The organism is Flavobacterium silvisoli (assembly GCF_004329815.1).
Classification (GTDB): domain Bacteria; phylum Bacteroidota; class Bacteroidia; order Flavobacteriales; family Flavobacteriaceae; genus Flavobacterium; species Flavobacterium silvisoli.
Window position 1 is genome coordinate 115,344 of record NZ_SJPE01000002.1, and the last position, 57,671, is coordinate 173,014.

Genomic DNA, 57,671 nt, shown 5'->3' on the forward strand with positions numbered 1-57,671 from the left:
GCCGTAAAAATTTCTTTGGAAAAAGCCGGTTGTGATTTAGTTGAAATATGCGAAACACCAGGTTATCCAATTGTGTACGGTGAAAAAATAATCGACAGGAATTTACCAACCGTTTTGGTTTACGGGCACTATGATGTGCAGCCCCCTGATCCTATGGAGTTATGGACCTCTCCTCCATTTGAACCGGTTATCAAAACCACTGATATTCATCCGGAAGGCGCCATTTTTGCTCGCGGTGCCTGTGACGACAAAGGTCAAATGTATATGCACGTGAAAGCCTTTGAATACATGATTCAAAACAATTGCCTTCCGTGTAACGTAAAATTCATGATTGAAGGTGAAGAAGAAGTGGGTTCTAAAAGTTTAGGTTGGTTTGTGGAAAGAAACCAAGAAAAATTGGCTAACGATGTGATTTTAATCTCTGATACCGGAATGATCTCTAATCAACAACCCAGTATCACTACCGGTTTACGTGGTTTGAGTTATGTAGAAGTAGAAGTTACCGGACCCAACCGCGATTTACACTCTGGCTTATACGGTGGTGCTGTAGCTAATCCGATTAATGTTTTAGCTAAAATGATTGCCTCGTTACACGACGAGAACAATCACATTACCATACCCGGGTTTTATGACAAAGTTGAAGAATTATCTGCTGCTGAGAGAGCCGAAATGGCCAAAGCCCCATTTAATTTGGACAACTATAAAAAAGCATTAAATATCGAAGATGTTTATGGTGAAACCGGTTATGTGACCAATGAAAGAAACTCAATCCGTCCAACTTTAGATGTAAACGGAATATGGGGCGGTTATACCGGTGAAGGTGCCAAAACCGTGATTGCCAGCAAAGCTTATGCTAAAATATCAATGCGTTTGGTTCCGAATCAAGATTGGGAAGAAATCACCGCATTGTTTACCAAACATTTTGAAAGTATAGCTCCCAAGGCGGTTAAAGTAAAAGTAACACCCCATCACGGAGGACAAGGTTATGTTACGCCAATTGACAGTATAGGGTATCAAGCCGCATCCAAAGCTTATACTGAAACTTTTGGAGTTCCGGCCATTCCGGTGCGTTCGGGAGGCAGTATTCCTATTGTAGCGTTGTTTGAAAAAGAACTGAAATCAAAAACCATCATGATGGGATTCGGTTTAGACAGTGATGCCATTCACTCGCCAAACGAGCATTTCGGAGTTTTCAATTATTTGAAAGGAATTGAAACTATACCGTTATTTTACAAGTATTTCGTGGAATTATCCAAATCGTAAATTATAATCAAATCCGTTTAATAACAAACGGATTTTTTATTATGGCTCTCAAACGACTCATTATTATTGCGTTTTATGTTTTGTTTTTGGCTTGTTGCAGCTGTAAAACCAACAAGACCGTTAATCATTACAAAGAAGGGAAATGGGTTTATAAAGACACGGTAAACAATGTTCTTTATAAATCTAAAGGCAAGTATAACAAAAGCCGTGAAATCAAAACATGGAAATACTACGAAAATCGAAGACTGGTAAAAACCGAAAAATACCGGGATACTATTTGCTACATCGAAACCTTTGACCATAACGGAAAAGTAACTTCAAAAGGACAGTCCATGATTTTAGAAGAAAAAGACGGTACGCATTGGTACCTAACCGGTGATTGGCTCTTTTTTGATGAAAACGACCAAGTTATCGGCATCAAAAAATACCTGAAAGGGGAATTGATTTCGGAAGAAGCAAAATGAAAAAGGCACCTAATTGGTGCCTCTTTATCATTTGGTTAATTCGTGAACTGATTTGTAAATATAATCGCCGTGCTTCCCTGTGAAATACTTGTTCATTTTATCATTAAATGCTTTTCTCTTGGCATCATCATTCCAAGTTGCTCTGAATAAATCTCTGTTTTTATTTAAAGCATTGTCCAAATCAGCAAGAGTATCTACCAAAAACACTTCGGTAAACTGGGTGTTGTCGGCTCCCCAAGCATGACTGTTAGGATAGTAGGCCTTGATGAAATCATTCTTATTGGTAACAGCGTCAAAATATTGTTTACTCAATTCGTTGAATTCTTTCTCTGTACCGTCTTTGGGGAAAGCAAAATGACTCACTCGCACATAATAAATCATGTCTTTATCAAAATTACCCTTCGGGATTTTGCCGCCCGGCATAGTTGCATAAATTTCATCCGAATGATGGTGGTCATAATATGCTCCTCTTTTTTCAAAATACGTTTTTCTGGTTTTTCCATTTGGCCAAGCGGCTTCGATTAATTCGTCTTCTTTAACCCGAGCTTTTTCAATGGCTCCCCAATTTTCATAGGTGGTTACCAGCAATATCTCTGTATTATCCTCTGTAAAGTTGTGCAGCAAAACTTCCTGTCCTAGAATGAAATCATTTTTCTTGACTACTTTGTCCAGGTATTCTTTTTCAACAGCTTTCCATTCATCCATCGAAAAATTCTGTAAATCCATATTCCAGTGGAGTTTAGTTACCGTTACCAGATAACTATTGTCGTCCTGAGCAAAACTTTTGGCACTCAGCAGCAGCGTTCCTAAAAAGGCTGCTAAAAAAAATGTTTTGATTGTTTTCATAATTTCAAAATTGGTTATAATTGGTTGTTCAATTCAAATTTGAAACTTGGGACAGAAAACGATTTGAGGAAGAGTTTATTTTGAGGAGTACTAATTTACAACTTTTAAACACACACATCTATTTGATAATAAATTATTTACGATTATTTCATGTATTTTAAAAAAACTTAAAACTTATACTACACTCAAACATTTAACACCGGCATTTACAATTCGTTAAAGAATTTTGGCGTTATATTTGCGTAATCATCATCAATCAAAAATCAATCATCATGCTGAAACACTTTTTCCTCTTGTGTTCTGGTGTCGACCGTGACATCGTGAACTCTTGTTCCAACGGCGAACAAAACAAATACGCAGGCATTGGAGCCACCGTATTTTTTACTGCAATTATGGCTTTTATTGCCGCCAGCTATGCGCTGTTTACTGTTTTTGATAACATCTATACCGCTGTTTTCTTTGGATTGATTTGGGGGTTTTTAATCTTTAATCTCGATCGGTTTATCGTTTCTACGATTAAAAAAAGAGAGCGGTTCATGGATGAGTTTATTCAAGCCTCACCCCGAATCATCTTAGCAATCATCATAGCCATAGTGATTTCAAAACCACTGGAAATCAAAATTTTTGAAAAAGAAATCAATGCTGTTTTACTAAAAGAAAAAAATGAATTGGCCATCGCTAATAAAACTCAGGTAAGCAATTATTTTAAAACTGATGTTGACAAAAACAAAGCTGAAATAGACAGTTTAAAATTGAATATCACCCGAAAAGAGAAGGAAGTAGCCGATTTGTACCAATCTTATATTACTGAAGCAGAAGGAAGTGCCGGAACCAAAAAAATGGGAAAGGGGCCTATCTATAAAGAAAAAAGAGCCGCACACGATGCAGCCGCAAAGCAACTGGACTCGTTAAAAACCACCAGCGCCAAAATCATCGCCGAAAAAGAAATCAAAGCCAAAACACTGCAGGCTGACTTGGACAAGAAAGTAACCGAAACCCAACCTATTATTGACAATTTTGATGGATTGATGGCCCGAATCAATGCATTAGGAAAGTTACCTTGGTTGCCATCATTTTTCATTATGCTTTTGTTTTTAGCTATAGAAACCTCCCCTATCATTGCCAAATTGTTATCGCCCAAAGGCGAATACGATTTCAAGCAGGAAGACAAAGAAATGGGCATCAAAAATGTGATTTCTCAAAACCGTTACCAAAGCGAATTGCAAAAACAAACCGATGCCGATATTTACGATAAAGTATATGCCGACATCAGGCAGGATAAAGAGCTCTACAACTACAAGAAAAAAGGAGCCATAGAATTATTAAAACTTCAAGCCGATGGTTTTGTAGAAAAACAAAAAAAATCCATGTAACAAAAAGGAAGCTACCCGGCTTCCTTTTCTATTTCATCTCGTAGTTTTTTAGTCAAACACTTATAGACCAAGTCATAGGAATGATTGATGAGTTCACACATCATTTTGTCAGAAACATCGCTATTAAAATCAACCGTGTTCCAATGAATTTTACTCATGTGATAGCCCGGCTTTACAGCTTCATATTCGGCTCTAAGGGTTTCTCCCCATTCCGGGTCGCATTTTAAATTGAGTGCCGGGGTTCCTTTTTCCCATTCTTTTAACGAAGTCAGGCAAAACATTTTTCCGCCTACTTTAAAAACCAAAGTATCCTCGTCAAACGGAAAATGTTCGGTAACTGCTTTTTTAGAAAGACAATATTCGTAAAATTGCTGAATATTCATTTTATTGCTTTTTCCCAATTTCACCCAAATGAGTGTATTTAAACCCTTTGTCGTATTTCAAACCATAACCCAACATTCGGTCCAAAGATGCATGAGCCAAAAGTATAATGCCGATTAATTGCAACCCATGATTTGCGGTAATAATACCTAACAAATAAACCAAAACCGCTATTCCTCTGTGGTGAAAAAGGTTATAACTCACTGCTCCTATTTTGTTTCCGAAAGCATATCCAATCATTGATATGTCAGGCGCCAAAATCAACACCAAAAACCACCACCAGTCAAAAGAAAGCTGACTGAACATAAATATCCCCAAAAGAAACAATCCTGCTTCCTCTAATTGAATTGTTATTTTCATTTTATTACTTTTTCCATCATTTTCTCCGGATGCGCCAAAGCTGTAAATCCGAATTTTTTATATAAAAAATATGCGTCTGAAGTGGCCAAACGCCAAATCTTTACTTGTTGTAATTGAGGTTCTTTCATCATGGCATCAATCAAAACAGAAGCATAGCCTTTACCTCTGTGCTTCTCATCAATAAAAACATCCATCAAATAAGCAAAAACCACGTAATCGGTAATGACACGCGCAAAACCAATTTGTCGGTCATCCAAATAAATTCCGAAGCAAACCGATGCGTCAATGGTCGTCTGAACTTCTTCAATCGTCCTTCCGGCTGCCCAATAAATATCTTTTAAAAAATGTTGGATGAAAGGAACATCCAGTTTACTTTTATCTGTAGAAACGATTATCATATTAGTGTGTACAAAATAGGCTTACTCGGACTGGCATCATTTTCAAACGGTACGATTTGCAAGTTTAAAATATAATCTCCGTCTTTGACTTCATCATTTACATAAATCATTTCGGTAATCGTACAATCTAACCGCGCATCAGGATTAAGTTTATCGGTATTTTTTACGTTCCAAAACGCTTTGTGTGCCAATAATTTTCCTTCGTCCTCTTCTCTGTCAACGCTTGGCAAATCAATCAGCAAATGCTTGATTCCGGTTTCGCGAATAAAAACAGCCGCAGCTTCTTCAAGGTAAGGCGGATTGGTATGTGAGTAGTTTTTATGTTTTTTTATTTCCTCATTTGGTCGTGTTCTGATGATAAGGGCTTCCGGAGTGTTGCCTTGTAATTCCTGTTCGATTTGCGCCTTTGTGATAATCAAATCGTTGTTGATTTTTATGGGTTCTACAGAAATCAATTTGGCCAAAAACAAAAACTGTTTCAAGCATTGGTTAATGCTGTAAAACTCACGGGTAATGTGCCCCAAACACTCCGTATGCGTGCCGTGACCGTGTGGGTTAAAAAAAATATTATTGAAATTAGTGGAACTGCCTTCGGATACTTTGCCTACCCAATCACCAAATTTTACCGGTTCAATAATAGGCTTTTCAATATACCAAGCAATCGGATTTTCATCAGTATCGGATAACGGAATCGAAATATCAATGGGTTTTGATAAATCGATTTCAAATTCAGAGTTGATAGTAGCTTTCAATAGAATTATTTTACTCCAAATTTAGCAAAAATAAGTCGGACGCAATTCCATCACTCAAAAACTTCCCGCTGCGAGTGGTTCGCAAAACATTATCTTCTATATACAACAAATGATCTTCGATGTATTTTGCCGCCTGCCGGTTTAAATACTTCAAATATTTTTCCCCGAATTCGGTTTCAATTCTGTTCAAAGAAACACCCCAAATGGTACGCAAACCGGTCATAATGTATTCGTTGTAGCGATCGGTTTTACTGAGCGTTTCCGTCTCCATCGGCAAGTTATTTTCGGCTATAGCCTTCAGATAAAGAGCATTATTTGACACATTCCATCCTCTGCGTTTGCCGTCATAGCTATGAGCCGAAGGTCCTATTCCCATGTATTTTTTGCCTAACCAATAGCTCGAATTATTTTTAGAGAAATAGTGCTCTTTGCCAAAGTTGGACAACTCGTAGTGAATGAATCCGTTTTCTTCCAATTTATCTACGAGTAGGTGAAAATGTTGCTGAGCCAACTCATCGTCAAGTTTCGGGATGATTCCTTTTTGTATGAATGAATGCAAAGCCGTTTTAGGCTCAACTGTTAGTGCGTAACTGGAAATATGCGGAATGTTATAAGATAAAGCCGTTTCAATGTTCTGCAGCCATTTTTCTTGGCTCATATTCGGCATGCCGTAAATTAAATCAATGGTAATATTATCGAAATATCGGGTGGCTATTTCTAAACACTTTTGGGCTTCTTCAACATTGTGCGCGCGGTTCATCAGTTTCAAATCATCTTCAAAAAACGACTGGATTCCGATACTCAATCTGTTGATTCGGATTTGGGACAATTCTATTATTCGTTGTTCGGTTAAATCGTCGGGATTGGCCTCTACTGTAATTTCGGGGTTTGCTATGACCGTGTAATTTTTGAAAACTTCCGCAATTAAGAATTTTAAATCATCTATTGCCAAAATAGAGGGCGTACCACCGCCAAAGTAGATTGTCTCGATTACTTCATCTTTGAACTCTTCATTACGCAATTGAATTTCAGTTGCCAATGCACTGAACATTTCATCTTTTTTCTTCAATGAAGTCGAAAAATGAAAGTCGCAATAATGACAAGCTTGTTTGCAGAAAGGGATATGAATATAAATGCCAGACATAAGTCTGACAAATATATCAAATCTCTAAGTAAGTCCGATTAATGGTATGTTATAGAACAGCAAAAAGAGAAAAGACATAAAAAGTCTTTAAAACAAATTAAAGGATACTAATTAAATATCCTTTCTTTTTTTATTAAAAAAAAGTGTATACTTTAATTAATTATTAATTAAAATTATATTTTAGCAAAAACTATAAACTCTAATCATGAAAAAAATCGCTTTTTTACTGCTAACGGTATCGTTGGCATTAACATCATGCTCCTCGTCATCTGATGGTGGAAGCTCAGAAGAAATTCCAACTTATGCCATGACAGCAAAAATCAACGGCACTACGTTTCAGGCCAATAATCCCTTTGGCGGTAACATGTTTTCAAACACTAACATCTGGAATTATTATCCTTTGGAAGATTACGTGATGCTACAAGGAAGGTCCGGTGGTGTTTGGGGCAATCCCGAAATCAATATCTGGTTAAAAAAATCAGATATAGCAGTAGGCACTTATATTCTTGGTCAGGAAACCTTTGACACACCGCCTTCTCATTTTATTGATTTAATCGATAATTCTAATGATATTTCCGAAAACACTAAAAACGGAACCATCATCATCACTGAAGTAAACACTACAACTAAAATTGTAAAAGGAACTTTCCAGTTTAACACAGTTGATGATCTTGAAAACCAAACCACTCCTGACTATTCCGTTACTGAAGGAACCTTCAGATACCAATATGCTGAATAAACAGCCATTAAAATAAAAAATAGCCGGAAGATTTTCCGGCTATTTTTTGACTCTATTTTCATTCTGTTTCACAAAAGCATCCCAACCTGAATAATTCTTTCCTGCTGTCACTTTCCCCGAATTAAAAAAATGACAAACCGCCGCCGCTAAACCATCAGTAGAATCCAGGTTTTTTGGCAGTTCTCTCAACCCCAGAAGCTGTTGTAACATTTTGGCCACTTGTTCTTTACTGGCATTTCCGTTGCCGGTTATGGCCATTTTAATCTTTTTGGGCTCGTACTCTGTAATAGGAATTTGCCGCGACAAACCCGCTGCCATAGCTACTCCTTGTGCTCTCCCCAGCTTCAGCATCGATTGTACATTCTTACCAAAGAAAGGAGCCTCAATGGCAATTTCATCAGGATGATGGGTTTCAATTAGTTCGATGGTGCGTTCAAAAATAACTTTCAGCTTGGTGTAATGATCGTCATATTTACTCAAAATCAACTCGTTCAGTTGCAGAAATTCCATTTTTTTGTTGACTACTTTTATCAGTCCGAACCCCATAATGGTAGTCCCCGGGTCTATTCCTAATATGATACGTTCGTTTGCCATTTCAGTTGTTGGTTGTTGGTTGCTGGTCGTTGGTTTAGTTATTTCAAATTCACAAATCTTCAAATCCAATTACCTACTTTTGCACCAATGATTTCAATTCCTCACAAAACTAAGCAATTCACCGTTTTTATCATCAAACTTTTGATTGTTGCGGCAGCTTTTTATTTTATTTACGACCAGCTCGCGCATAACAACCAATTAGACTGGAAGAAGTTCAATACCTTACTGAAGGAAAAACAATCCGTATGGGGAATTCTATTTTTGCTCTCCTTCAGCATAGCGAATCGGTATCTTGAAATTTTGAAATGGCAAAACTTAGTTTCTTTCCTCAAACCAATTACAGTAGGTGAATCCTCTAAGCAGGTTCTGGGGGCTCTGACAGCTGGGATTTTCACTCCAAACGGACTCGGAGAATATGCCGGAAAAGCACTTTATTTTGAAAAAACAAAAACCAAAAAAATCATTTTTCTAAATCTCATCTGCAACGGAATTCAAATGATTTTAACTATCCTCTTCGGAACCATAGGGTTATTTGTATTGGGTTATTGGCAATGGGCATCAGCAATACTTATCCTGGCTGTTTTCTTTTATTTGGTATCCATCGTCTCAAAGAACATCAAAGTAAAAGGCTACTCTATTCAAAAACTTATTCATAAAATCAACGAAATCCCCAAGCTTATCCATCAAAAAAATATAATGTTAGCCTTCTTCCGCTATTTGGTTTTTTCGCATCAATACTATTTTTTATTTCTGGCTTTTGATGTAGATTTACCTTATCTAACCATGATGTCGACTATTGCAACAGTCTACTTTTTGGCTTCATCACTACCGAGCTTTCAGTTTTTGGACTTTGCGGTAAAAGGAAGCGTAGCTGTTTTTTTCTTCGGAAAATTGGGTGTCAACGAATGGATAGTGGTTTTCATCAGCACGCTAATGTGGTTCTTGAACGTTGTGCTGCCCGTGATAATCGGAAGTTATTATGTACTTAAATTCAAACCTAAATGGAACTAATGACCATTCTGCTGTACTCAATTTTGATGGTCTATACTATCCTGATGCTCCGACTTATCTATGGCTTTGGAAAAATAAAAACTTTTAAAAACACCAAAGAATCTCCCAAAACGGCTTTTACAATCATCGTTCCTTTTCGCAATGAAGAGAAAAATTTACCCCATTTATTACAATCGTTTTCTAAACTCAACTACCCTCACGAGCTGATTGAAATCATCATGGTGGATGACTTCTCAACAGATCAATCGGAAAAAATTTGCATTCAATGGCGCATGAATCATGATGATATTGACACCACTCTTTTAGAAAACCTTCGTTTGTCACATTCTCCAAAAAAAGATGCTATAGCCCGAGCTATGCCTATTGCCAAACACAATTGGATAATTACCACTGATGCTGACTGTACGGTGCCGAAAAACTGGTTATTTACCATTGACAATTACATTCAAACACACGAGCCGGAAATGATAGTGGGTGCCGTAAAATATAAAACCAAAAACAACTGGTTCCATCAGTTTCAACAATTGGATTTGATGAGCCTGCAAGGCGTTACGATGGGTAGTTTCGGAATTAGCAAACCATTTATGTGCAACGGTGCCAACTTTGCTTACACCAAAAAATTATTTAGGGAATTAGACGGTTTCAACGGGAACGATAAAATTGCCAGTGGCGATGATGTGTTTTTATTACAAAAGGCTGTTAAACGAAGCCCCGATTTAGTTCATTATTTGAAAAACCCCCAAAGCATTGTCAAAACCAAACCCGAAAACGATTTGTTCAAACTATTCATGCAACGCGTTCGTTGGGCGGCAAAAACTACTGGCTACCAAAGCAACTATGCTAAGTTTTTAGCTGTTATTGTTTTGTTGATGAACTTTGGTTTAGTCATTGGTTTCGGATTGGCAATTCGCGGATGTTTTGATTGGAAATCTTTGCTGATTGTCTTTTCAATCAAATATATGACAGATTATGTTTTACTCCTCGGAACCAATAAATACCTCCAAAAGGGACAATGGCTATTCCCCATGGCCAGCAGCATCATCTATCCTTTTTTCTCGAGCTGCATCGGGATTTATTCGTTATTCGGGAGTTTTAGCTGGAAGGGAAGGACTTTTAAAAAATAAGACCCTTTTGGGTCTTATCTCTATAATCAATTTGTGTTTTTTGCCAATCTCAGTCCTTGTGAAGCAAAAACCAAAGAATCCTGACTTAATTTAAATACTCGACCTGTAACTGCTCCTCCCGCAATTCCTCCGTTAAGATCTGGAGTCATTTTTATAATACTGTCCCCTATCCATTGCCAAGTACCCGTTCCCATACCTAAATTAAAATTGGTTTGATCTTGTTTGTACACCCCATCGGCTCCAAAGTAATATGCTTTGTAATGAACAATCGAGGTGTTGGCATTAGGATACCACCAGCCATAAATTTGTTCATGATTAATAGCTCCATTATTAGTTGACGAATCATCACTACTGCTACAACGGATAAACGGTATGGTTGTAAGTACTACAGCCACAATTAAAAGAGATTTTTTCATAAAGTTGGTTATAAGTTAGTATAACAAAGAAATGAAAAAACATTTATACAAGAAAATTTTTATAAATTTTATTTAACACAATTATAAATGTTTAGGAAAGCTAACCCTTCTCTCAACTATCAAAACTTTAAGTTCTAGTTATTGATATTTATTCCGACTTAATGATTACCGGCAAAACAAACTGCGTTTTTACAGGAATCCCTCTTTTAATCGCCGGATTTACTTTAGGAAAATCGACCAAACGGGCACGAAGAATACTGTCAATTTTAATGGTGTCGTAAGCTACTGAATCTTTAGGGAATTGGGGCTCAAAAGTCAGGCTGGCATTGGGCAAAACAGTCACTTTAACCTCTATTGTATCTAATTTGGGGAATAGGGTTGCCAAAGTATCTACAGCCAGTTTTTGCTCTATAGTTGCTTGCATGAAATCGAAGAAGCACTGTTTGCGTTGAGCCTCATCGGTAAGTTTTTCACAATCCGAAACCGAAGGATATTCATCTACTTCCTGCCAGTTGATTTCTTTCATGCTTTTCTCAAGCAATTCCTGTTCAGAGGGCACCTCCTTCCCAAGATATTGACAAGATTGCAGAAAAACAAGCAGAAGTATGGCCGAAAACCGTTTCAATATCAGTGTTTTTTAGATTGTAAATAATCTGAATAGCTTTTATCCAGCCATTCTTGTTTGGTTCGTTGCGCCTCTTCTTTTTGATTTTTGTACAACATTCCCAATTTCTCGGAATATGCGGCAATCTTGGTAGTATAAGTGTAAAACTCTTCTTTGGTAAGGGTGCTGTTTTGGTCTTTTTGTTTTTGAAAGAACTCGAAAAACAAGGCATCAAACTTCTTTTTATCATACGCCTGTACTTCTCTTTTGTATTTCCTGAATAGAAGTTCTTTCAACTGCAAATCTGAATCAGCGGAAGTTTGCGCCTGAACCTTTACCGAATTGGTGCAACAAATAAAAAGCAGAGTAAAAAAAGGAAGTCGCATTACTTTGTTCATGATGGTTTCAAAAATAGAGAAAAAAAACCAATGTTCCTAAAAGCAAAAAAGCCATCCCTAAAAAGGGAAAGCTTTTCATTGGTCTAACTACTAAACCTGCTACGAGTTACAAAGTCGTAGCGAAACAACACAACTAATCTTAAATGCTTTTTTGGGCAGCCTAAAAAACAACCTTGTTGAGAAGATTATTATTTTGGGCAAAAAAGGTTTTCATTTCTGAAAACCTTTCCCAATTTTAGCGGTCTGGACGGGACTCGAACCCGCGACCCCATGCGTGACAGGCATGTATTCTAACCAACTGAACTACCAAACCATCGCTTAATTGCGGTTGCAAATATACAACCGTTTTTCACTTCTGCAAGTTTTTTTTAATAAAAAAACCAAAACAATTTTACACCCCTATCCAAACATTTGTTTTTCAACTAAATATGTGGTGAGAATTTTTTCAAAACTTTCTTCAACCGCTACCGGAACGTACTTTATTTTGTTTTGCGCACAAGTCATGGCCAATGTTTTGAAATAGGAATTTACCTTTTCCTCATAAGCTTCTTTTACCGTGTCGGCAAAAACATTGATTTGTTCACCTGTTTCTACATCTATAAATTTACGCGGAGCATTATCAAAATCGAAGTTAATTTCGGTTTTTTTATCGATGACATGAAATACGACTACTTTGTGTTTGTCGTGCTTCAAATGTTGTAAGGCGTTGAACAGAGCCTCATGATTTCCGGTTTGAAACATATCAGTAAACAGGATAATCATGGAACGACGGTGAATCTTCTCGGCTATTTGATGTAAAAACGTCACTGTATCGGTGCTCTTCGCTTCTTTTGGATTTTCGAGCAAATCCTCCAGTTTATTTAAAATCATGCGGTGGTGGCGGTCACTGCCCTTTTCCGGGGCATAATATTCGTAAGTATCCGAATAGACGCTTAAGCCAACCGCATCGCGTTGTTTTTTTAACAGATTCATCAAAACAGCCGAAGCCAGGACTGCAAACCCGATTTTATTGTGAAAAAAGAGTTCCCCTTTTTTTAACTTTGGGTAGTGCATGGAAGAAGAATTATCAATAATCAAATGACATCTCAGGTTGGTTTCTTCTTCAAATTTTTTAGTGTATAGACGATCGGTTTTGGCGAATAACTTCCAATCGATATGCTTGGTGCTTTCGCCCGAATTATAGACCTTGTGTTCGGCAAACTCGGCTGAAAACCCGTGGAAAGGTGATTTGTGCATCCCTGAGATAAAACCTTCCACCACTTGGTTGGCCAGTAATTCGAGATGTTTAAAGCCTGATACGAGTTCTTTTTGTTCTTCTATCTTCATAAATCCAAATATAGGGAAATTGAAGGATTTGAACATTAATTTCCGTTCAATTTGCTTCGGCCGGGTGAAAATTTGAAAATTTTGAATCGTCCTGAAAAAGAGCACACAGGAACCATAGCCCCGATGGGAGCTGGCTACCGTGTAGCGCGGACAGCGGGAGGACACTTCCCAAACGCATTCAATGCTGTGCTTCTAAAATAAAAAAGGCCCAACTCTCGTTAGGCCTCATTTCTTTTTCATGTATTTTACAACAATGCGTCGATAGCATCGGTATACGTCTTTTTAGGAGCAACACCCACTTGGCGTCCAACTACTTCACCGTTTTGGAAAACCAACACGGTTGGAATGTTACGCACTCCGTATTTTGCAGCGAATTCCTGATTGGCATCGACGTCAACTTTTCCGACGATTGCTTTTCCTTCGTATTCTGATGAAATTTCATCGATTACCGGACCAACCATGCGGCAGGGACCGCACCAAGCTGCCCAAAAATCAACTACTACTGGTTTATCTGATTTTAATACTACTTCATCAAAAGTAGCATCAGTAATTGCTAAAGCCATATTTTTATTTTTTAAATTATTGTATTTATTTGAGTACAAAATTAGGGATTTTATTTTGGAATTCAAGGGTAAAAAAATCAGTTTTGGCTATTAATTCATTGGCAGAACTGATACTTAATTCAAACTGAATTTGACGTTCATTTTTTCTAATTCGAATAGCAACTCGTTTGAGATTTTAATTTTCAATTTTCGGCTTGGCAGCGAAATTTTTGTGGCGACCTGAATTTGTTCTTCTTCTACGGGAATATCGATTTCAATGTCTTCTATATTATCGGCATCGAAATTTACGGTTTCATCTATTACCATTTTGGGCACAACCGGAACTGCTTTTTTGACTTTTTCTAACTCAACTATTTCGAAGGTAACGGTGTTTTCGCCTTTGTTGGAATTGAAAATATCGCTCAATCGTTGAATAAAATTTTGATGTAAATCGTGAATATCCATTTGAATGCTCAGCTTTTTGGCAAACTGGGGCAAAACATCCTGCAATTGTTTGACATCAACGAATTGTAATCGCGGCTCTGATTTCTTACCGGTTTCGCGGTTTACCCAGCCGTCTTTTACCATGACTTTGAAGTACACAAACTGGTTGTTGACCAAGAAATGTCTGAACTTCAGATACTCTTCATCAAAAATTCTGAACTCGTGACTTTCGTCATATCCTTCCAAGGTAAACATAGCCCAGTCTTTTCCATTCTTGGCCGTTTTGTACTGCACATTGGTTACTATACCGGCAAATGTCAGCGTTTTACCCACAAAATTACTCAGGTTTTTAAGATTCTCGAGCTTGCTGTTGCAGAAGTATTTCATTTCAAATTTAAAATCATCCAACGGATGACCGGAAATATAGATTCCAACCACTTCTTTTTCCTTGGCTAGTTTTTCCATCGTACTCCATTCTTCACAAGGCGGAACAGTAGGCTCTGCAATTTGCACATCGCTGGCATCCCCAAACAAACTGACTTGAGAAGAGTTTTCATTCTCCTGAAACTTCGCCCCATAACGCATCGCTTTTTCATAAAAAGTTACATTATCACCATCGGTATGAAAATATTGAGCACGATGGGTGTCGGTAAAGCAATCAAAGCCTCCGGCTAACGCCAAATTCTCGAACGCTTTCTTATTAGCGGCACGTAAATCAATGCGCTTGGCCAAATCAAAAATAGATTTGTATGATCCTTCCTTACGATTCTCCACTATGGTTTGTACGGCACCCATACCAACGCCTTTTATAGCTCCCATACCGAAACGAACGGCATAGTTCTCGTTTACGGTGAATTTGTAGTAACTCTCATTCACATCGGGACCCAACACCTGTAAGCCCATGCGCTTACACTCCTCCATAAAGAATGATACTTGCTTAATATCGTTCATGTTGTTAGACAGTACCGCCGCCATATATTCTGCCGGATAATGGGCTTTCAAATAAGCGGTTTGGTAAGCAATCCAAGCATAACAGGTAGAGTGCGATTTGTTGAAAGCGTACTGAGCAAAAGCTTCCCAGTCTTTCCATATTTTTTCCAGTTTATCTTCCGGATGACCGTTGGCAACGGCTTGCTCGATGAATTTGGATTTCATTTTATCCAAGACATCTTTTTGTTTTTTACCCATCGCTTTACGAAGTACATCAGCATCACCTTTGGAAAAGTTGGCCAATTTTTGCGACAGCAACATTACCTGCTCTTGGTAAACGGTGATACCATATGTATCCTTTAAATACTCCTCACAAGCTTCAAGGTCATAAATAATTTCCTCTTCTCCGTTTTTTCTGCGGACAAAGGACGGAATATACTCCAACGGGCCGGGACGGTAGAGCGCATTCATAGCAATCAAATCACCGAAAACCGTTGGCTTTAAATCTTTTAAATATTTCTGCATTCCGGGTGACTCGTATTGAAAAATCCCAACCGTTTCACCTCGCTGGAACAACTCATACGTCTTAACATCATCTATCGGAAATGAATCAGGATCGAGTTCAATCCCGGTTCGGTATTTGACCAGTTTAACCGTATCTTTTATCAAGGTTAGGGTCTTCAGACCCAAGAAGTCCATTTTCAGCAACCCCGCGCTTTCTACGACTGAGTTGTCAAATTGGGTAACGAATAAATCCGAATCTTTGGCGGTAGCTACGGGAACGAAATTGGTAATATCATCAGGGGTGATGATAACTCCACAGGCGTGAATTCCGGTATTTCTGAGATTTCCTTCGAGTATTTTGGCCTGTTGAATGGTTTCTCCTCCTAAATCATTGCCTTTAGCCAATTCAATCAATTCTTTGACTTTATCAAATTCTTCGGCTCGTAACGCGGCTTTGAGTTTGTCATTATCCAAAGTGAATATTTTGGCCAAATTCAAAGTCGTCGGTATCAACTTGGCTATTTTATCAGCTTCAAACAAAGGCAAATCCAATACACGAGCGGTATCTCGCACGGATGATTTGGCCGCCATAGTCCCGTAAGTAATAATCTGTGCTACTTGTTTAGAACCGTATTTGTTGATTACGTAATCCATAACACGGCTGCGCCCTTCATCATCAAAATCGATATCAATATCGGGCATCGACACACGATCAGGATTGAGGAACCGCTCAAAAAGCAAATCGTACAAAAGCGGATCAATATTGGTGATTCCCAAGCAATATGCAACTACTGAACCGGCGGCGGAACCACGACCCGGTCCAACCGAAACATCCATGCTTCGGGCTGCCGCAATAAAATCCTGAACAATCAAAAAGTATCCCGGATAACCTGTATTTTCTATGGTTTTTAATTCAAAGTCCAGGCGTTCCTGAATTTCGGGAGTGATTTCTCCATACCGTTTTTTGGCACCTTCAAAAGTTAAATAAGCCAAGTATTTATTTTCCCCTCTTTTCCCTCCGTCAATTTCGTCTTCGGGAACCACAAACTCTTCCGGAATATCAAACTTGGGAAGCAATACTTCACGGGACAAATCGTAAACTTCAATTTTATTCACGATTTCTTCCGTCGTCAAAATTGCTTCGGGCAAATCGTGAAACAACTTTTTCATTTCGTCGCCCGACTTGAAATAGTATTCCTGATTGCTAAATCCGTAACGATACCCGCGTCCTCTTCCTATGGGTGTCGATTGTTTTTCACCATCGCGCACACACAACAAAATATCATGAGCATTGGCATCTTCTTTATTGATGTAAAACACGTTATTGGTTGCAACCGTTTTTACATTGTGCTTTTTGGCCAAAGAAATTAAAGAGGCATTAACCCTATTTTCATCTTCCTGATTGTGACGCATGAGTTCGATGTAGAAATCTTCACCAAATTCTTGTTTCCACCAAAGCAATGCTTCCTCAGCTTGGTTTTCACCTATGTTTAGAATCTTACTCGGAATTTCGCCATAGAGATTTCCGGATAAAATGATGATGTCTTCTTTGTATTGCCGGATGACTTTTCTGTCAATTCTGGGCACATAATAAAACCCTTCGGTGTAAGCAATAGAGGAAAGTTTGGCCAGATTGTGATAGCCGTTTTTATTTTTGGCCAAAAAAACTACTTGATATCCGTTGTCTTTTCGGGACTTGTCTTTTAAATCATCGCACACATAAAATTCACAGCCTACAATCGGTTTAACGATGGTTTCTGTTGGTGTTTCTCCGTTTTCAATGGCTTGCTCGTTTTTAGCTTTCGCTGATTTATTATGGTATAAAATATCGCGCACAAAGTGGAAAGCTCCCATTAAATTCGCGTGGTCGGTCATAGCCACCGCCGGCATTTTGTTTTTGACGGCAGCCGCCACCAAATCTTTAACGCTGATGGTAGATTGAAGCACCGAAAACTGCGTATGGTTGTGCAAGTGTACAAAATCAACTTCGGCCAAATTGTGATGAACCTGTTGTTCTGCATTCGTTGGAGCGGCAAGCGCTTCTTTTTCCTGAAATTGTTTTCTGATTTCATCAGAGGCTTGTTTCAGATTGATGTGCTTCAATCCGATGAGCTGAATTTCTTTGGGATTATTTTGTCCAAATTCTTTGAAATAATCCGACGGGGCATCGAGTTCTTCTTTGGTAAAAATCTCTCTTCGGATTAACTCTAAAAAACAACGGGTTGTGGCTTCTACGTCGGCCGTTGCATTGTGCGCCTCGGCAAAAGGTTCGTTAAAAAGATATCCGTGCAATTCGGTCAATGTCGGCAATTTGAACTTTCCGCCACGTCCGCCGGGCAATTTCAACAATTCGGCGGTTACTTCGGTACACGTATCTAAAACAGGCATTGAAACCATTGGAGAATTCACGCCCAAGCGGTAAAATTCACAACCCATAATATTAACGTCAAACCCAACGTTTTGTCCTACGATGAATTTGGCTTTTGACAGTGCAGCATTAAATTTTCCTAAAACTTCGGCCAATGACACTCCTTGTGCTTCGGCTAGTTCGGTAGATATTCCGTGAATCCTTTCAGCGTCATACGGAATGTTGAAGCCTTCGGGTTTGACCAAATAATCCTGATGTTCTATAAGATTCCCCATAGCATCGTGCAATTGCCAGGCAATTTGAATACATCGCGGCCAATTGTCAGCATCGGATATGGGTGCTCCCCAACGCTTTGGTAATCCGGTAGTTTCGGTATCAAAAATTAAGTACATGCGAGGAAATTTGAAGAAATTCTAACTTTTCAAAAATACATTTTCAATAGTTAGCAATCAATATTAGTTATCAACAAAAACAAAAAAAGCCAACTCAGTTGAGTTGGCTTTTACCGTATCTATTCAGATGTAAACTAGTATCTTCCTCTATTACCTCCACCGTTGTAACCTCCGCCTGAACGGTTGTTATTGAAAGATCTTCTTTCGCCTTCCGGTTTTGGTTCCGACTTGTTAACGACGATAGTTCGCCCGCTAACAGTTGCCCCGTTTAATTCTTGGATAGCTTTTTCGGCTTCCGTATCGTTTTCCATTTCAACAAAGCCAAATCCTTTACTTCTTCCGGTAAATTTATCGCTAATAATTTTTACGGAATTAACCGCACCATAAACCTCGAAAGATTCTCTTAAATCTGCTTCGTCAATACTAAACGGAAGACTCCCAACAAAAATATTCATATATTATATTTAAAATTCGAAGACAAAGGTAGCTTAAATAAAATCAACACTGTCATTAATTTAGTTTTTATTATCATATTAACAAAAAACCATCCGAAATCGGATGGTTTTCTTGTGTACTTTGTCGTTTCTAATATTACAAATCAGGATAAACCGGGATTTTGTGGAATGTTCCGTATTGAAAATTAATAATCGGCCCTCCGAAAGGGTTTGTATCTATACTGATGGCATTGAATTTAAATTCTCCTGTTACAGTCATATTCACATTATCGTAGTCTTTGATTACAATTTCACCGTTGCTGTTCTGAACATTAACCACTCTGATTTTACAGTTTAAATTACCCTGAGAAACCGTAACGATATCTCCCGGCAAATACCCGTTACCTCTGGCTGTTATTCTTGGCACCGAAGTAACAACTCCCGAAGCATTGGCAACTATGGCAACGGTTAATCCCGAACCGGAACCACCCGTAGTATTGTGTGAAGAATCGCAAAGGTAATCTCCGTTAGTCTGAAGATCACAATCAGAAAGATACCCGTTTCCGCCAGACACCAATTCAACGGAGTAAACCGGGCCCGGAGCTGCTGCTGTAGCATACTCAAGATCAACATCATTATAAGTAGCCGAATAATTAGCTGAATTATTTGTATTTGTGGTACCTAAAATATAAGTCCCTTCATTGGCACTATTGGTATTGAGTGTAACTAATTCGTATTGAGTGTAAGCTTCAATTCTCAAACTTCCGGTAGGTGACAAATAAGCTCTTGTGTCAGTAGCTCTCCACAACACGTCGTCTTTCAATGCCTGAAGACCCGGATCGTTTGTTTTCAAATCTTCCTGGCAGGAAACGAAGGCTAAAGCAACAATAAATAGGGACAAAAGTCTTTTCATGATTTACATTGTATTACTCCACAAAAATAGTTTTTTAATGTAAAAATGCTAATTAAATTTTAAAAAAATATCGTTAAAATTAGACAGCACAAGAACTTAGGATTAAAAATATAAAAATCAGTTAGTTTGTTTCCGAAAAAAAACTATCTTTGCGCCCTTAAATAACCGAGGTCGAGTACCTCAAATTAATCAAACAGATTATGTCAGTAAAAATTAGATTACAAAGACACGGAAAAAAAGGGAAACCTTTTTATTGGATCGTAGCTGCTGATGCTCGTTCAAAAAGAGATGGTAAATTCTTAGAAAAATTAGGAACTTACAATCCAAACACCAACCCTGCCACTATTGATTTAAACCTTGACCAAGCGGTACAATGGTTACACAATGGTGCTCAACCAACAGATACGGCAAGAGCTATTCTTTCTTACAAAGGTGCCTTGATGAAACACCACTTAGACGGTGGCGTTCGCAAAGGAGCTTTGACACAAGAACAAGCTGACGCTAAATTAGCGGCTTGGTTAGAAGAAAAAGCAGGTAAAGTTACCGCTAAAAAAGAAGGTTTATCAAAAGCTCAGGAAGCCGCTAAAGCAAAAGCTTTAAAAGCTGAGAAAGAAGCGAATGACAAACGCGCTGCCGCTGCTGCTGAAGCTGCAAAAGCAGAAGAAGCTACCGAAGAAGTTGCTGTTGAAGAAACAACAGAAGCCGTTGCTGAAGTTGAAGCTCCTGTAGCTGCCGAAGAGGCTGCTCCGGCTGCTGAAGAAGCAAGCGAAGAAACAGAAGCTTAATATTTTTTGGGCAATTATGCGTAAAGACGATTGTTTCTATTTAGGTAAAATTGCCAAAAAATTCAGTTTCAAAGGGGAAGTTCTCATCTACCTAGATACCGACGAACCCGAATTATATGAAAATATGGAATCAGTATTTGTTGAATTCAACAAAGATCTGATTCCATTTTTTATTGAAAACAGTACTCTGCACAAAAACGATCTCCTCCGCGTCAAGTTTGAAGATGTAGACTCAGAAGAAGAAGCCGACAAACTCATTGGCTGCGAGATTTATCTGCCCCTCAGCATGCTGCCCAAACTCGAAGGCAATCAATTCTACTTTCACGAAGTCATAGGCTTTGAAGTAGAAGACAAACGTCTGGGTGTTTTCGGGAAAATAGTCTCCATCAATGACACTACAGCTCAACCCTTATTTGAAGTGGTAAACGGTTCTGTAGAAATATTAGTCCCTATGATTGACCAATTCTTGGTAAAAATCGACAGAGAAAACAAAAAAGTCATTATGGACTTACCGGAAGGTTTAATTGAAATGTATCTTTGAGAGATACGCTTCGCTTTAAATTATTAGAAACGCCTACGGCTTTAGATCGTTAGAAATTCTAATCTAAGAACGAAGCGATTCTAACAATCTAAAAATCTAAGTTGTCTAAATTCCAATTCAAACAATTCACTATAAATCAAGATCGTTGTGCTATGAAAGTAGGCACCGATGGTGTTTTACTGGGCTCCTGGACACCTGTCAGCAACAATCCTTACTCGGTTTTAGATATAGGAGCCGGCACCGGACTCATCGCGTTGATGTTAGCACAAAGAAGCCACGCCGAACAAATCGACGCGCTGGAAATTGACGACAATGCCTTTGAGCAGTGTGTGGAAAACTTCGAAAATTCACCTTGGAACGACCGCTTGTTCTGTTTTCACGCTTCCCTCGACGATTTTATGGATGATTTGGAAGACGAAGAATATGATTTGATTGTTTCCAATCCGCCGTTTTACAGCGAGGATTATAAAACTGAAAATGAGCCTCGCGACCTGGCCCGTTTTCAAGATGCCTTACCTTTTGAAGATTTAACAGAAGCCGCATCTGTTTTGCTCTCGGAAACCGGAATATTCTCAGTGATTATTCCCTTTAAAGAAGAAGCCAAATTTATAGCACTGGCTAAGGATTGCAATCTATTTCCGTTTAAAATAACGAGGGTAAAAGGAAGCCCTGCCTCGGAAATCAAAAGAAGTCTGTTGGCCTTTTCGTTTGCACAAAAAGAAACCATAGAAACCGATGAACTCATCATCGAAACCGCTCGCCATCAATACACTGAAGACTACGTGGCACTGACTAAAGATTTTTACTTAAAGATGTAAATCTGTCTTTATTTAAAAAAATCACAATTAACAAATCTTTATTAGTAAAGGAACGAGAAAGCTATAATTTAGAAGATTATATTGTAATCGCCATTCCTTTTGAAACAAACTTTACTTCTTGTCTTTTTGCTTTTTAGTTGTGGTTTCGGCTTTTCGCAGACTGAAAAACCGATTCACGGCAAAGTGCAATCGGGAACCATTTTCCTGAAAAATGTCGATATCGTAAATCTGAATTCCAAAAAAAATGTAGTGACCGACAGCGAGGGAAATTTCAATATTTTGGTTAAAGCTGGCGATGAACTTTTCATCATTTCAAAAGAATATACCGATCAAAAAATCAAACTGAGCCAAACTGATTTTGACAACAACAATTTGGTCATCCTGTTAGAAAAAAAACCTATTGAGCTCGACAACATCAACATTGTCAAAGTTCAAAACATGAAAATAAAACTGTCTCAGGGCGAAATAGACGAACTGAGGATTAACAAACAATCGACCGCCCCGAAAGTACTGGGGGTTTACGACGGAACCATCGAAAACGGTGTCGATTTTATAAAACTGGGGAAAAAGCTCATTCATTTACTTAAAAAGAAAGACCGGGAACCGGCTGACAACAAAGCCCCTGCTCCTTCTATCAAATCGTACCTCGAGGCTAATTTTGACACTGCTTTTTACCTCCGGAAACTCAACCTCAATCCTGAGGAAATCAACTTGTTCATTTCTTTTTGTGAAGCCGACCCTAAAGCACAAACCATTGCGGAGCATCAGGATATTTTAGAAGCCATGGATTTTTTGATGGTCAAAAATGACGAATTCAAAAAACTGACGCGCTAATCTCAGCATCTTGAAACCTAGCCCGGATAGCAGTGGAAATCCTTTTTGAAAAAAAGATTGGAACGTATAGCTGGAAAAAGCTCCTAACTCTTCATTTTCTGAACCTCATATAGTGCAACACAACAAAATTATAACAGTTGTTCATTGAGATTCTGATTAAGATTATGTAGCTTTGCAAACGATTTTGTAAACAGCTCAAAAGGCTTACAAAGCACTAATTACTAATCACTTTTAAGACAATGAAACCAGATTTATTTCAAGCTCCTGATTACTATTTGCTAGACGATTTACTAACCGAAGAACACAAATTAGTACGTGATTCAGCTCGTGCGTGGGTAAAACGCGAAGTTTCTCCTATTATAGAAGAGTATGCGCAACGTGCCGAATTCCCAAAACAAATTATTAAAGGTTTGGGTGAAATTGGTGGCTTTGGCCCTTATATTCCGGTGGAATACGGCGGTGCCGGTTTGGACCAAATTTCGTATGGCTTGATTATGCAGGAAATTGAAAGAGGAGACTCGGGTGTGCGTTCAACATCTTCAGTTCAATCTTCATTGGTGATGTACCCAATTTGGAAATACGGAAACGAAGAACAACGCATGAAATACTTACCAAAACTGGCTACCGGAGAATTCATCGGTTGTTTCGGTTTGACTGAACCTGATCACGGTTCTAACCCGGGAGGTATGACGACCAACTTCAAAGATATGGGTGACCACTACTTGTTGAATGGTGCCAAAATGTGGATTTCTAATGCTCCGTTTGCTGATATTGCGGTGGTTTGGGCTAAAAATGAAGAAGGAAGAATTCACGGTTTAATAGTGGAAAGAGGCATGGAAGGATTCACCACTCCGGAAACTCATAATAAATGGTCGCTTCGTGCTTCGGCAACGGGTGAGTTGATTTTTGACAATGTAAAAGTTCCTAAAGAAAACTTGTTACCCAACAAATCAGGATTAGGAGCACCACTTGGATGTTTAGATTCGGCTCGTTACGGCATTGCCTGGGGTGCTATTGGTGCCGCTATGGACTGTTACGATACGGCTTTGCGTTATGCCAAAGAGAGAATTCAGTTTGGAAAACCAATTGCCGCCACGCAACTACAACAAAAGAAATTGGCAGAAATGATTACCGAAATCACTAAAGCCCAATTGCTGACATGGCGATTAGGCGTGTTGCGAAATGAAGGCAGAGCTACTTCTGCACAAATCTCGATGGCTAAAAGAAACAATGTAGATATGGCCATCAACATAGCTCGTGAGGCCCGTCAAATTCTTGGAGGAATGGGAATCACCGGAGAATATTCAATCATGCGCCACAGCATGAACTTAGAGTCGGTAATTACCTACGAAGGAACACACGATATTCACTTGTTGATTACCGGAATGGACATCACAGGAATTTCGGCTTTCAAATAAAATTAAACAATAAATAAAATTTATATAAAATGCTTCCCGGTTTTGGGGAGCATTTTTATTTTTGTGGTGCAGGTGAATTGCTTGGCGTTTATTCTGCATATCAATTCAAAAAAAGCTATGACGATTTCAACTATCAACTCAAAAATCAAAACCCAAAAAGATATTTTACTGCAACACCCGTTGTATGAAAAAGTAAAAACCATAGACGACTTGCATCAATTTTTAGAAGGTCACGTCTATGCCGTTTGGGATTTTATGTCGCTTTTAAAAGCGTTGCAAAATAAACTCACCTGTACCACTACGCCTTGGTTTGCCTCTGCTAATCCGGAAACCCGTTATTTAATCAATGAAATTGTATTGGCTGAAGAAAGCGACGCTACCATAGACGGAAAAAGACTGAGCCATTTCGAAATGTATGTCGAGGCTATGCAGGATTGTGGTGCCGACATTACTACGCTCAATACTTTCATCCAAAATGTGATAGAAACCAACAACATTTTTGTAGCCATCAGACAAAGCAACCTGCATCCTAAAATTAAAGATTTCCTCGATTTTACCTTCAGGGTAATTGAAGAAGGAAAAGTGCACAAAATTGCGGCGGCATTTACTTTTGGGAGAGAAGATTTGATTCCGACTATGTTTACCGAAATCCTGAAAAATTTTCAGCAAAACTTTCCGGAAACCGATTTATCCAAACTCATCTACTATTTTGAAAGACACATTGAATTAGATGCCGATGAGCACGGACCTATGGCCATGCAAATGATTACAGAGCTATGTCAGGATGACGCGCACAAATGGAAAGAAGTAGAAGAAGTTTCTGTTCAAGCCTTGGAAAAACGCATCGGTTTGTGGGATGCCATCGAAGAAAAAATTGAAGTTCGTTTAGAATTAGCGTAAACAATCCAACTACAGTTTTTGTTTACCAATAATAACCCAATAAGTTTTAAGCCAAAAAAGCGGGAATTTCTTCCCGCTTTTTTATTTTTTATGCTTCCGGAGCTAACTCGATTGCCAGTCCGTCAATGGCTTCCGTGATATGGATTTGACAGCCTAATCGACTGTTTTCTTTTACATTAAAAGCTTCCCACAACATGGCTTCTTCATCGGGTCCTTTTTCGGGTAGCGGTACATCGTTGAGCACATAACACTGGCACGAAGCACACATAGCCATACCGCCGCAAATACCAATGGTCCCTTCAGGTGCCAATTCATAAGCGCGCACGAGTTCCATAATGCTCATGTTCATATCTGTTGGTGCCTGAACTTCATGGGTAACACCTTCCCGATCGGTAATGGTAACGGTAATATCTTGTGCCATATTAGTTGATTGATTTTACTACTGCTTTTTCAGCTTCTTTTCGGGTACCGTCAAAACCGTCAATACCGGAAACTGTGGTATATTTTAAGACATATTTTTTTCCCGGATTCAAACGATTGTATACACTTTGACACATCAAAGTAGCCTCATGGAATCCGCAAAGAATTAATTTTAATTTGCCCGGATAAATGTTCACATCGCCTATAGCATAAATTCCTTCTATATTGGTTTGATAATCTAAAGCATTGTTTACTTTAATCGCATTCTTCTCTATTTCTAATCCCCAGTTGGCTATAGGTCCTAATTTAGGTGTTAAACCAAAAAGCGGAATAAAATAATCGGTTACCACATTCATGCGGGCACCGTTTACTTCAATGTCTACCGACTCAATGCGTTCAGAGCCTTTGAAGCCCACAACTTCTCCCGGGGTGATTAGTTTAATTTTCCCGAGTGATTTTAATTCTTGCACTTTTTCTACCGAATCCAAAGCGCCTCGGAACTCATTTCTTCGGTGTACCAAAGTCACGGATGCAGCTACATCGGTCAAGAACACACTCCAGTCTAAAGCAGAGTCACCCCCACCGGAAATCACGACATTCTTACCTCTGTATTTTTCAGGATCTTTGATGAAATAATCAACGCCACGGTTTTCTTTTTCGTAAAATTCCAAGTCCTTCAGTATAGGTTTTCTCGGCTCGAAAGTCCCTAATCCTCCGGCTATGGCAATAGCTTTGGCATGGTGTTTTGTTCCTTCGTTAGTGGTCACTATAAAAGTTCCGTCTTCCAGTTTTTGAATGGTCTCAGCGGTTTCTCCCAAGGTAAATCCGGGTTGGAATTGTTTGATTTGCTCCATTAAATTGTTAACCAAATCACCGGCCAACACTTCGGGATAGCCCGGAATGTCATAGATGGGTTTCTTGGGATACAATTCGGCTAACTGCCCGCCGGGTTGTGGCAAAGCATCAATAATGTGGCATTTTAATTTTAATAAACCGGCTTCAAAAACGGCGAAAAGACCTGTAGGTCCGGCACCGATGATTAGTATGTCTGTTTCTATCATTTCTTTTATTTTGAGATGAGACAAGGTAACGCCTTGTCTGCACTATTTTCGGCAAAATTGCAACGTTGCAAAGTGCCAGACTATGATATTTGTCATCTTTGAATGTTTGTGGCTCGAATTTAAAAGTAAACTCCGGCCGAGTGGTGTGCGTTCTTTTGACTTCTGCGTTAGGGATGGGAGCAAGTACCGTGTACTGCGGACAGCCCGACCGCGCCACAGGCGGGGGAACGCCCACCTTTTAAACCCAATCTGCATTGGTCACAGATGGATTTTGGATGAAATCAGGCGATATTTTCCACTGTTTCAATTTGGGGAGCGTACTTTTTGATGGTAGTTTCTACACCGGCTTTCATGGTACTGATGCTTAAACTGCAGGAGGTACAGGCTCCTTGAAGACGCACTTTTACGTGTTTGGCGTCTTCGATGGCAACCAAACTGATGTCACCGCCGTCCGAATTCAGAAATGGTCTGATTTCGTTGAGGGCTTTTTCGACGTTTAACGTTAATTCTTCGTTTGTCATACTTTTTAATTTGAAAATTTGAAGATTTGAGAATTTGAAAATGGTGGTCGGCTCATATCTTCAAATCAATTTATTTTTTATTTACAGCAGAACATCCGGCCATAGTGGTTATTTTGATGGCTTCGGTTGGCGGCAAACTCTCGTTGCGGTTTACGGTTTCCTGCACCACATTTCTGGTAATTTCTTCAAAGACACTTTCGATTACCGAAGCCGTTTGCAGTGCTGCCGGGCGACCATAATCTCCCGCTTCACGTATGCTTTGCACCAACGGCACTTCGCCTAAAAACGGTACTTGTAAATCTTCTGCCAAGTTCTTAGCGCCTCCGTTTCCGAAGATGTAGTATTTATTGTTAGGCAGTTCTTCGGGAGTGAAATAAGCCATGTTTTCGATGATTCCCAATACCGGCACATTGATGCTGTCTGACTGGAACATGGAAACTCCTTTCTTGGCATCGGCTAAGGCCACGGCTTGTGGTGTACTTACCACAACAGCACCGGTAATGGGCAGCGATTGCATGATGGAAAGGTGGATGTCTCCGGTTCCCGGCGGCAGGTCAATTAACATGAAGTCGAGTTCGCCCCATGCGGCATCAAAAATCATTTGGTTCAGAGCTTTGGCTGCCATAGGCCCGCGCCAGATTACTGCCTGACTCGGAGCTGTAAAGAATCCTATGGAAAGCAATTTGATTTCATAACTTTCGATAGGTTTCATTTTGGACTTTCCGTCTACTTCAACCGAAATCGGTTTTTCGTTTTCGACATCGAACATGATTGGCATGGAAGGTCCATAGATATCAGCATCTAAAACCCCAACTTTGAAGCCCATTTTGGCTAACGTTACGGCTAAATTGGCTGTAACGGTTGACTTTCCGACACCACCTTTACCCGAAGCTACCGCTATGATATTGCTGATGCCCGGAATGGCTTTGCCTTTTATTTCGTTGGTTTTCTCGGGAGCTTCTACTTTGATGTTGACTTTTACCTCAGCTTCAGGAGAAAATTTTTCGTGAATCAATTTTTTTATGTCTTCTTCAGCACGCTTTTTTATGTGCAAGGCCGGAGTGGCAATTACTAAGTCGACCACCACTTCGTTACCGAAAGTCAGCACGTTTTTCACGGCACCGCTTTCCACCATATTCTTTCCTTCGCCTGCTATAGTGATGGTTTCCAAAGCAGCCAAAATTTCTTTTCTATCCAGTTTCATTGTGAGTTGTAATTAATCGTTTTCAGTTTATATTTATTTAAACTGATTTTAGATTGCAAAGATAATACGATTTATAAAGAAATTATCACACTGAGATTGAAAATATTGATATTCACATAAAGGGTTCTTTCACCCGACATAAAACAACATTATTTAGGTCACAAAGACTAGCAAAGTGATACTTCTCAAACGTTTAAACAAAATGATTTCTGGTATTATTGACAGCAAATAAAAGTTATCTTTACTGTTGGTTGATTTCGGGTTGCCAAAAGTGTTTATCGAAATCGACAATCTGGTTGTCAACAACTTTAATACCTTCATTTTCGAGTAATTGCTGCATCAAATTGGTTCCATCAAAATGATGTTTTCCTGAAAGCACACCAATTCGATTGACAACCCTGTGTGCAGGCACATCGTCGCGGCCGTGACTGGCATTCATGGCCCAACCCACCATTCGGGCAGAACGGGCTGTTCCTAAAGCTTTCGCAATAGCACCGTAAGAAGTGACTCTCCCCTCGGGAATTTGCCTGGCGATGGCATACACTCTTTCAAAAAAATTAGCTTCCATCTGTTTATTCATAAAGCAATTTAAGTAAGGTAACAACCGCCATGAATGTAGTTACTGAGCCTATAATGGTGTTGATGTTTTGCATCATGAATTCAGTTTTCTTCTCTATCTTTTTAAATGCTACGATATAAATGTAGAAAACAACAAACGAACCCAGAACAACTCCTGTTACAAAAGAAGAAACCGGAATTTTATCAAAACTAAAATATCCGGCAGCTGATAATCCCATACTGGCAAAAACGTAAAACGGTATGGGAAGCAGATTTAACGTAGACAATAGCATTCCGAAGAAGAAACGATTGGATTTTCCTTTAATCTTCAGATTAGTTTTGGGCTTCTTAGGTTTTTTGGCAATCCAAAAAAAATAAATACTCAACAAAGAGAAAACAAAAATGCCGATTTCCTGCAGAGTGGTTACTATTTCCTGATGATTACTAATGAAACGGGCAAACAGAACCGCAATAAAGGTTTGAAAAAAAACCACTACAGAAGCCCCCGCAGCAAAACTCAACGCTTCATTTCTGCCTTCCTGTAAACTGATTTTGGCCGCTGTCATATTGATTAATCCCGGAAGGATAACCGCTACAAACGCGATGCAAAAACCCAAAACAAGCGGCAAAAAGTAGGACATCTATTTGATTTTGAAACGAATATACGTAATTGCTTTGTTGATTTCCAAATATTGTTTTTCGTAAAAAGTTTGGATGGCAGTAACTACTTCGGGAGCGCCTTCATTTTTATATACATTGTGGTTGGCATACAGGACTTCGTGTCCTTCGCCATGCAACAACCCCAAGGTATACCCGTGCATGAACTCACTGTCAGTCTTGAGGTTAACTACCCCATCAGGTTTCAGAATTCTTTTGTAAATTTTGAGAAATTCCGAATTGGTCATGCGGTGTTTGGTGCGTTTGTATTTGATTTGCGGATCGGGAAACGTAATCCAAATTTCAGCAACTTCGCCTTCGGCAAAAATACCTTTGATGAGTTCAATTTGGGTGCGAACGAAAGCAACATTGTGCATTCCTGATTCAACTGCTGTCTTAGCTCCTCTCCAAAATCGGGCTCCTTTAACATCGATTCCCACAAAATTTTGATTCGGAAAGCGTTCTGCCAAACCTACTGAGTATTCCCCTTTCCCACAGCCCAACTCAACAATGATTGGATTATTATTTTTGAAAAAATCTTCATTCCATCTCCCTTTCAACGGAAATTGACCGCTTACCACTTCTTCTCTGGTTGGTTGAAAAACGTTTCCAAACGTTTCGTTTTCTTTAAATCGCTTTAATTTATTTTTACTTCCCACAAACTTAAATTTTGGGCAAAATTAGCGAATTATAAACTATCAAAAATCTTTTTTATCTTGGTGAATAAATTATGAGTAACTTCATCACTTGGAAACAAGATATAAAAACATACTCGTTGCTCCTTTAAATTGGGGTTTGGGCCATGCTACTCGCTGTGTTCCTGTTATTCGGGAATTGGAGAAAAATGGTTTCACCCCCATAATTGCCTCTGACGGTGGTGCCCTGCACATGTTACAAAAAGAGTTTCCGCATTTGCTTTCGTTGGAATTACCTTCCTATAACATTGAGTACGCTCAAAATGAAGATGACTTCAAATGGAAACTGATTAAAAACAGTCCGAAAATGATTTCGGCCATATTTACCGAAAAAAAATTGGTCAAAAAATGGATAACCGAATACAACCTGCAAGGCATCATTTCAGACAACCGACTGGGTGTGCACAACAAAAGGATTCCGAGTGTAATTATCACCCATCAGTTGAATGTGCTCTCGGGAGACACTACCTGGATTTCGAGCAAACTGCACCAGCATTTTATTAAAAAGTTTACTGAGTGCTGGGTTCCCGATATTGAAGGCGAACCCAATTTGAGCGGTAAATTGGGGCATTGGAAAGACAAAAAAAAGACCGTTAAATACATTGGTCCTTTAAGCCGATTGGAGAGAAAGGAACTGAAAGAAATCTATGACCTGATGATAATCCTGTCGGGACCTGAACCTCAGCGTACCATATTGGAACAAAAATTAAGAACCGAAATCAGAACTTTTAAGGGTAAAATCATTTTCATACAAGGCATAATTGAGTCGGAACAAAAAAGAGAACGCAAGCGAAATGCAGTGTATTACAACTTTATGACTTCGGAAGAAGTGGAACGCACGTTCAACAAAAGTAAAATAGTCCTTTGCCGCTCGGGTTATACCAGCGTAATGGATTTGGCTAAACTGAACAAAAAGGCATTTTTCATCCCTACTCCGGGGCAATACGAACAAGAATATTTGGCCAAAAAATTAAAGCAGGATGGATTTGTGCCTTACGCCAAACAGGATGATTTTAAAATAGAAAACTTGCTTGAAGTTGGCTTGTACAATGGGCTACCGTTGCTGAGGAAAGATTTAAACTGGGCGGAATTATTTGTACTTTTCGAGCGTGAATGAAAACTCGGAACCTTTGCCGTATTCGCTTTCTACATAAATTTTTTCGCCGTGGGCTTCGATGATGTGTTTCACAATGGAAAGTCCTAGACCGGACCCGCCTTCGCTTCGGGCACCACTTTTATCTACTCTGAAAAAACGCTCAAACAAACGCGGAATGTATTGTTTTTCGATTCCTTCTCCGTTATCGCGGCATCTGACGATGATTTTATCATTCACCAAATCTTCAATCGTTATCTCGGTGGTTCCGTTTTCTTTGCCATACTTGATGGAATTCATCACCAAGTTGGTCAGAACTTGTTGAATTTTTTCTTTATCGGCAAAAACCTTGATGGGCTTGTTGTATTTTCGATCAAACATCAGGATAATATTTTTCTTGTCGGCTTTCATTTCCAACAAATCAAAAACATTCTGAATCAATTCGACTATATTAAACTTAGAGAGCTCAAGGTTGACATCACCGGTTTCCAATTTAGAAATCATGTCTAAATCTTCGACTATGTATATGAGTCGCTCCACTCCTTTTTCGGCTCGTTCCAAATATTTTTTACGAACATTTTTATCATTCATCGCTCCGTCTAACAAAGTGGAAAGATAGCCTTGCACGGTAAATAAAGGTGTTTTGAGTTCGTGAGAAACATTACCTAAAAACTCGCGACGGTATTCTTCACGCACTTTAAGGGTTTCGATTTCCATCTTTTTATCAGTAGCAAATTGTTTGACCTGTTTGGTCAACGTGGCCATATCGGTAGTAATGGGTTGATTTCGAAAAGAAGTTGATTCCAGCAAAGACACATCGTCATAAATCTTTTTTACTCTTCGGTAAATGAAACGCTCAACACGGTATTGAATCACGAAAAAAGAAAACGTAAAAATAGAAATGGCAAATGCCAAAACCACAATCAGAGAAAACTCATGGAAAAACCAGAGCAAAAGTGCAAGAAAACCGGTAGAAAAAAGCGTGATATAGAGCGATGACTTAATCGCAAACTTATAGGTTTTCTTGAATTTTATTTTCATTTATACTTCTAATTTGTAACCAACACCTTTGATGGTTTTGAATAAATCTTCGCCTATTTTTTCACGAAGTTTTCGGATGTGTACATCAATGGTTCTGCCTCCTACGATGACTTCGTTGCCCCAAACTTTATCCAGAATTTCTTCGCGTTTGAACACCTTTCCGGGCTTAGAAGCCAAAAGGTAAAACAACTCAAATTCTTTTCGAGGAAGGATAATTTCAACACCTTCTTTGATGATTTTATATTCTTCTCTGTTGATTTCTATTCCGCCCACGTTAAGGGTTTCCGAGGTACTTTCGTCGCTTTTTAAACGTCGCAATAAAGCTTTTACTTTACTGACCAATAATTTGGGTTTGATGGGTTTAGTGATGTAATCATCGGCTCCGGCATCAAAACCGGCCACTTGGGAATAATCTTCGCTTCTTGCCGTTAGAAAAGTGATGATAACATTGCTCAATTCGGGCAATTTTCTAATGTTTTCACAGGCTTCCATGCCATCCATCTCGGGCATCATCACATCCATAATAATGAGATGCGGCAGTTCTTTTTTGGCTTTGGTTATGGCTTCCTTGCCATTACTGGCGGTTACAACCTGATAGCCTTCCTGCGAAAGGTTGTAACCCACAATCTCCAGGATATCCTGCTCATCATCTACTAATAAAATCTTGATGTCTTTTTTTTTCATAACGGACACAGTTGTTTTTTGCGGATGTAAAGGTAAAGATAATACAAAATGATTACACCTTGTAAATTTCGAGTTAACGGTAATTTAATATGTTAACAATTTGGTAATAGTTCTCAAACAAAAAGGTAATAATGGAATAACAAGACCTTTACACTGCGGTGGTTTCTTTGCACCAAAATTAAACAGCACACAAATGAAATTTAAATTAATTGTTATTTTTTTATTCCTGACGGTTATTAGTTTGGCACAAAGTAAAGGTACCGTTACCGGAATATTAACCGACAGAGAACTAAATAACGAACCACTACCGTTTGCCAATGTTCTTATAAAGGGAACATCAAGGGCAGTAGTTACCGATGAAACGGGGAAATACACTATAAGCATTGAACCGGGAACTTACACCATCCAATTCAGTTTTTTAGGATATGAAAACATTGAAGAAAAAATAGAGGTAAAAGCCGGAGAAACCCTTACCCTAAATAAAGCTTTAGGCTCGGGCAGTTATCAGTTACAAGATGTGGTCATTCAAAATACTACAAGTCGCGAAAAAGAAACGGCTTTGCTTTTGGAACAAAAGAAAGCAGTTGAAATCAAACAAAGTATAGGGGCACAGGAGATGTCAAGAAAAGGCGTTAGCGATGTAGAGGAAGGGCTGACCAAAATAACCGGAATTACTAAAGTAGGATCCCGAGGATTGTTTGTTCGCGGACTAGAAGACCGATACAACAATTTGTTAATCAACAATTTGGCGGTTCCTTCCAACAATCCGTTTAAGAAAATCATTCCGTTAGATTTGATTCCTACTGATGTGGTAAGCATCATTGAAACATATAAAACATTCAATCCTAACATTTATGGCGATTTTGCCGGAGCGACTTTCAACTTGGTAACTTTGACCAAACCAACCAAAAGCATTACCAAAGTAACTGTTGGAGCAGGTTATACCACCAATAACAATTTGAGCGATTTTTATACATCGCCCAACGTAAACACGACCAAAGGCTTTTTCGGATTTAGCGGCAGCGATCGCAATTTGCCTTCAGTTTTCGGTTCACAACCTTATCCTCCGGTTACCTTAAGTTCTTCGGGAGCCGTAAATAATTTCAAAAGCGGATTTGACATCGAAAAAAGCAAAAGTCCGTTAAACACTAGCCTTGGTTTTTTACATGCTGAAAAGTTCAATATAAAAGAGGCTAAATTCAGTTATTTGCTTTCACTGAATTTCGATAATTCATACACATTCAGAACAGGAGCAGACAGAACCTTACAAGCCGGAAACTCAATCGAATATTCGAATAATTTCCGCAAAACGACTTATGATTATAAAACCAACATCTCTTCTATCATTGGTTTAAATTACTCTACTGACCGATTGAATTTATCTTCTACTTTACTGTATTTAAAATCAACAGACAGCCAGATTCAAGATCAACTCGGGTATCAGAACAACCAAAAAGATGTTACGAATTATTTAATCAGAACCAATCAATTGGACGAGTCAGATTATTTAAATGGTCAATTATTTGGAGAATACCAGCTGACCTCCGACAAAAAACACAGTGTAAAAGCCGGAGGATCATTGGCCAAAACCGCATACAACCAACCGGACCGCAACTCCTACACCGGATCGCAGGTTTCTGAAACCGAAATCAATACCAGCTACGGAGGCAACAACTTCCTTAGACAGTATCTGGACATCAAAAGTAAATTGTTTTCCTCGGCATTTTTTGAATACAATTACCAATTTGGTAAAGACCACAAATTGTCTATTGGTTACAACGGCAACCACAATTTTACTGTTTCAAAATACCGTTTTATCCAAACCATCATTGACCCAAACAATACCGGCAGTACGAACTTTGTCATGAATCCGTTTGAAATTGACAGTCAGATTACAGCAGATTTGTTAGCTTACAAAATCGATTATCAAGAATCGAGTAACGCCAACTGGAAAGCTAAATTAGACGAAACCATCAATGCCGGATATGCTAATTTGTTTTATAAGTTCTCGGAGAAATTTGATATGAACGCCGGCATCCGTTTTGAAAATTATGACCGATTGACTAAGTACAAAGAAATAGGAAGCTGGGACCAGAAGTATAAAAAGAGAAAGTCAAGTGATTTGTATTTTCTACCATCGATAAACGTCCGATATGCACTCACTGACAAATCAAATCTTCGTTTTGCTTCTTCGTTGACCTACACCAAACCGGTTATTATGGAATCGTTCCCGATTTCATTAGTAAATCCTGATGGAACGGTTTTTCAAGGAAATCCATTTATAGAAAACAGCAAAAACATCAATGTCGATTTTAAATATGAGGTTTTCCCAACATCCAAAGAAATGTTAGCTGTCGGGGTATTTGGCAAGAGTATTGACAAACCCATCGAACGAACATTTGTAGCTAATCCGGGAACAACAATTTTATCATTTTTGAATTCAGACAAAGCCACTTTATATGGTGTAGAAGCAGAAGTTATTTTAGATTTAACCCGAATATCTGATGCTTTAAAAGATTTTTCATGGGGATTCAACACTTCAATCATGCAAACCAAAGTAACGGTTCCTTCTACTGTTATCAGTCCTTCTGGTGATTTGAGCCAAAGTATAGAAACTCATAAAACCCGTGAATTACAGGGTGCCTCCAAATGGTTGATTAACTCCGATTTGAAATACCAATTTGACATGAATAAAAACTGGTCAAATACTATATCGGCAGTTTATTCTGTTTTCGGCAAAAGAATTTACAGCGTGGGTACAGCCGGAATTGATCACATTTATGAATTACCGGTCAGCAAACTTGATTTGGTTTGGACGAGTAAAATTTCGGAGCATTTTGATTTAAAACTCTCAGCCGACAACATTTTGAATCCGTCAACTAAACTGGAAGTAGGCAAGAACAGCAAAGATACGTTCATCGAGAGCTCCCGAATCATTCAGGATTATAAAAAGGGTGTAGGGTTTTCATTCAGTTTAGGGTATACATTTTAATGAAACTAAAAAAAAGCAGCGGACACCGTTGCTTTTTTGTTAACATCAGGAATGGATTTACTTACTTTTTCTTTACACAAAGTTGAATTTTGAATAACCATTTAATGACGTTGAATTAACGCCCGAAAAAGGATTAAAAAAGATATTTGCTCAACAATATAACTAAGTACAACTTAAAACAAAAAACAATGAAAAAATTGATCTTAAGCTTAGCCATTCTAAGTAGTATTTTCACCGGATGTTCCAGCGACAATGAGAATGATACTGTTATCATTCCGCAAACAGGAGAAATCACCGGAGACATTACCGCAAACAAAACGTATGAGTATGGTAATTATACTTTAAAAGGAATTGTAAAAGTAAAAGCCGGAGTAACCCTTACCATTGAAGCCGGAAGCACAATTACCTGCGATAAAAATAATGGTGACAATGCCTTATTGGTAGAAAACGGTGGTAAATTAATCATCAACGGAACCGAATCTTCCCCAGTAGTATTTACCGAAGTTTCTAAAGTTCCCGGTTCATGGGGTGGTATCATAATGTATGGTGATGCTCCTGCAAAAGTGATGGGAGGCGGTACATCAGCTACTTCAGAAGACGGCATGTCAAAACAATACGGAGGAAGTAACCCAACCCATAATGGTGGTATTTTGAGATACGTAAGAGTAGAATACGCCGGTAAAAAATTGGCCGACGGAACTAAAGAATTAAATGGTTTTTCTTTCTACTCTGTAGGATCAGGAACCGTATTAGATCATTTAGTTTCATACAAAGGAGCTGATGACGGATTTGAATTTTACGGCGGGACAGTAAGTTTGACCAATGCTATTTCTTATGGAAATTATGACGATGCTTTTGACTGGCAAGATGGATGGCAAGGACAAAACAATTCTAACTGGTATGCTTATCAGGAAATTAAAGGGAATTTTGGCATTGAAATTGAAGCCTCCTCCAACAATAATGACTTTTTCCCGAAATTTACTAATGTTACTTTAAAAAGAGCCGCGGGCTGTACTCCTGAAGTTGCCGGTGATGTACAAGTAGATGCTATACAATTCAAGAAAAACGGTAACGGGGATTTCAACAATGTAGTGATTGACGGTTATGGTTCTTATCTTGAAGGTAGTACAACGTTTTTAGGAGCAGCAGTGAAAATTCAGGATGTTGATACTAATGTAAATCAAGTAAGCGGTGGAAAAATTAAACTGACTAATTTAAAAATCACTAACACTTCACAAGAAATTGCAGGAGCTACATCATCAATAGTTGTTTCTTTTCCTGACGGTAAATTTTCGACAAATACAAATGCTACCGGTGCTAATCTGACTACGGGAGCTTGGTCAACTGTAAACGGAACCAGTTTAATCCCTTAAGATTCAATCATAAAAAATATTAAATTAATCCCTCAATTACGTTTGAGGGATTTTTTTTGGTATAGTATTTGAATAAATTTTTATACATTTGTGGTAACCAAATATACCTCATGGCAAAAAAATACTTTTATATTACTTTCTTTTTATGTTTGTTTACTTTCTCGGGTTTTGCTCAGGAAGGAAAACAACAAGGGGGTGATGCATTAGGTTTTTATCCAAATCCCGTTAGCAATGGTAAAATATACATCACCTCAAAATCTAATTTGGACAAAGAAGTTACTATCTTTGATGTTTTAGGAAAAAAAGTATTGCAAACGACCGTTTCCACCAAAGAATTAAATATCGCTTCCATTCCACCGGGAGTATATGTCATCAAAATCACAGAAGGCGACGCTACTGCTACTAGGAAACTAATTGTTAGATAGTTAATCCTTTAACTTTTAACCTTTTTTTAATCGTTTTTTTACAATCTTTTTTTTCTGCTAAGAAAATTTGTGTTTATATTTGTAAGCTAATTAAATTTAAAAAAAATGAAAAAACTTTACACTTTATCATTGTCTCTCTTGACAATTTCCCTTTCACTAGCACAAGCTTCTGATCCTTTCATGGGGACAGGTTCTTTGAATGCAAACGGTTGGGTAACACACAGTGGTACTGCTGGTCAACAAACTATTACAGCAGGTTCGCTAACTTACTCTGGATTTACCACTCAAGGAAATAGAACTCAAATTATTGCCGGAAACTCTGAAGATGTAAATTTAGCATCGGCTACACCCCTAACCGGTAACGCATACTACTCCGCTTTAATTAATTTACCAAATGCAGATGGTTTAGCTCTTAACACGGATGCTGTTGGTAATTACTTTTTGATGTTTGGAACAACAGCTGGCGCCAGTGTAACTAACTTTTACGGAAGAATTTACATCAGAACCGGCTCAACTGCAGGAACATTCAATTTAGGTGTTTTGAACGGCCCTGGTGGAACAGCTGCTCCAACTTATTCAGCTATTGATTATGTTCCGGGAACTACTTACTTTGTTGTGGTTAAGTACGACAGAACCGCTAATTCTGCCAGTTTATTTGTTAACCCTGCTCTTGGAGGCAGCGAAGGAACCCCAACGGTAACCAATGCCACAGGAACAACTGTTCTTGGAGCAACCACAAACTTATTGAGTCTTGCCATAAGACAAGCTGGTAACGCTACTGCCGGAACTGGAAACATTGATATTGATGAAGTAAGAATGGGCGATTCATGGGCTTATGTTACTGCAGCTACTTTGAAAAACAATCAAAATTCTATTTCAGGATTAAAAATATACCCTAACCCGGTTACTAAAGGAACCTTGTTTATCGAAACATCAGCAAACGCCACTAAGTCAGTTGCCATTTATGATGTGTTAGGAAAACAAGTTTTAACTGCCTCTACAGTTGATAACGCTGTTAATGTTAGCTCATTAAACAGTGGTGTTTATGTAATCAAAATTACAGAAGAAGGTAAATCAGTTACCAGAAAATTAGTTGTTAACTAATCATTCTTTTTCATACTAAAAGCTCTAACGAAAGTTAGGGCTTTTTTATTTTTCATACTTTTGCCAAAAATTATTTTTTGCTGAATTCTCAAGACATATTCTCCATTTCCTCTCAAAAGCAGTTTGAAAAAATAGCGCTAAAGATTTTTCGTTATCAATATGAAAACAACAAAGTCTATCATACCTTTTGCAATTACTTTAATACCGACATACAAAAAGTAAAATCGTTAGATAAAATTCCGTTTTTGCCAATTCAGTTTTTCAAAAGTCACGATGTTGTTTCCAATACAAATCCGATTCAGGAAACATTTACCAGTAGTGGCACTACCGGAATGATTACCAGCAAACACCTAGTTACCGATATTAGTGTATACGAACAAAGTTACCGCTTGGCTTTTTCAGAGTTTTACGGAAATATAGAAGATTATACTGTTTTGGCTCTGCTCCCATCCTATCTGGAGCGTGAAGGTTCTTCATTAATCTATATGGTAAAAGATTTAGTTGAATCATCCAAAAACGAGCACAGCGGATTTTACCTCCACAATTATGACGAGCTCATTTCCAAACTTATCGATTTAGATAATTCGGGCCAAAATATAATTTTGATAGGAGTGACCTATGCCTTGTTGGATTTAATCGAGAAACAAAACTTCGCCCTAAAGAATACCATCATCATGGAGACCGGTGGAATGAAAGGAAAACGCAAAGAAATCATACGCGAAGAATTACACGATATGCTCTGCAAAGGTTTTGGCGTAAGCACCATCCATTCTGAGTACGGCATGACCGAACTGCTGTCACAAGCTTACTCGCTCGGGAACGGTATTTTTGAATGCCCCTCCTGGATGCAAATTCTTGTTCGAGACCCGGAAGATGCTCTGACTTATGTGGATTATGGTAAAACAGGAGGCGTTAATGTGATTGACTTAGCCAATATCAATTCTTGTTCCTTTATCGCAACACAAGATTTAGGCAAAAAATACGCGAATAATTCTTTTGAAATACTGGGACGCTTTGACAATTCTGATATCAGAGGCTGCAATCTGATGGTCATGTAGCATAACCTTTTGTAATCAAACAATACTATTAAACTTTACCGATAAAAATTTATGATTGTGGTTATAACTCAATTACAATTAAATTATATCTATATAAAGAAGCTCTAATATCTAAAAAATAAAAAACCCGAAATCACATGGTAATTTCGGGTTTTAAATATTTATAAAACAAACTATTAATTTCCCAATAGCTTATCCGGATTGTAGCCTACATAAGGCATTTCAGTTTCTTTGAAAATCACACCAAATTCTTCCAGCTCTTTTAATATGGGTTCATAGACTTCTTTGCGTATCGGCAATTGCACACCTGGTGTCTTGATGTTTCCGTTCAAAATTTGGAGTGTAGCCATAGCTACCGGCAAACCAACTGTTTTGGCCATAGCGGTATAGGTTTGATCATCGCCAATACAAACCATTTTAGAATCAATTTGCTTGCGTTCACTACCAATTTCATACCCGAATTTATGGTACATCACAATCATGTCTTTATCATTGGGTTGCAGTGTCCAACTGTCGTTCAAAATGCGCTCTAAGATTTGTGCCGGTGATGCATTTTTTAAACCAACAATTTTGTTAGGGTTAAACAAATCCAACTCCAAGAGTTTATCCCACATAATATCGTCTTGCTCAATTCCGAGCGCCAAACGCGTTTTAATTTCAACCGAGTCTGTTGGGTGGTAGGGCAAAAACGAATTAATAAAATCGCGGTAACTCATTGTTTCCGAATGCTCCATCACATAGGAATCATCTGTCATGCCGAGTTGCACAAACATATTCCACGCTTTAGAAAAACCCACCCTTCTGATGGTTCCTCTATACAAAGTCAAGACATCATCTAAACCGTAAACACTTCTGTATTTGAGTGAATCGCGATTGGCATATCCTTCAAATTTGCCATAACCCTCTACTTCCAAAAACTCAGTTCTGCGAAACAGTTTGTGATACGGTATGTATTTATATTTCCCTTCTTGTATGAACTTAGCGGCTCCACCTTGACCGGCCAAAACCACATTGCGTGGTGCCCAGGTAAACTTATAATTCCATAAATTATTGTCGCTTTCAGGAGCTACTAAACCTCCGCAAAACGATTCAAACAAAATCATTTTACCGCCTTTGGCCTCTATCTCGTGTATCACTTTCATGGCGCTCATATGGTCTATCCCCGGGTCAAGACCTATTTCATTCATAAAAACCAAACCGTTTGCTTTTACTTCGGCATCCAAACTTTGCATCGCATCAGAAACGTACGATGCGGTAACCATATTCTTTTTAAACGTTACACAATCTTTGGCTACCTCAATGTGCATGTGAGCCGGCAGCATCGATATAACAATGTCAGCTTTTTGGATTTCCGATTGACGTTGCTCAACATTATTGATATCTAAAGCAATAGCAGTGGCATTCGGGTGATTGTTTGTTTTTCGTTGTGCCAATTCCAGAGACAAATCACCAATAGTAAGGTGTAAATTTTCTGCTGTTGATTTGTTTAAAAGATACTGTATCAATGAAGATGCCGAACGACCGGCACCTATGATTAAAATATGTCTACTCACGATTAAAATTGTTTTTGCAGTCTTCGCGAATCTTCGCTTTAAGTGTTTGTTTGTTGTGTGGCAAATGTATGAAATAAACAAAAAAGCTCATCATTTCTGATGAGCTTTTAACCTATTCCAAACCTTCAAGTTCTTCCAATTCTTTTTTGGATTCTTTGTTGTTTTCAATTTTTTCTTTTTCAAAAGTTTGATCTTGGGCTACTTCGTCTTTTACTAAAAATGTTTTTCCCAGCACATAAACTGAACAAATAACACTGATGATCAGTAACCATTTTGGTATATTTTTTTGAGCCGCTTCAGATTTTCTGAGGACTAACAAACTAAAGACAATTGCTAATCCTATAGGCAAAAAAGCTAGTGTATCCATCGGCATTACCGAAAAAACGATTGCTAATACGGTAAAAACAACAGCCGGAATTAAAAACAATTTTCTCATAATTCTAAAATTAAATGCCGCTTGCTGAAGTTAAAGCTAATTGTCCGGTTCCTACAGGAATACTGAATTTGAGCAAGGCCGGAACCTTTTTGGCATCAGCTGTCAACCAAATCAGGTTTTTATCTTTTCCGCGTAAGGCGTCGGTTTTAGCACCGATGGATATTTTATAACATTCTTTTTTTCCCAAATTCCCGGCATTTACTGTTTCCTTACCCATATACTTGATGGTTACTGGAATTTGTTTTTCGTCAAAAACAATCATCAAGGTCTGAGTTTGTCCTTCTTTGAATTTACTAAAATCCATTGTTCTCACTTTGTAAAACATAGAAATGACATCTTGAGTTGTAGCCCCTATAGCAAATGTTCTGTGAGTCTCAGGTCGGTTTCTTTTTTTGGCAGTGCTGCTTACGCTATTATCTTTAAAAACGTACTTCTCCTTTTTGGTCCAGCCGCCTTCGTCTATGCTTCTTTTATACAAACTCGGCTTAAGGGTTAGCGGATTTACAAATGACTCATAAATATCTCTGATTTTGAAAAAAGAGTCCCATTTGCTGTAAGTAGATAATTCACAATTCAAATGCAGATAAGAATTTTTAGAGGTAGCCACTGTCTCCGTACTCATCGTTACCTGTGCTAATTGAGTCATCAAACCACTCATATTGTACGAACCGGAAAAAACAAATTTCTCACCTGATTTAATAGGCTGACCATTTACTATGGATAAGTTTACCGCCAAAACGGCACAAAGGAAAAAAAACACTTTCTTCATGTTGCTTATTTAATGGTGCAAATATAAAATATTTAAAACTGTTAAATTTCTAAAAGAAAACCCAAATTTTATTTCGGATGTGCATATAACGGATAAATTTGTGTTTTAGTATTGAAATCAAATACAATGGGAAAAAAAATAACAAGAATCGCTGCTTTGATTGGGATGACAGCAATAATATTAGGAGCATTTGGAGCTCATGCGTTGAAAAAACACTTGACGATTGAACAATTGGCAACTTTTGAGACGGGTGTAAAATACCAAATGTACCATGCGCTGTTTTTGCTATTCTTGGGATTGAATCAATCGATTACAGAAAAAACTAAAAAGCTGATTTTTCAACTGGTTCTTTTTGGAGTCCTTTTCTTTTCAGGCTCTATTTACCTATTGGCAACTAAAACAATAACCGGTATCGACTTCAAACCCATTGGCATCATCACACCTATCGGAGGTGCCTTACTAATAGCAGCTTGGGCGGTTTTATTCCTGAATTTAACTAAAAGAAAGGGATAATATTTTCAACAAAAAAATAGTTTCTTTAATTTAATTTTTAACTTTGTACCCTGATTTATAAAACAACACAAACTAATTTCTATGGAGAACTACGCTCAAATTACGAAATCGATTTCGTTAGAAAAATACGGAATCAAAAACGTTACCGAAATTATCTACAATCCTTCTTACGAAAAATTATACAGTGACGAATTAGACCCTAGTTTAGTTGGCTACGAAAAAGGACAACTTTCAGAATTGGGAGCCGTGAACGTAATGACTGGTGTTTTTACCGGAAGATCACCAAAAGACAAATACATCGTTAAGGATAGTGTTACCGAAAATACCATTTGGTGGACATCAGACAAAGCGGTAAATGACAACAAGCCCATCTCTCCGAATACTTGGGAAGCTTTAAAAGAAACTACAGTTGAACAACTTTCAGGCAAAAAATTATATGTGGTGGATGCTTTTTGCGGTGCCAACGAAAACACCCGTTTGAAAGTTCGTTTTATCATGGAAGTAGCTTGGCAAGCACATTTTGTGACCAACATGTTTATTCGTCCAACCGAAGCTGAACTGGAGAATTTTGGCGAACCTGATTTCATTGTAATGAATGGTTCAAAGACCTCTTTTAAAGACTACGCTGCTCACGGATTGAATTCTGACGTTTATATCGCTTTCAATCTTACTGAAAAAATGCAGTTAATCGGCGGTACTTGGTATGGTGGTGAAATGAAAAAAGGAATGTTCTCTATGATGAACTATTATTTGCCATTACAAGGAATTGCCTCTATGCACTGTTCAGCCAACAAAGGGAAAGATGGTGATGTAGCAGTCTTCTTCGGATTATCAGGAACCGGAAAAACTACCCTCTCAACCGACCCAAAACGCGAATTAATTGGAGACGATGAACACGGTTGGGATGATGAAGGGGTTTTCAATTTTGAAGGTGGTTGTTACGCTAAAACCATTGACTTAAGCAAAGAAAATGAACCGGATATCTACGCCGCCATCAAAAAAGATGCCTTGTTAGAAAATGTAACCGTAGCACCAGATGGCACTATTGATTTCAAAGATGGTTCAGTCACTCAAAACACAAGGGTTTCTTATCCGATTTATCACATTCAGAATATCGTTAAACCGGTTTCAAAAGCAGGCCATGCAAATAAAGTAATCTTCTTAACAGCCGATGCTTTTGGAGTGATGCCTCCTGTATCAAAACTAACTCCGGAACAGACTAAATACTATTTCTTATCAGGTTTCACGGCAAAATTAGCCGGAACAGAAAGAGGAGTAACACAGCCTGAGCCTACTTTTTCGGCTTGTTTCGGAAAAGCATTCTTGTCATTACATCCTACTAAATACGGGGAAGAATTGGTTAAGAAAATGGAGCAACACAATGCAACGGCTTACATGGTAAATACAGGCTGGAACGGTACCGGAAAACGAATCTCCATTAAAGATACCCGAGCCATTATTGACGCTATTTTAGATGGTTCAATTGAAAAAGCCGATACGAAAACAATTCCTGTTTTCAACTTAACAGTACCAACAGCGTTGCACAATGTGGATTCAGCTATTTTAGATCCGAGAGACACTTATGAAAATGCAGCCGATTGGAACGCTAAAGCAGAGGATTTAGCCTCACGCTTTATCAAAAATTTTGTTCAATATACAGACAATGCAGAAGGAGAAAGCTTAGTTAAAGCCGGTCCGCAGTTATAATAAACAAAACCTAACCAAAGAAAAAAGCCATTCAAAAATTTGAATGGCTTTTTTTATTTCGTTTTATACTAAATTATTTTCCTTTATTGGCATCAGCTATGTATTTCTCCAGAGCCATGGTCATAGAAGGGGTTTCAGGAGTTGGTGCCAGTATATCAATTCTTAAACCGTGTTCCAAAGCCTCTTTTTGAGTAGTACTGCCAAATACCGCAATACGCGTGTTGTTTTGTTTAAAATCAGGGAAATTCTTGAACAATGACTTGATTCCTGTTGGACTGAAAAATGCTAAAACGTCATAATACACATCAGCCAAATCAGACAAATCACTCATTACTGTTTTGTAGAACGTAGCCTGTGTCCAATCAACTTTAAGGTTATTCAGAGTTTGTGGCACATCATAATTCAATTGATCTGATGCCGGTAGTAAAAATTTCTCTTCTTTATATTTTTTGATAAGTGGTGACAAATCAACAAAGTCTTTCTGACCTACATAAATTTTACGTTTTCTGTAAACCACGTACTTCTGCAAGTAAAAAGCTATGGCTTCAGACTGACAAAAATATTTCAAATCTTCCGGAACTTTATAGCGCATTTCTTCCGCTACTCTGAAAAAATGATCGACAGAGTTTCTACTGGTTAGGATGATGGCTGTGAAATTGTTCAGGTCAATTTTTTGAGCCCTTACGTCTTTTGCACTTACGCCTTCAACATGTATAAATGAGCGGAAATCAATTTTTACCTTATGCTTTTGTTGTAACTCAAAGTAAGGTGAATTTTCTACTTTTGGTTCTGGTTGTGACACCAAAATTGTTTTCACTTTCAAATTTGACATTTTAATGTGCTAAATTTTTTGTAATCAAATAATATATAAAATAGTATGGCGCTATTTCAAGTGCGCAAAGATACAAAATAAAATAAAACAACTTGCTGAGGAATAAGTTTTGATAAATCTTCAACGAAATCAGATAAGTAAATAAGTTAATTGCTAAAACAACAAAAATTACGCAATAAATTAAAACATTTGATGAAGAATTATTGTAAAACAAATACACGTTTACCGGAAGAAGTAACAGCCCTATAAACGTTCGGTAGCTTACTTTTTGCAAATTGAATTGCTCCGTGAATTCTTCAATATTAAAAGTAGCTGCTATGATTTTCTCTATCAGGTATTTTGACAAAACAAAAATGCCGAAAAAAGTAAAAATCCTAAGAAAAAGCACCCAGTCGGTTTTAGAAACATACCCAAAATGACTCAACACCAACTGTATAAAAAAAGAAAATGACAACACCTGAACAATAAAGAGCAATATTGTAAAACCGCTCATCAGGTGAGAGGTATCCTTGTACACCTTGATGTATTTATCCGAAACTAGTATCCGAAGAAAATCATTGAAACGCGTTTCAAAAGCGGTTTTTGTAATGGCTATTAAAACAAACGACAGGATAAACAAATAAGTAGCCCAATCTTTAGGCTCTAAAACTCTCGGCTGTAAAACGGTTTCTATCATAATCCCGACAAAATTACTAATTTTTTATTTGTTAAATTATTATATAATTATTAAGACAGACGAGTAATAAAAAGTTTATTTTTGCATCGAAGATTGATCCTATTTTATGAGCGACGGCATAGTAATTATTCCTACCTACAACGAAATTGAAAATATAGAAAGCATTATTCGTGCTGTCTTTTCTTTACCAAAATCATTTCACATTCTGATTGTTGATGATAATTCTCCGGATAAAACTTCGGAAAAAGTCATCGAACTCCAAAACGAATTTGAAGGCCGATTGTTTTTATCAGTAAGGAAAAAAAAATCGGGTTTAGGTACCGCCTATGTGCACGGATTCAAATGGGCGTTGAAGTACCAATACGAATACATTTTTGAAATGGATGCCGACTTCTCACACAATCCCAACGACTTAGAACGACTTTACGATTGTTGTGTTAAAAACGGAGCCGACTTAGCTATAGGATCGCGTTATGTGACCGGAGTTAATGTGGTCAATTGGCCTTTGAGCAGAGTACTGCTCTCCTATTTTGCTTCGGTTTATGTACGAATGATTACCGGAATGAAAATCATGGATGCAACAGCCGGATTCATATGCTACCATCGTGAAGTTTTAGAAAAAATCAATCTGGACCGGATAAAATTCATCGGATATGCGTTTCAGATTGAAATGAAATACAGGGCTTTCGCCAAAAATTTCAACATACAGGAAGTCCCGGTAATTTTTACCGACAGAACCAAAGGACAATCCAAAATGAGCGGAGCCATTATAAAAGAAGCCGTTTTTGGAGTTATTCTACTACGAATCAGAAAGTTATTCAATCAATTATAAAAAACAAAAAGATGAATACCGTTTTAATTAAGAATGCCAAGATAGTAAACGAAGGAAAAATTGTTGAAGGTGATGTTTTGATTGAAAACGAATTCATAATCGAAATAGCCCAAAACATCCATCCGAAACAACCCAATTGTCAAATTATTGATGCCGAAGGAAATTATCTAATTCCCGGAGCTATTGACGATCAGGTACACTTTCGCGAACCCGGATTAACACATAAAGGCAGTATTGCAACCGAAAGCAGGGCAGCCGTAGCCGGCGGCATCACTTCTTTTATTGAGCAACCCAACACCGTTCCGAATGCGGTGACCCAAGAACTGTTAGAAGAAAAATATCAAATAGCAGCCAAAACTTCTTACGCCAATTATTCCTTCATGATGGGAGGTACCAATGATAATTTAGAAGAAGTTCTGAAAACCAATCCCAGAAACGTAGCCGGAATTAAATTGTTTTTAGGCTCCTCAACCGGTAATATGTTGGTTGATAATCCGGAGACTTTAGAAAAAATATTCTCTTCTACCAAAATGCTCATTGCAGTACATTGCGAGGATGAGGCTACCATCAGAACCAATCTGGAAAAATTCAAAACGCAATTTGGGGAAGATATTCCGGTAGCGTGCCATCCTGCTATTCGAAGTGAGGAAGCCTGCTATTTATCTTCTTCTAAAGCAATTGCATTAGCAAAAAAAACCGGTGCCCGACTTCACGTATTCCATCTTTCAACGACCAAGGAAATGGAGTTGTTTACCAATACCATTCCGCTGGAAGAAAAACAAATCACGGCCGAAGTATGCATCCACCATCTTTGGTTTTCTGACGAAGATTATAACACTAAAGGCAATTTCATTAAGTGGAACCCGGCAGTAAAAACAGCCAACGACCGCAGTGCTCTTTGGGAAGCGCTACTCGATGACCGTATTGACGTAATTGCCACCGACCATGCCCCGCATACGCTGGAAGAAAAACAACAATCATATTTAAAAGCACCTTCGGGGGGACCATTGGTACAACATGCGGTAGTTGCTATGTTTGAAGCCAACCATCAGGGTAAAATTTCTATCGAAAAAATAGTCGAAAAGATGTGCCACAACCCGGCCAAGATTTTCAAAATTGAAAAACGCGGGTTTATTAAAGAAGGTTTTTATGCTGATTTGGCCATTGTCAACAATGCCTCGCCATGGAAAGTAACCAAGGACAACTTACTGTACAAATGCGGTTGGTCGCCATTTGAAGACTATACCTTTAAATCGAAGGTTACCCATACATTTGTAAATGGTGAACTGGTATATCAAAATTCTGAAGTAAAAGAAACTCCGGTTGGAAAACGCCTGCTTTTTAACCGCTAAAAAATAAAACATGAAAAGTTATAGTGCTGTACTGATTAGTTTGCTGTTCTTTTTTCTAGGGTGCAGTAACAGAATGGAAAAACCCAAAAACCTCATAGATAAGGACAAAATGGTAGACATTCTGTATGATTTGTCTTTGCTGGAAGCCATAAAAGCACAAAATATCGGCGGGGGAATTAACACAAAAAAAGCTAACGAGTACATCTATAAAAAGTACAAAATCGATAGTGTTCAGCTAGCGCAAAGCAATAAGTATTATGCCTCTGACGTTGATGAATACAAAAAGATATTTGTAAAAGTTAAAGCAAAACTAGACGAACAAAACAAAAAGCTGGGCAACAGTGTAAATGGTGAAATTTCGCCAACTAATCCTGATATTCCACAAGTTCAGTAACTGGCTTTTTGCTCAAACGCACTACTTCCTCTATAACTGAATCCATGCTTTGGAATTCGTAGTTGAGTTGTCTTTTTATTTTCTCATTAGAAATAAAATCAGCTGAAGTTAACGCAAGAGCGCTGTATTTTGAAAGCCTTCTTTTGGTTTTAAAAAATGTAGAACAAAACCAATCCCAACGCCAGGCTAATGATAACATCCAAGGTTTAGCTTCTATCGTTGGCTTTTTAGCTTGTACTTTATCGGCTATGTTGAAAATGACATCTTGAAAACTCAGATTTTCAGCCACAACTATATACCGCTCCCCCGATTCGTAGATGCGTAACAATTGAATCATTATTTTTACCAAATCATCAACGCCAACGTAACCAGTTGTGCCTTTGGTATAAAACGGAAATCCTTTTTTTACGGAAGAAAAAAATAAACTGCTTCCTTCTTTCCAGAAACCGGGTCCGAAAACAATTCCCGGATTTACAATAACCACGTCCAACCCTTCTTCACGACCGCGCCAAATTTCCATTTCTGCGCCGTATTTTGATAGGGCATAATCGCTGTGGGGGGCTTCAGGATTCCACTCGGTTTCTTCTGTAATTTGTTTTTCATGACCGGCCAAATCGCCTAATGCCGCTATAGAACTAACGTGACACAACCTGAAAACACTATAATCTAAACAAAGATTTACAATATTGGCCGTACCCTCAATATTTACTTTGCGCAACAGTTTTTCATCTTTGGGATCATACGATATCAGGGCCGCACAGTGGTAAACAAAATAAACGCCTTCAAACGCTCTTTCGAGCGATGAAACATCGGTTATGTCGGCCTGAACCCATTCGATTTTGCGAAACAAATGGTATTTATCATAAAGCGAAAAAAGCTTCATGGTGTATTCAATACGATAAGCTTGTCTGTAAATGGCCCGGACTCTATTTTCTTTTTCTGCCAAATGCAACAGCAAATGAGCTCCGACTAAACCTGTACCACCTGTTACTAATATCATAGCGCAAAATTACAAATTAGGAATTAGGAATCAGGAATTATTTTGGGCTTACCAACCCGCGGAAAGATTTTCTGTTAGCCCTGATTGCAGCAGCTACCGTGTAGCGCGAAAAGCAGGAACACGGACCGCCGATAAATCCCGAACCTTTCGCTCCTAAATAATCAATTCTGATTATATTTGCGCAAATTTGATTACATCATGAGAAATTTAGTAGCAGAATTGCAATGGCGTGGCTTGGTTCACGATATAATGCCCGGAACGGAGGAGCAACTTTTAAAGGAAATGACCACGACGTATATTGGGTTTGATCCTACAAGCGATTCGTTGCACATTGGGAGTTTGGTGCCGATTATTCTGTTGGTACACTTGGAGCGTTTTGGACACAAACCCATTGCTTTAGTAGGTGGAGCTACGGGTATGATTGGTGATCCTTCGGGAAAATCAGACGAGCGAAACCTTTTGGACGAAGCTACTCTGGAGAAAAATGTGACCGGAATTAAAGCTGTGCTCTCCCGCTTTTTAGATTTTAATTCTACTGCGGCCAATGCGCCTGTTTTGGTGAACAATTACGATTGGATGAAAGACTTTTCCTTTATCAATTTTGCCCGCGATGTGGGGAAAAGAATTACCGTAAACTACATGATGGCCAAAGATTCGGTGAAGAAGCGTTTGAGTGGCGAAAGCGGCGAAGGGATGAGTTTTACCGAGTTTACCTATCAATTGATTCAGGGATATGACTTCCATCATTTGTACAAAACGCACAACTGCTTGTTGCAAATGGGTGGCAGCGACCAATGGGGAAATATCACTACCGGAACCGAGTTGGTGCGCAGAATGAATGGGGAAGGCGCCAAAGCTTACGCGATGACCTGTCCGTTAATTACGAAGGCCGATGGTTCTAAATTCGGAAAATCCGAAGGCGGGAATGTTTGGTTGACTGCCGATAAAACTTCAGTATATAAATTCTACCAATTTTGGTTGAATACGACCGATATTGATGCCGAAAAATACATTAAGATTTTTACTTTTTTAGATAAAGATACTGTTGAGACTTTAATTGCTGAGCATCATACGGCACCACATTTGCGTGTATTGCAAAAACGTTTGGCGGAAGAAGTTACCGTTTTTGTTCACGGAAGAGAAGAGTTTGAAAAAGCGGTATTCGCTTCGGGAGCATTCTTCAGTCCAACAATGGATGATTTGAAAAAGTTAGATACCAAAACATTCTTAGAGGTTTTTGAAGGCGTGCCTCAGGCCGAAGTAGCCAAAGCGGAGATTGCTGCCGGTATGGACATGATAGCTGCACTTGCAGCCAAAACCGGTTTCTTAGCTTCGAACAGTGAAGCCAGAAGAGAATTGCAGCAAAACGCTATTTCACTCAACAAAGAAAAAGTGTCTGCGGAATACACAATTACTGGAAAAGACTTGATTAACGGTCAGTTTTTGATGCTGCAAAAAGGGAGAAGGAATTACTACTTGATAAAAGTGATATAACCAGAAGGAGTCGAAAGACTCCTTTTTTATTGCTTATCCGTTTGTCTTGACATTGTTGGTGTGTTGGCGCAGTAACTTCTATTTACAATTGATTACCTGAACCAAATGAAGAGTAATTTCAATATTGTTTATAAATAGCAACTAAATTGTTATTTTTACTTTCAAATTACTCTTTATGAAAATAAATCAACTACAAATAGAAATTGACGGCATCGACAAAGAAATTCTGCGCGACCTAATGGAAGATGCCCGCAAACCCATTCTTCAAATTGCCAACAAAATAGGAATTTCGGGAGCAGCCATTCACCAGCGCTTGCGCAAACTGGAAGAGGCAGGAGTCATTTCGGGTTCCAAATTTGTGATTGACAACAAAGTGTTGGGCTATAAAACCATGGCCTTTATTGGCATTTATCTGGATAAAGCTTCGAGCAATTCAGACGTTGTACGCGAACTCAAAAAGATACCCGAAGTATTGGAATGTCATTACACCACCGGAAACTGGAGTATCCTAATTAAAATCATCTGTCGCGATAACGAGCACCTGATGCAGCTGCTCAACAAAAAAATACAGCCCATAGAGGGAGTATCGCGCACTGAGACGTTTATCTCCCTCGAGCAACAATTAGAACGACAAATTCAGCTCTAACTATACTTTTATGTGTCCCCAATTTTCGCCTCGCTTGATGCGATGAACCTGCATTTCACTGATACCGAATTGTTTGGCTATCATTTTTATACGGGTTTTTCTGTTGGGGTCATTGAGCATCTTTTTCAAACGAATTACACTGGTGCTGGTCAATTTTCGACCGTCAGCCTTGATGTTATGTTCTATCAGTTTACGTCTGGATTCAATGACATGCGGACTTTTCTTTCTGTGCGCAATTGCTTCTTCATAGGTTACCCAACGCAGGTTTTCAACGGCGTCGTTATCGCGTACATAATCCAAATGAATCACGCAAGTTTGGTCTTCTGAAGTCTTGGGAATAAAATATTCGGCTACCATTTTATAAACAAAATGAGTAGTATAAACATATTTACCTTTCTCATTCTTTCTTCTGTAACGGAATACCTTGTATCCGTCAGACATTGAACCTCCTAAAAGATTTCCGTCTCTGAACTCGTGGGTAAAACTAATCAGTCTTCCTCTGTTGGAAACTGCGTACCTATATTTCATAGATACTTTTGTCTCGATTTCTCGAAACACTTCATTAGGATAAAGTCTTATCATTATTGTGGTATTTATGATGTTCGAATCTACAAAAAAATCTTTAGAAACCCCCATTTTTAGAGGGCTTTAACGACTTCTTATGAATATAGCGCGAAAAGGTTTACTAAAGCATTACCAATACCCATAAACCATAAAAAATCCGCTACAAGAGCGGAAATTTTATAACTATCTTCTGTCGCCAAAAACCTGCATCGCCCAGTACAACAATGAAGCCAAAGCACCGATGGCAGCTACCACATATGTTCTGGCGGCCCATTTCAAAGCATCTTCGGCACCGGCGTATTCCTGCTGGCTCAACATATTTTTATTTTTTAACCAAGCTAACGCACGATTACTTGCATCATACTCAACCGGCAAAGTAATGAAACTGAAAGCGGTGGCCACTGCCATAAGAATCAATCCGGCCACGGCTACATAAAATCCGAACCCGATGTGAGCGGCAGCACCAAGAATTAACCCTCCTATGATTAACCACTGTGATAATGTTGACGAAACGTTTACAATAGGTACCAATTGCGAACGCAACTGCAACATGCTATAAGCCTGAGCATGCTGAACAGCATGACCGCATTCGTGAGCGGCTACCGCAGCAGCAGCGGCATTTCTTTGGTTGTACACGGCTTCGCTGAGATTAACTGTTTTGTCAGTAGGATTGTAATGATCAGTCAGTTGACCTTCTACCGAGATGACCTTAACGTCGTAAATTCCGTTATCATGCAACATTTGAGTAGCGATTTCTGCACCACTCATCCCGTTGCGCAGGTGAATGCGCGAATATTCTTCAAACTTGCTTTTTAATTTAGAACTCACTGCAAAACTTACCAAGGCAATGAGTCCGATGAGTAAATAGTATCCTAACATGATTTATAGGTTTTAGTTTTTTATTGTCATTCATCTCCATCAAATGGTGAGCCAAACTGATTCTAATGACAGCCTGTCACTCGACAGCATCATTATTATCATAAATATCCTATTCTATACTGTTAGAATACTAATTATTACAATTTATAATTTCCCGGTAAAAATTGTATTTGCTTTGAGCCGATTAGAAGAACGCTGTGTTTTAGGTTTCCAAGAGCAAGTTTGAGGTTCAAGACCCCAAATTTTAGGTCCGAGACCGAAAGTTTTAGGCTCAGGACCGGAAATTTTAGGTTCAAGACCTAAAGTTTGGGGTTATTTGACATAAAAAATCCCAAATTCAATAGAATTTGGGATTCATATTTTATATCCGGTTTTTGATTATCCTACCAGATTAATCACTTTCCCGGGAACAATGATCACTTTGTTTGGTGTTCTACCGTCAAGTTGTTTGATGGTTCGTTCATCTGCCAACACAATTTCCTGTATCTGAGCTACGGTCAAATCGAGAGGCAATTTGATGGTGAAACGCATTTTTCCGTTGAACGAAACCGGGTATTCTTTTTCCGATTCTACTAAGTATTTTTCTTCATAGACCGGGAAAGCCACTGTTGAAATTGAGCCTTGGCACCCTAATTGTTCCCAAAGTTCCTCAGCAATATGAGGAGCATAAGGTGAAATCAGAACGGCTAATGGCTCCAGTATTTTTCGGTGGTTGCATTTCATCGAAGCCAATTCGTTAACACAAATCATGAATTGCGACACCGAAGTATTGAACGAAAAATTCTCGATATCCTCGGTTACTTTTTTGATGGTTTTGTGCAAGGTTTTGTACATGTCTGCCGAAGGTTCCTCATTGGTAACCACCAACCCGTTGTCATCAAAATACAGTCGCCACAACTTTTTCAAAAAGCCCGATACTCCGGTGATTCCGGCAGTATTCCATGGTTTGGCCTGCTCTAACGGACCTAAGAACATTTCGTATAAACGCAAGGTATCGGCACCATAATCGTTGCAGATGTCATCAGGATTAACAACATTGTATTTGGATTTCGACATTTTTTCTACTTCACGACCAACTATGTATTTACCGTTTTCCAAAATGAATTCGGCATCTTTATAATCAGCATATAACGGATGCTTTTTGAAAGCTTCTATGTCTAATTCGTTGGTGATATCGTTGATAACGACAAGGTCAACATGAATTGGATGAACATTAACTCCGCTTATCAATCCTTTTGAATATAATTTCTTTGAATCTTCACTTCTGTACACAAAAGCACTCATCCCCAGAATCATCCCCTGGTTAATCAGTTTTTTGAACGGTTCTTCGGTTGGAGCGTAACCTTTGTCTTTTAAAAATTTATTCCAAAAACGTGAGTATAACAAGTGTCCGGTAGCATGTTCGCTTCCGCCTATGTATAAATCTACATTTTCCCAATACTTTAAGGCATCGGCTGAGGCAAACTCGGCGTCGTTGTGTGCATCCATATAACGCATCCAGTACCATGAGCTTCCGGCCCACCCCGGCATGGTATTTAATTCTAACGGAAATACCGTTTCATTATCTATTGCATCATTGCTGACCACCTTATTTTCAATAGTTGACCACGCCCACTCGGTAGCATTGCCTAGTGGCGGTTGTCCGTCTTCGGTAGGTAAATATTTCTCTACTTCCGGCAGTCGGACAGGCAGGTATTGAGCGTCTATCATTTGCGGCAGACCGTTTACATAATACACCGGGAACGGTTCGCCCCAGTAGCGTTGACGGGAGAACACCGCATCGCGCAGACGGTAATTGGTTTTGCCTTTTCCTTGATGGATTCTTTCTAATTCTGCGATGATTTTTTGGGTAGCTTCTTTGTAACCCAAACCGTTTAAGAAATCGGAATTGACCAATTCAAATCCTTCTTTGGCGGCAAAAGCCCCTTGTGAAATATCCTGATTGAAAATGTTTATAATTTCGGGCATGCCGTTTTGTCCTTTGAAGAAATTGGCAAACGCATAATCTCTTTCATCACCACAAGGCACGGCCATCACCGCACCGGTTCCGTATCCGGCCAACACATAATCGCCTATCCAAACCGGAATAGGATCATGAGTAAATGGGTGCTCGGCGTACGCTCCGGTGAAAACACCTGAGATGGTTTTGACATCGGCCATACGTTCTCTTTCGGAACGTTTTGCGGTAGCTTCTATATAGGCTTCAACCGCTTCTTTTTGTTCGGGAGTCGTGATTTGGGCAACCAATTCGTGCTCGGGCGCTAAGGTCATAAACGTTACTCCAAATATAGTATCGGGTCTAGTGGTGAAAACCGAAATAGTGCCCTCTCCATTTTTGAGTCTGAAATCTACTGATGCGCCTACCGATTTCCCGATCCAGTTTCTTTGTGATTCTTTGATGGACTCGCTCCAGTCGATGGTTTCCAATCCTTGCAACAAACGTTCGGCATAGGCGGAAATACGCATCGACCATTGGGTCATTTTTTTGCGAATCACAGGATGACCACCACGTTCCGAAACTCCGTTTACAATTTCGTCGTTGGCCAAGACCGTTCCCAATGCCGGACACCAGTTGACCTCGGTTTCAGCCAGGTAAGTAAGGCGGTATTTTAAAAGGATTTCTTGTTTCTTTTCGTCGGAATAGGAGTTCCAGTCTGACGGAAAAAAGATTTCGGTATCTTCATCACAAACGGCGTGTATGGTAGCATTACCGGCTTTTTCAAAAATGGCAATCAACTCGGAGATGTCTTCGGCTTTATCGGTTGCCAAATTGTACCACGAATTGAACAGTTGAATGAAAATCCACTGCGTGTGTTTGTAATACTCGGGATTGGAAGTGCGTACTTCTCGGCTCCAATCGAAAGAGAAGCCTATTTTGTCTAACTGCTCACGGTAGCGGGCAATGTTTTCGCGGGTGGTTTTCTCGGGGTGTTGCCCGGTTTGGATAGCGTATTGCTCGGCCGGTAACCCGAAAGAATCGTATCCTTGCGGATGCAGAACATTAAACCCTTTGTGACGTTTGAAGCGCGCCACAATATCGGAAGCGATGTAGCCCAGCGGATGCCCTACATGCAAGCCTGCTCCCGAAGGATAAGGAAACATGTCGAGTACATAGTACTTGGGTTTATCTGAGTTATTACTGGCGGCAAAGGTTTGGTTTTGTGCCCAATACTGTTGCCATTTGGCTTCGATTTTTTCGTGATGGTATTTCATATTTTTACAGTAACCCTGTCAGGGTTTTGAACCCTGACAGGGTTGATAATATTTAATCAATTCGTTTGTTTTTTAGCCCCGATTGGAGAGGTTACCGTGTAACCCGGAAAGCGGGAAAATGGTTTGCTGAAACTGCCCGAACCACTCGCTTCCAAAAAAAATTACGGGCAAATTTACGTTTATTATAATAAAGTTAAAAGTTTGTACGTTATAAAGGAGAAAAACAATTTTCTTTATTATTTTTACGGCTTAAATCACTGTTTATGTCAGACTCATTTGAAAAGTTTCAGAAGCGCAGAGTAATTACCTCTTATTTTTCGGTAGTGTTGAGTATCTTTTTGGTGTTGTTTTTATTGGGGATTTTGGGACTTTTTGTCATCAATTCCAAGCGATTATCCGACAATTTTAAAGAAGAAATCGTAATGACAGTGTTCTTTAAAAACGAAGCGACCGACTCGGCCACAACTGCCTTCAGCAGTGAGTTGAAAACGGCGAAGTTTGCCAAATCTTTTGAATATGTTTCGAAAGAAAAAGCGGCAGCACAGCACAAAAAAGTAATTGGCGAGGATTTTATGCAGTTTTTAGGGGTGAATCCGTTGCAGAATTCGTTTGACATTCACCTGAAAGCCGATTATGTGAACAACGCGGAAATTGCCAAAATAGAAAACCGCTTGCGTAAAAATGAGATGATTGCGGATATTGTATACGACAAACAACTGGTAACCTTAGTCAACGATAACATTAAAAACATCAGTATGTGGATTTTGATTGTAAGTTGTGTGTTTGCTTTAGTTTCGGTGTTGCTCATCAACAGTTCGCTGCGCTTATCGATATACTCCAACCGCTTTATCATCAAAACCATGCAGATGGTAGGTGCCACCAAATCGTTCATCCGAAAACCATTCATCA

At 38.7% G+C, this 57,671-nt stretch carries 59 protein-coding genes and 1 tRNA gene (2 of these 60 cut by a window edge); 26 read left to right on the top strand and 34 right to left on the bottom strand.

All coding sequences use genetic code 11. From position 1 onward, the window contains the following. Positions 1–1,263, top strand: partial view of a dipeptidase gene (locus EZL74_RS02830; protein ID WP_131475076.1) — the 3' portion only. 129 nt of this gene lie to the left of the window's left edge; the window shows 1,263 of its 1,392 coding nt (coding positions 130–1,392); its start codon lies beyond the left edge, outside the window; the stop codon is at positions 1,261–1,263. A 41-nt stretch (positions 1,264–1,304) separates the two neighbouring features. Further along, positions 1,305–1,727 (top strand): hypothetical protein, encoded by a 423-nt coding sequence (locus EZL74_RS02835; RefSeq protein WP_131475077.1) that lies wholly within the window; start codon positions 1,305–1,307, stop codon positions 1,725–1,727. Between the two features lie 27 nt (positions 1,728–1,754). On the opposite strand, the gene EZL74_RS02840 is transcribed toward EZL74_RS02835, so the two are convergent. Further along, complete coding sequence (locus tag EZL74_RS02840) at positions 1,755–2,573, bottom strand: hypothetical protein (RefSeq protein WP_131475078.1); 819 nt, start codon at positions 2,571–2,573, stop codon at positions 1,755–1,757. 272 nt (positions 2,574–2,845) lie between these two features. Between EZL74_RS02840 and EZL74_RS02845 the strand changes: the two genes are divergently transcribed. Continuing rightward, on the top strand, positions 2,846–3,946 hold the full coding sequence (locus EZL74_RS02845) for a DUF4407 domain-containing protein (RefSeq protein WP_131475079.1): 1,101 nt from the start codon (positions 2,846–2,848) through the stop codon (positions 3,944–3,946). Between the two features lie 11 nt (positions 3,947–3,957). On the opposite strand, the gene EZL74_RS02850 is transcribed toward EZL74_RS02845, so the two are convergent. Genes EZL74_RS02850 through hemW form a run of 5 tightly spaced genes read right to left on the bottom strand, consistent with a single transcriptional unit; the run spans position 3,958 to position 6,981 of the window. After that, positions 3,958–4,329, bottom strand: coding sequence for an MmcQ/YjbR family DNA-binding protein (locus EZL74_RS02850; protein ID WP_131475080.1), 372 nt, complete (start codon positions 4,327–4,329; stop codon positions 3,958–3,960). Between the two features lies 1 nt (position 4,330). Next, entirely contained in the window at positions 4,331–4,687 is a 357-nt protein-coding gene (locus EZL74_RS02855) for a DUF4260 domain-containing protein (RefSeq protein ID WP_131475081.1), read from the bottom strand. After that, complete coding sequence (locus EZL74_RS02860; RefSeq protein WP_131475082.1) at positions 4,684–5,085, bottom strand: GNAT family N-acetyltransferase; 402 nt, start codon at positions 5,083–5,085, stop codon at positions 4,684–4,686. The genes EZL74_RS02855 and EZL74_RS02860 overlap by 4 nt, the downstream gene beginning before the upstream one ends. Continuing rightward, positions 5,082–5,837 (bottom strand): cyclase family protein, encoded by a 756-nt coding sequence (locus EZL74_RS02865; protein WP_131475083.1) that lies wholly within the window; start codon positions 5,835–5,837, stop codon positions 5,082–5,084. Before EZL74_RS02865 ends, EZL74_RS02860 begins: the two co-directional genes overlap by 4 nt. Before the next feature lie 10 nt (positions 5,838–5,847). After that, a complete protein-coding gene (hemW, locus tag EZL74_RS02870) occupies positions 5,848–6,981 on the bottom strand; it encodes a radical SAM family heme chaperone HemW (RefSeq protein ID WP_131475084.1) in 1,134 nt (377 codons plus the stop codon). Positions 6,982–7,186: 205 nt separating this feature from the next. Between hemW and EZL74_RS02875 the strand changes: the two genes are divergently transcribed. After that, entirely contained in the window at positions 7,187–7,720 is a 534-nt protein-coding gene (locus EZL74_RS02875; protein WP_131475085.1) for a DUF6252 family protein, read from the top strand. Positions 7,721–7,759: 39 nt separating this feature from the next. Here EZL74_RS02875 and ruvC read toward each other — a convergent pair whose 3' ends face one another. Next, positions 7,760–8,314 carry a crossover junction endodeoxyribonuclease RuvC gene (gene ruvC, locus EZL74_RS02880; RefSeq protein WP_131475232.1) on the bottom strand — a complete coding sequence of 185 codons (555 nt, stop codon included), beginning with the start codon at positions 8,312–8,314 and terminating at the stop codon, positions 7,760–7,762. An 87-nt stretch (positions 8,315–8,401) separates the two neighbouring features. Between ruvC and EZL74_RS02885 the strand changes: the two genes are divergently transcribed. After that, the gene (locus tag EZL74_RS02885; RefSeq protein ID WP_131475086.1) at positions 8,402–9,325 is read left to right on the top strand and encodes a lysylphosphatidylglycerol synthase domain-containing protein; all 924 of its coding nucleotides are present in this window, start codon (positions 8,402–8,404) and stop codon (positions 9,323–9,325) included. Then, positions 9,316–10,449 carry a glycosyltransferase family 2 protein gene (locus EZL74_RS02890; protein WP_317125794.1) on the top strand — a complete coding sequence of 378 codons (1,134 nt, stop codon included), beginning with the start codon at positions 9,316–9,318 and terminating at the stop codon, positions 10,447–10,449. Before EZL74_RS02885 ends, EZL74_RS02890 begins: the two co-directional genes overlap by 10 nt. Before the next feature lie 26 nt (positions 10,450–10,475). Here EZL74_RS02890 and EZL74_RS02895 read toward each other — a convergent pair whose 3' ends face one another. The 9 genes from EZL74_RS02895 to EZL74_RS02935 all read right to left on the bottom strand — a co-directional run bounded on the left by EZL74_RS02895 (position 10,476) and on the right by EZL74_RS02935 (position 19,720). Further along, a complete protein-coding gene (locus EZL74_RS02895) occupies positions 10,476–10,865 on the bottom strand; it encodes a hypothetical protein (RefSeq protein ID WP_131475087.1) in 390 nt (129 codons plus the stop codon). Between the two features lie 148 nt (positions 10,866–11,013). After that, complete coding sequence (locus EZL74_RS02900) at positions 11,014–11,490, bottom strand: hypothetical protein (RefSeq protein ID WP_131475088.1); 477 nt, start codon at positions 11,488–11,490, stop codon at positions 11,014–11,016. Positions 11,491–11,492: 2 nt separating this feature from the next. Continuing rightward, entirely contained in the window at positions 11,493–11,867 is a 375-nt protein-coding gene (locus EZL74_RS02905; RefSeq protein WP_131475089.1) for a hypothetical protein, read from the bottom strand. 239 nt (positions 11,868–12,106) lie between these two features. Beyond that, positions 12,107–12,180: transfer RNA gene (locus EZL74_RS02910), tRNA-Asp, on the bottom strand. An 86-nt stretch (positions 12,181–12,266) separates the two neighbouring features. Next, positions 12,267–13,193, bottom strand: coding sequence for a DUF58 domain-containing protein (locus EZL74_RS02915; protein WP_131475090.1), 927 nt, complete (start codon positions 13,191–13,193; stop codon positions 12,267–12,269). 245 nt (positions 13,194–13,438) lie between these two features. Beyond that, positions 13,439–13,756, bottom strand: coding sequence for a thioredoxin (gene trxA, locus EZL74_RS02920; RefSeq protein WP_131475091.1), 318 nt, complete (start codon positions 13,754–13,756; stop codon positions 13,439–13,441). A 114-nt stretch (positions 13,757–13,870) separates the two neighbouring features. After that, entirely contained in the window at positions 13,871–18,373 is a 4,503-nt protein-coding gene (dnaE, locus tag EZL74_RS02925; protein ID WP_131475092.1) for a DNA polymerase III subunit alpha, read from the bottom strand. A 134-nt stretch (positions 18,374–18,507) separates the two neighbouring features. After that, positions 18,508–18,828, bottom strand: coding sequence for an RNA recognition motif domain-containing protein (locus EZL74_RS02930; protein ID WP_131475093.1), 321 nt, complete (start codon positions 18,826–18,828; stop codon positions 18,508–18,510). 136 nt (positions 18,829–18,964) lie between these two features. Further along, a complete protein-coding gene (locus tag EZL74_RS02935) occupies positions 18,965–19,720 on the bottom strand; it encodes a DUF6252 family protein (protein WP_131475094.1) in 756 nt (251 codons plus the stop codon). A 200-nt stretch (positions 19,721–19,920) separates the two neighbouring features. Between EZL74_RS02935 and EZL74_RS02940 the strand changes: the two genes are divergently transcribed. From EZL74_RS02940 to EZL74_RS02965, 6 genes are all read left to right on the top strand, one after another. Beyond that, the gene (locus EZL74_RS02940) at positions 19,921–20,505 is read left to right on the top strand and encodes a 30S ribosomal protein S16 (RefSeq protein WP_131475095.1); all 585 of its coding nucleotides are present in this window, start codon (positions 19,921–19,923) and stop codon (positions 20,503–20,505) included. 16 nt (positions 20,506–20,521) lie between these two features. Next, on the top strand, positions 20,522–21,046 hold the full coding sequence (gene rimM, locus EZL74_RS02945) for a ribosome maturation factor RimM (RefSeq protein ID WP_131475096.1): 525 nt from the start codon (positions 20,522–20,524) through the stop codon (positions 21,044–21,046). Positions 21,047–21,198: 152 nt separating this feature from the next. Beyond that, entirely contained in the window at positions 21,199–21,864 is a 666-nt protein-coding gene (locus tag EZL74_RS02950) for a tRNA1(Val) (adenine(37)-N6)-methyltransferase (RefSeq protein ID WP_131475097.1), read from the top strand. Positions 21,865–21,963: 99 nt separating this feature from the next. After that, a complete protein-coding gene (locus EZL74_RS02955) occupies positions 21,964–22,698 on the top strand; it encodes a hypothetical protein (RefSeq protein ID WP_131475098.1) in 735 nt (244 codons plus the stop codon). 239 nt (positions 22,699–22,937) lie between these two features. Beyond that, on the top strand, positions 22,938–24,116 hold the full coding sequence (locus EZL74_RS02960) for an acyl-CoA dehydrogenase family protein (RefSeq protein ID WP_131475099.1): 1,179 nt from the start codon (positions 22,938–22,940) through the stop codon (positions 24,114–24,116). 117 nt (positions 24,117–24,233) lie between these two features. Next, positions 24,234–25,016 (top strand): DUF3050 domain-containing protein, encoded by a 783-nt coding sequence (locus EZL74_RS02965; protein ID WP_131475100.1) that lies wholly within the window; start codon positions 24,234–24,236, stop codon positions 25,014–25,016. 88 nt (positions 25,017–25,104) lie between these two features. Here EZL74_RS02965 and EZL74_RS02970 read toward each other — a convergent pair whose 3' ends face one another. The 7 genes from EZL74_RS02970 to trmB all read right to left on the bottom strand — a co-directional run bounded on the left by EZL74_RS02970 (position 25,105) and on the right by trmB (position 30,096). Then, positions 25,105–25,437 carry a 2Fe-2S iron-sulfur cluster-binding family protein gene (locus EZL74_RS02970; protein WP_131475101.1) on the bottom strand — a complete coding sequence of 111 codons (333 nt, stop codon included), beginning with the start codon at positions 25,435–25,437 and terminating at the stop codon, positions 25,105–25,107. A 1-nt stretch (position 25,438) separates the two neighbouring features. Next, complete coding sequence (locus EZL74_RS02975; RefSeq protein WP_131475102.1) at positions 25,439–26,497, bottom strand: NAD(P)/FAD-dependent oxidoreductase; 1,059 nt, start codon at positions 26,495–26,497, stop codon at positions 25,439–25,441. A 281-nt stretch (positions 26,498–26,778) separates the two neighbouring features. Next, the gene (locus tag EZL74_RS02980; protein ID WP_131475103.1) at positions 26,779–27,018 is read right to left on the bottom strand and encodes a NifU family protein; all 240 of its coding nucleotides are present in this window, start codon (positions 27,016–27,018) and stop codon (positions 26,779–26,781) included. Positions 27,019–27,088: 70 nt separating this feature from the next. Further along, entirely contained in the window at positions 27,089–28,222 is a 1,134-nt protein-coding gene (locus tag EZL74_RS02985; RefSeq protein WP_131475104.1) for an Mrp/NBP35 family ATP-binding protein, read from the bottom strand. Positions 28,223–28,463: 241 nt separating this feature from the next. Further along, a complete protein-coding gene (locus EZL74_RS02990; protein WP_240034546.1) occupies positions 28,464–28,802 on the bottom strand; it encodes an MGMT family protein in 339 nt (112 codons plus the stop codon). Then, positions 28,795–29,421, bottom strand: coding sequence for a LysE family transporter (locus EZL74_RS02995; RefSeq protein WP_131475105.1), 627 nt, complete (start codon positions 29,419–29,421; stop codon positions 28,795–28,797). Before EZL74_RS02995 ends, EZL74_RS02990 begins: the two co-directional genes overlap by 8 nt. Further along, complete coding sequence (gene trmB, locus EZL74_RS03000; RefSeq protein WP_131475106.1) at positions 29,422–30,096, bottom strand: tRNA (guanosine(46)-N7)-methyltransferase TrmB; 675 nt, start codon at positions 30,094–30,096, stop codon at positions 29,422–29,424. 88 nt (positions 30,097–30,184) lie between these two features. Here trmB and EZL74_RS03005 point away from each other — a divergent pair, with 88 nt between their 5' ends. Continuing rightward, on the top strand, positions 30,185–31,249 hold the full coding sequence (locus EZL74_RS03005; protein WP_131475107.1) for a glycosyltransferase: 1,065 nt from the start codon (positions 30,185–30,187) through the stop codon (positions 31,247–31,249). Here EZL74_RS03005 and EZL74_RS03010 read toward each other — a convergent pair. Then, a complete protein-coding gene (locus tag EZL74_RS03010; RefSeq protein ID WP_131475108.1) occupies positions 31,223–32,266 on the bottom strand; it encodes a sensor histidine kinase in 1,044 nt (347 codons plus the stop codon). The two genes, EZL74_RS03005 and EZL74_RS03010, sit on opposite strands and share 27 nt — an antisense overlap. Continuing rightward, the gene (locus EZL74_RS03015) at positions 32,267–32,950 is read right to left on the bottom strand and encodes a response regulator transcription factor (protein ID WP_131475109.1); all 684 of its coding nucleotides are present in this window, start codon (positions 32,948–32,950) and stop codon (positions 32,267–32,269) included. It abuts the gene before it with no gap. 193 nt (positions 32,951–33,143) lie between these two features. On the opposite strand from EZL74_RS03015, the gene EZL74_RS03020 reads away from it, so the two are divergent. The 5 genes from EZL74_RS03020 to EZL74_RS03040 all read left to right on the top strand — a co-directional run bounded on the left by EZL74_RS03020 (position 33,144) and on the right by EZL74_RS03040 (position 39,902). After that, positions 33,144–35,942: a TonB-dependent receptor gene (locus tag EZL74_RS03020; RefSeq protein WP_131475110.1), complete on the top strand. Its 2,799-nt coding sequence runs from the start codon at positions 33,144–33,146 to the stop codon at positions 35,940–35,942. Between the two features lie 188 nt (positions 35,943–36,130). Continuing rightward, positions 36,131–37,315: a hypothetical protein gene (locus tag EZL74_RS03025; RefSeq protein ID WP_131475111.1), complete on the top strand. Its 1,185-nt coding sequence runs from the start codon at positions 36,131–36,133 to the stop codon at positions 37,313–37,315. Positions 37,316–37,425: 110 nt separating this feature from the next. Further along, a complete protein-coding gene (locus EZL74_RS03030; RefSeq protein ID WP_131475112.1) occupies positions 37,426–37,740 on the top strand; it encodes a T9SS type A sorting domain-containing protein in 315 nt (104 codons plus the stop codon). 105 nt (positions 37,741–37,845) lie between these two features. Further along, entirely contained in the window at positions 37,846–38,844 is a 999-nt protein-coding gene (locus EZL74_RS03035; protein WP_131475113.1) for a T9SS type A sorting domain-containing protein, read from the top strand. A 77-nt stretch (positions 38,845–38,921) separates the two neighbouring features. Then, positions 38,922–39,902: a LuxE/PaaK family acyltransferase gene (locus tag EZL74_RS03040; protein WP_131475114.1), complete on the top strand. Its 981-nt coding sequence runs from the start codon at positions 38,922–38,924 to the stop codon at positions 39,900–39,902. 176 nt (positions 39,903–40,078) lie between these two features. Here EZL74_RS03040 and EZL74_RS03045 read toward each other — a convergent pair whose 3' ends face one another. From EZL74_RS03045 to EZL74_RS03055, 3 genes are all read right to left on the bottom strand, one after another. Beyond that, positions 40,079–41,455 (bottom strand): saccharopine dehydrogenase family protein, encoded by a 1,377-nt coding sequence (locus EZL74_RS03045; RefSeq protein ID WP_131475115.1) that lies wholly within the window; start codon positions 41,453–41,455, stop codon positions 40,079–40,081. A 112-nt stretch (positions 41,456–41,567) separates the two neighbouring features. After that, on the bottom strand, positions 41,568–41,891 hold the full coding sequence (locus EZL74_RS03050) for a hypothetical protein (RefSeq protein ID WP_131475116.1): 324 nt from the start codon (positions 41,889–41,891) through the stop codon (positions 41,568–41,570). 10 nt (positions 41,892–41,901) lie between these two features. Next, entirely contained in the window at positions 41,902–42,660 is a 759-nt protein-coding gene (locus EZL74_RS03055; protein ID WP_131475117.1) for a DUF3108 domain-containing protein, read from the bottom strand. Between the two features lie 126 nt (positions 42,661–42,786). On the opposite strand from EZL74_RS03055, the gene EZL74_RS03060 reads away from it, so the two are divergent. Next, positions 42,787–43,173 (top strand): DUF423 domain-containing protein, encoded by a 387-nt coding sequence (locus EZL74_RS03060; protein ID WP_131475118.1) that lies wholly within the window; start codon positions 42,787–42,789, stop codon positions 43,171–43,173. Between the two features lie 81 nt (positions 43,174–43,254). Further along, complete coding sequence (gene pckA, locus EZL74_RS03065; RefSeq protein WP_131475119.1) at positions 43,255–44,880, top strand: phosphoenolpyruvate carboxykinase (ATP); 1,626 nt, start codon at positions 43,255–43,257, stop codon at positions 44,878–44,880. A 73-nt stretch (positions 44,881–44,953) separates the two neighbouring features. Here the strand turns inward: pckA and EZL74_RS03070 are convergent, their stop codons facing one another. Beyond that, positions 44,954–45,703: a uroporphyrinogen-III synthase gene (locus EZL74_RS03070; RefSeq protein WP_131475235.1), complete on the bottom strand. Its 750-nt coding sequence runs from the start codon at positions 45,701–45,703 to the stop codon at positions 44,954–44,956. A 10-nt stretch (positions 45,704–45,713) separates the two neighbouring features. Continuing rightward, positions 45,714–46,388 (bottom strand): DUF4271 domain-containing protein, encoded by a 675-nt coding sequence (locus EZL74_RS03075; RefSeq protein WP_131475120.1) that lies wholly within the window; start codon positions 46,386–46,388, stop codon positions 45,714–45,716. A 106-nt stretch (positions 46,389–46,494) separates the two neighbouring features. Between EZL74_RS03075 and EZL74_RS03080 the strand changes: the two genes are divergently transcribed. From EZL74_RS03080 to EZL74_RS03090, 3 genes are read left to right on the top strand one after another with little or no spacing between them, the layout of a single operon-like run. Next, positions 46,495–47,220 (top strand): polyprenol monophosphomannose synthase, encoded by a 726-nt coding sequence (locus tag EZL74_RS03080; protein WP_131475121.1) that lies wholly within the window; start codon positions 46,495–46,497, stop codon positions 47,218–47,220. 11 nt (positions 47,221–47,231) lie between these two features. After that, the gene (locus tag EZL74_RS03085; RefSeq protein ID WP_131475122.1) at positions 47,232–48,572 is read left to right on the top strand and encodes a dihydroorotase; all 1,341 of its coding nucleotides are present in this window, start codon (positions 47,232–47,234) and stop codon (positions 48,570–48,572) included. A 10-nt stretch (positions 48,573–48,582) separates the two neighbouring features. Further along, positions 48,583–48,966, top strand: a complete 384-nt coding sequence (locus EZL74_RS03090) for a DUF4296 domain-containing protein (RefSeq protein ID WP_131475123.1) — start codon at positions 48,583–48,585, stop codon at positions 48,964–48,966. On the opposite strand, the gene EZL74_RS03095 is transcribed toward EZL74_RS03090, so the two are convergent. After that, the gene (locus tag EZL74_RS03095; RefSeq protein WP_131475124.1) at positions 48,938–49,966 is read right to left on the bottom strand and encodes an NAD-dependent epimerase/dehydratase family protein; all 1,029 of its coding nucleotides are present in this window, start codon (positions 49,964–49,966) and stop codon (positions 48,938–48,940) included. The genes EZL74_RS03090 and EZL74_RS03095 overlap by 29 nt on opposite strands. A 198-nt stretch (positions 49,967–50,164) precedes the next feature. Here EZL74_RS03095 and tyrS point away from each other — a divergent pair, with 198 nt between their 5' ends. Both tyrS and EZL74_RS03105 read left to right on the top strand, forming a co-directional pair. Next, positions 50,165–51,460, top strand: a complete 1,296-nt coding sequence (gene tyrS, locus EZL74_RS03100; protein WP_131475125.1) for a tyrosine--tRNA ligase — start codon at positions 50,165–50,167, stop codon at positions 51,458–51,460. Positions 51,461–51,635: 175 nt separating this feature from the next. Then, entirely contained in the window at positions 51,636–52,106 is a 471-nt protein-coding gene (locus EZL74_RS03105; protein WP_131475126.1) for an Lrp/AsnC family transcriptional regulator, read from the top strand. Here EZL74_RS03105 and EZL74_RS03110 read toward each other — a convergent pair whose 3' ends face one another. The 3 genes from EZL74_RS03110 to leuS form a co-directional block, all read right to left on the bottom strand. Then, complete coding sequence (locus EZL74_RS03110) at positions 52,107–52,688, bottom strand: NUMOD4 domain-containing protein (protein ID WP_131475127.1); 582 nt, start codon at positions 52,686–52,688, stop codon at positions 52,107–52,109. 165 nt (positions 52,689–52,853) lie between these two features. After that, complete coding sequence (locus tag EZL74_RS03115) at positions 52,854–53,549, bottom strand: zinc metallopeptidase (RefSeq protein WP_131475128.1); 696 nt, start codon at positions 53,547–53,549, stop codon at positions 52,854–52,856. 378 nt (positions 53,550–53,927) lie between these two features. Further along, complete coding sequence (gene leuS / locus EZL74_RS03120; protein WP_131475129.1) at positions 53,928–56,762, bottom strand: leucine--tRNA ligase; 2,835 nt, start codon at positions 56,760–56,762, stop codon at positions 53,928–53,930. A 263-nt stretch (positions 56,763–57,025) separates the two neighbouring features. Between leuS and EZL74_RS03125 the strand changes: the two genes are divergently transcribed. Further along, positions 57,026–57,671, top strand: the 5' portion of a protein-coding gene (locus tag EZL74_RS03125) for a cell division protein FtsX (protein ID WP_131475130.1). Its footprint extends 230 nt past the window's final position; the window shows 646 of its 876 coding nt (coding positions 1–646); it begins with the start codon at positions 57,026–57,028; its stop codon lies beyond the right edge, outside the window.

Bases quoted from the DNA above. Each gene is read 5' to 3' on its own strand.
- EZL74_RS02985 (WP_131475104.1), bottom strand. From the start codon at position 28,222: ATGAAACTGGATAGAAAAGAAATTTTGGCTGCTTTGGAAACCATCACT.
- EZL74_RS02950 (WP_131475097.1), top strand. From the start codon at position 21,199: ATGAAAGTAGGCACCGATGGTGTTTTACTGGGCTCCTGGACACCTGTC.
- EZL74_RS02935 (WP_131475094.1), bottom strand. From the start codon at position 19,720: ATGAAAAGACTTTTGTCCCTATTTATTGTTGCTTTAGCCTTCGTTTCC.
- EZL74_RS02970 (WP_131475101.1), bottom strand. From the start codon at position 25,437: ATGGCACAAGATATTACCGTTACCATTACCGATCGGGAAGGTGTTACC.
- EZL74_RS02990 (WP_240034546.1), bottom strand. From the start codon at position 28,802: ATGAATAAACAGATGGAAGCTAATTTTTTTGAAAGAGTGTATGCCATC.
- EZL74_RS03050 (WP_131475116.1), bottom strand. From the start codon at position 41,891: ATGAGAAAATTGTTTTTAATTCCGGCTGTTGTTTTTACCGTATTAGCA.
- EZL74_RS02850 (WP_131475080.1), bottom strand. From the start codon at position 4,329: ATGAATATTCAGCAATTTTACGAATATTGTCTTTCTAAAAAAGCAGTT.
- EZL74_RS02980 (WP_131475103.1), bottom strand. From the start codon at position 27,018: ATGACAAACGAAGAATTAACGTTAAACGTCGAAAAAGCCCTCAACGAA.
- EZL74_RS03030 (WP_131475112.1), top strand. From the start codon at position 37,426: ATGGCAAAAAAATACTTTTATATTACTTTCTTTTTATGTTTGTTTACT.
- EZL74_RS02965 (WP_131475100.1), top strand. From the start codon at position 24,234: ATGACGATTTCAACTATCAACTCAAAAATCAAAACCCAAAAAGATATT.
- tyrS (WP_131475125.1), top strand. From the start codon at position 50,165: ATGAGAAATTTAGTAGCAGAATTGCAATGGCGTGGCTTGGTTCACGAT.
- EZL74_RS02835 (WP_131475077.1), top strand. From the start codon at position 1,305: ATGGCTCTCAAACGACTCATTATTATTGCGTTTTATGTTTTGTTTTTG.
- EZL74_RS02860 (WP_131475082.1), bottom strand. From the start codon at position 5,085: ATGATAATCGTTTCTACAGATAAAAGTAAACTGGATGTTCCTTTCATC.
- EZL74_RS02995 (WP_131475105.1), bottom strand. From the start codon at position 29,421: ATGTCCTACTTTTTGCCGCTTGTTTTGGGTTTTTGCATCGCGTTTGTA.
- EZL74_RS02845 (WP_131475079.1), top strand. From the start codon at position 2,846: ATGCTGAAACACTTTTTCCTCTTGTGTTCTGGTGTCGACCGTGACATC.
- EZL74_RS03090 (WP_131475123.1), top strand. From the start codon at position 48,583: ATGAAAAGTTATAGTGCTGTACTGATTAGTTTGCTGTTCTTTTTTCTA.
- leuS (WP_131475129.1), bottom strand. From the start codon at position 56,762: ATGAAATACCATCACGAAAAAATCGAAGCCAAATGGCAACAGTATTGG.
- trxA (WP_131475091.1), bottom strand. From the start codon at position 13,756: ATGGCTTTAGCAATTACTGATGCTACTTTTGATGAAGTAGTATTAAAA.
- EZL74_RS02975 (WP_131475102.1), bottom strand. From the start codon at position 26,497: ATGATAGAAACAGACATACTAATCATCGGTGCCGGACCTACAGGTCTT.
- EZL74_RS03035 (WP_131475113.1), top strand. From the start codon at position 37,846: ATGAAAAAACTTTACACTTTATCATTGTCTCTCTTGACAATTTCCCTT.
- EZL74_RS02940 (WP_131475095.1), top strand. From the start codon at position 19,921: ATGTCAGTAAAAATTAGATTACAAAGACACGGAAAAAAAGGGAAACCT.
- EZL74_RS03095 (WP_131475124.1), bottom strand. From the start codon at position 49,966: ATGATATTAGTAACAGGTGGTACAGGTTTAGTCGGAGCTCATTTGCTG.
- EZL74_RS02885 (WP_131475086.1), top strand. From the start codon at position 8,402: ATGATTTCAATTCCTCACAAAACTAAGCAATTCACCGTTTTTATCATC.
- EZL74_RS02895 (WP_131475087.1), bottom strand. From the start codon at position 10,865: ATGAAAAAATCTCTTTTAATTGTGGCTGTAGTACTTACAACCATACCG.
- EZL74_RS02875 (WP_131475085.1), top strand. From the start codon at position 7,187: ATGAAAAAAATCGCTTTTTTACTGCTAACGGTATCGTTGGCATTAACA.
- EZL74_RS03105 (WP_131475126.1), top strand. From the start codon at position 51,636: ATGAAAATAAATCAACTACAAATAGAAATTGACGGCATCGACAAAGAA.
- hemW (WP_131475084.1), bottom strand. From the start codon at position 6,981: ATGTCTGGCATTTATATTCATATCCCTTTCTGCAAACAAGCTTGTCAT.
- EZL74_RS02890 (WP_317125794.1), top strand. From the start codon at position 9,316: ATGGAACTAATGACCATTCTGCTGTACTCAATTTTGATGGTCTATACT.
- EZL74_RS03015 (WP_131475109.1), bottom strand. From the start codon at position 32,950: ATGAAAAAAAAAGACATCAAGATTTTATTAGTAGATGATGAGCAGGAT.
- EZL74_RS02905 (WP_131475089.1), bottom strand. From the start codon at position 11,867: ATGAACAAAGTAATGCGACTTCCTTTTTTTACTCTGCTTTTTATTTGT.
- EZL74_RS03010 (WP_131475108.1), bottom strand. From the start codon at position 32,266: ATGAAAATAAAATTCAAGAAAACCTATAAGTTTGCGATTAAGTCATCG.
- EZL74_RS03060 (WP_131475118.1), top strand. From the start codon at position 42,787: ATGGGAAAAAAAATAACAAGAATCGCTGCTTTGATTGGGATGACAGCA.
- EZL74_RS02855 (WP_131475081.1), bottom strand. From the start codon at position 4,687: ATGAAAATAACAATTCAATTAGAGGAAGCAGGATTGTTTCTTTTGGGG.
- EZL74_RS03115 (WP_131475128.1), bottom strand. From the start codon at position 53,549: ATGTTAGGATACTATTTACTCATCGGACTCATTGCCTTGGTAAGTTTT.
- pckA (WP_131475119.1), top strand. From the start codon at position 43,255: ATGGAGAACTACGCTCAAATTACGAAATCGATTTCGTTAGAAAAATAC.
- EZL74_RS02915 (WP_131475090.1), bottom strand. From the start codon at position 13,193: ATGAAGATAGAAGAACAAAAAGAACTCGTATCAGGCTTTAAACATCTC.
- EZL74_RS03110 (WP_131475127.1), bottom strand. From the start codon at position 52,688: ATGATAAGACTTTATCCTAATGAAGTGTTTCGAGAAATCGAGACAAAA.
- EZL74_RS02930 (WP_131475093.1), bottom strand. From the start codon at position 18,828: ATGAATATTTTTGTTGGGAGTCTTCCGTTTAGTATTGACGAAGCAGAT.
- rimM (WP_131475096.1), top strand. From the start codon at position 20,522: ATGCGTAAAGACGATTGTTTCTATTTAGGTAAAATTGCCAAAAAATTC.
- EZL74_RS03025 (WP_131475111.1), top strand. From the start codon at position 36,131: ATGAAAAAATTGATCTTAAGCTTAGCCATTCTAAGTAGTATTTTCACC.
- EZL74_RS03075 (WP_131475120.1), bottom strand. From the start codon at position 46,388: ATGATAGAAACCGTTTTACAGCCGAGAGTTTTAGAGCCTAAAGATTGG.
- EZL74_RS03085 (WP_131475122.1), top strand. From the start codon at position 47,232: ATGAATACCGTTTTAATTAAGAATGCCAAGATAGTAAACGAAGGAAAA.
- EZL74_RS03080 (WP_131475121.1), top strand. From the start codon at position 46,495: ATGAGCGACGGCATAGTAATTATTCCTACCTACAACGAAATTGAAAAT.
- ruvC (WP_131475232.1), bottom strand. From the start codon at position 8,314: ATGGCAAACGAACGTATCATATTAGGAATAGACCCGGGGACTACCATT.
- EZL74_RS02840 (WP_131475078.1), bottom strand. From the start codon at position 2,573: ATGAAAACAATCAAAACATTTTTTTTAGCAGCCTTTTTAGGAACGCTG.
- EZL74_RS03055 (WP_131475117.1), bottom strand. From the start codon at position 42,660: ATGAAGAAAGTGTTTTTTTTCCTTTGTGCCGTTTTGGCGGTAAACTTA.
- EZL74_RS02960 (WP_131475099.1), top strand. From the start codon at position 22,938: ATGAAACCAGATTTATTTCAAGCTCCTGATTACTATTTGCTAGACGAT.
- dnaE (WP_131475092.1), bottom strand. From the start codon at position 18,373: ATGTACTTAATTTTTGATACCGAAACTACCGGATTACCAAAGCGTTGG.
- EZL74_RS03020 (WP_131475110.1), top strand. From the start codon at position 33,144: ATGAAATTTAAATTAATTGTTATTTTTTTATTCCTGACGGTTATTAGT.